The following is a 56,785-nucleotide window of genomic DNA, read 5'->3' as shown; positions in this document are numbered from 1 at the left end:
CTCCATCGCGCGCAGCCCGGACGTCGCCCATAACCGGGAACGCCTGCGCCAGTCGGCGGGCCTGCTGACCGCAAAGACGGCTGTCGGCCAGGTCAGAGACTTCGAGATACCCGGCCCCGCCGGAGCTATCCCGGTGCGGCATTACCGGCCGGACGAGGGGATCGGCGCCCTGCTGGTGTTCTTCCACGGCGGCGGTTTCGTCATGGGCGACCTGGACACGCACGACCAGGCGTGCAGGCAGACCTGCCACGACGCGAAGGTCTCGGTGCTGTCGGTCGACTACCGGCTCGCCCCCGAGCACAAGGCGCCCGCCGGAGTCGAGGACAGCTTCGCCGCCTATTTGTGGGCCGTCGAGCACGCCGTCGAGCTCGGCGCGAGCGCCCCCGACCGGGTCGCGGTCGGCGGGGACAGCGCGGGCGGCAACCTCGCCGCCGTCGTCTCGCAGCTCGCCCGCGACGCGGGAGCGCAGCTGCCCGCCCTCCAATTCCTGATCTATCCCGTTGTCGACTCCACTGTCCAGCGGCGCTCGCGCGAACTGTTCCGCGAGGGCTTCTACCTCACGCGCGAGGCGATCGATTGGTGCGATAGCCAGTACCTCGGCGGCTCCGGCCTCGAAGCCGCCGACCCGAGGGTCTCGCCGCTCTTGGCGGACGACCTGGCCGGGCTGCCGCCCGCCCTCGTCGCGACGGCCGGTTTCGACCCCCTGCGCGACGAGGGGAACGAATACGCCGAGAGGCTCCGGGCCGCGGGCGTCCCGGCAGATCTGCGCGTCTACGGCTCCCTCATCCATGGGTTCTACAACATGGCCCCGCTCGGCGGCGGGCCCGCGGCGGCGGTCGCCGAGCTGACCTCCGCGCTGCGGGCGCACCTCAGCCGCCGATGACAACGGCGGACGCCAGCCACGACGGCCTGCGGGTCGCGGCCTTTCCTCGCTCTCTGTAGGGTGATTTCAGCATGAAGGAGGCCCATGTTTAACGCGTATCTCGCCGAATTCCTCGGAACGACGACGCTGCTCCTGCTGGGCTGCGCCACGAGCGCGAACGCCGCGCTGGCCAAGACCAAAGGGTCGGGAGCCGGGATGGGCTGGCTCGCGATCTCCTTCGGCTGGGGGCTCGCCGTCTTCGCCGGGGCATATGTCGGCTTCGCCTCCGGCGCGCTGCTCAACCCCGCGCTCACCCTCGGGGCGGTGGTCCGGGGGACGAGCCAGTTCGCCAACGGCGTCCCGGCCACCGCCGCCAACGTCGCGGGGTACCTCGCCGCGCAGTTCCTCGGGGGCTTCGTCGGGGCGGTCCTGGCCTGGCTCGCCTACAAACCGCACTACGACGCGGAGACCGACCCGGCCAAGATCCTCGGCACCTTCGCCACGGGACCGGCGGTGCGCAGCCCCGCCTGGAACTTCGTCACCGAGGTGATCGCCACATTCGTGCTGGCCTTCGTGGTCTTCCACTTCGCCGGGACCCCGGCGAAGCTCGGGCCGCTGCCGGTGGCCCTCCTCGTCGTCGGGATCGGCCTCGCGCTCGGCGGGCCCACCGCGTACTCCCTCAATCCGGCGCGCGACCTCGCGCCCCGGCTCGCCCACGCCATCCTGCCCATCCCCGGCAAAGGCGTCTCGGACTGGCGCTACGCCCCGGTCGCCTCGCTCGGCCCGGTCGCGGGCGCCCTGCTGGCAGGCCTCGCCGTCCGCCTCCTGCCGTATATGAACGCCTAACTCCCTCCGTCCACGAAAGGAACAGCATGGCTGATTTCATCGTCGCCGTCGACCAAGGCACCACCTCGACCCGATGCATGCTCTTCGACCGCGAGGGCAACGAGCGCGGCCGCCACCAGCTGGAGCACACGCAGATCCTCCCGCAGCCCGGTTGGGTGGAGCACAACCCGGTCGAGATCGTGGAGCGATTCCGCACCGTCGTGCGGACCCTGCTCGGCGCGGAGGGACTCGGCCCCGCCGACCTCGCCGCCGTCGGCGTCACCAACCAGCGCGAGACCACCGTGGTGTGGAACAAACGCACCGGCCAGCCCTACCACAACGCCATCGTCTGGCAGGACACCCGGACCGACCGCATGGTCGCGGCGGTCGAGCGGGAGGGCAAAGGCGACGTGGTCCGGCAGAAGGCGGGCATCCCGCCCGCCACGTACTTCTCCGGCGGCAAGATCGCCTGGATGCTGAAGCACGTGCCCGGCCTGCGGAAGGACGCGGAGGCAGGCGAAGCCCTGTTCGGCACCATCGACTCCTGGCTCGTCTGGCACCTCACCGGCGGAGTCGACGGCGGCGCGCACCTGACGGACGTGACCAACGCGTCGCGGACCATGCTCATGGACATCGACACGCTCGACTGGGACGACGAGCTGCTCGGAATCTGGGGCGTGCCGAGGGAGATGCTGCCCGAGATCCGGCCGTCGAGCGACCCGAACCTCTACGGGCACACCCGCGCGCACACGTCCTTCGGCGGAGAGATCCCCATCGGCGGCGTGCTCGGCGACCAGCAGGCAGCAATGGTCGGGCAGGTCTGCCTCGACCCTGGGGAGGCGAAAAACACCTACGGCACCGGCAACTTCCTGCTGCTCAACACCGGGGAAGAGCCGGTTCGGTCCAAGAACGGCCTGCTCACCACCGTCTGCTACCAATTCGGCTCCGACAAGCCCAAATACGCGCTGGAAGGCTCCATCGCCGTCACCGGCTCCGCCGTGCAATGGCTGCGCGACCAGCTCGGGATCATCAGCGGCGCGGCGGAGAGCGAGGCGCTCGCCCGCTCGGTGCAGGACAACGGCGGGGTCTACTTCGTGCCCGCGTTCTCCGGGCTCTTCGCCCCGTATTGGCGCTCCGACGCCCGAGGCGCGATCGTCGGCCTGTCCCGGTTCAACACCAACGCGCACATCGCGCGGGCCACGCTGGAGGCGATCTGCTACCAGAGCAAAGACGTGGTCGAAGCGATGGAGCGCGATTCGGGCGTGCGCCTCGAAGTGCTCAAGGCCGACGGCGGGATCACCGCGAACGACCTGTGCATGCAGATCCAGGCCGACGTGCTCGGCGTCGACGTGGTGCGCCCGGTGGTCGCCGAGACCACGGCGCTCGGCGCGGCCTACGCGGCGGGCCTCGCGGTCGGGTTCTGGAATTCCCCCGAGGACCTGCGCCAGAACTGGCAGGAGGGGAAGCGGTGGCGGCCCACCACGACCGCCGAGGAGCGGGCGGCGGGCCACGCGGGCTGGCGCAAAGCCGTCGAGCGCACCCTGAACTGGGTGGACGTGGAGTAACGCCGACCGGCGCAAAGCGCGGCTAAACTAGTTGCCATGACCGAAACATCAGCGCTGCAGGGCCTGCCCGTCGCTCACTTCAACGAGTCGCCCGGCCTGTACGCCGTGGTCGTTTTCGAGCTCGCCTTCGACCTCCCCGCAGAACAGGTCTGGTCCGCCGTCGTCGAGCCCGCCGCGCTCGCCCACTGGTTCCCGTCGAAGGTCGCGGTGGAGCTGCTACGGGGCGGTCGGATCGAGTTCTCCGACGACCCCAACATGCCGCCGACGTCCGGCGAGGTCACCGACGTCCAGCGGCTCGCCCGGTTCGCCTACACGTGGGGCGAGGACGAGATCGTCCAGGAGCTGACCTCCGTCGACGGGACGACGACGCTGCATTTCGTCAACGTCCTCGGCGACCGCGCCGCCGCCGCGCGCAATGCCGCCGGATGGACCGTCTGCTTGCAGGAGCTGCGCAAACACCTCGCAGGCTCCGAGGCAGACGGGCCGCACAGCTCCTCGGCCGCCCCCTGGACGCCGGTCTACGAGGAGTACGTGGCGCTCGGCTTCCCCCACGGAGCCCCGATCCCCGGCAGGCCGGACGCGTCTGACGACGCGTGAGGCGCCGCCCGCACGGACGGGCGATGGCCGCGCGGCGAACCGGCTCGGCTAATCTGGGCGCACCGAGAGCGAAGGACCTCATCGAGAGCATAAGGAGTTGCGCGGATGGCAAAAGTCGTGGTGCATGTGATGCCGAAGGCCGAACTGCTCGACCCCCAGGGCGCGGCGGTCGTCTCCGCGCTCGGCAGGTTGGGCTTCTCCGGCGCCACCGACGTCCGGGTCGGCAAGCGCTTCGAGCTGGCTTTCGACCGCGAGCCCGACGAGGTCGAGATCCGCAAAATCGCGTCGGCCCTGCTCGCCAACGAGGTCATCGAGGACTACGACTTCCAGGTCGAGGTGACGGCGTGACCCGGATCGGGGTCGTCACCTACCCAGGCACTCTTGACGACGTCGACGCCGCTCGGGCCGTGCAGCGGGCGGGCGCGGAGCCGGTGGCGCTCTGGCACGCCGACGCGGACCTGAAAGACGTGGCCGCGGTGATCCTGCCGGGCGGCTTCTCGTACGGCGACTATGTGCGGGCCGGGGCCATCGCGAGCCTCGCGCCGGTGACCCGTTCCGTGGTGGAGGCCGCGACGCGGGGGCTGCCCGTGCTCGGCATCTGCAACGGCTTCCAGGTGCTCTGCGAGGCAGGCCTGCTCCCCGGGGCCCTCACGCGCAACCGGGACGGCCGGTTCGTCGCGCGGGACCAGACGCTGCAGGTCGCCAACGCGCAGACCGCGTGGACGAGCCAGTACGAGCTGGGCGAGGAGATCCTCATCCCGCTCAAGTCCGGCGAGGGCCGGTACGTGGCGAGCGCCGCCGTGCTCGACGAGCTCGAGACCGAGGGCCGCGTGGTGTTCCGATACGTCGGGAACCCAGCCGATCCCGCACAGGGCAACCCGAACGGCTCGCTGCGCGACATCGCGGGCGTCGCCTCCGCGAACGGGCGCGTCGTCGGCCTCATGCCGCACCCGGAGCACGCCACCGACGCGCTCTGCGGGCCGGGCTTGGACGGTTTGCCGATGTTCGCGGGTTTGGTGGAGAGCCTGGCGGCCTAGCCCCGCCTGCTCATTCCCCGCCCGGCGAGCTCCGCCGCAGATCCAGCTCGGCGGCTAGTTTTTTCGGGACCACCTGCCGGTAGGAGTCTTCCAACAGCTCCGCGACCTCTGCCCAGTCCACCGGCGCCGCCGTGAAATCCAGCCCCAGCCAGCCGCGCGGCCCGAGGTAGGCGGGATAGAAGAACCGCCCGTCCGCCTCCAACGCCTTGCGGTCCCCCGGATCGGGCAGGACGATGAGCGAATGCGGGTGGCTGCGGTGCCCGTCCGCCGTCTTCACGCCCCCGCCGTACCAGGCGAAGATCTTTTTGTTCGCGAGACCGGCCCGGAACGTCGGCCTGCCCCAGGCGACGACCTCCGCCGTGCCGGGCAGCGCCCCGACCAGCTCCCGCAGCTCCTTGAGCCCCAGGTCGTCATCGGTGAACATGATCGGATGCGACATGCCGGAAAGTCTAAGCCGCTAGGCTCGTCCGCATGACGTTTGCTTCGCCCGCCGACTCCGGCCCCGACGGCTTGTGCGCGTTCGTCGACGCCTCGCCCACCCCGTTCCACGCCCGTCAGACCGTCGCCGCGATCTTGTCCGCGCACGGCTTCACCGAGCTGTGGAGCACGGACGCCTGGCCGTCGGCGGGCGGGAAACACTACATCGTCCGGGGGGCGGGCCTCATCGCATGGGCCGCGCCCGAAGGCCGCGCGCCCGCTGCGTTCCGGATCGTCGCAGGCCACGTGGACAGCCCGAACCTGCGGGTCAAACAGCACGCGGACGGCTCGACCGCCGGCTGGCAGACCCTCGCGCTCGAACCATACGGCGGGGCATGGACGCACACCTGGCTCGACCGCGACCTCGGGCTCGCGGGCCGCGTGGTGCTGCGCGACGGCGCTGGCTCTGCCTCGGCGACGGGCGGGCTGGCCGCTGTCGAGCGCCTCGTCCAGATCGCCGAGCCGGTCCTGCGCGTCCCGCAGCTCGCCATCCACCTCGCCGAAGAGCGCGACGCGGTGCGGTTGAACCCGCAGCGGCACCTGAACGCGGTCTGGGGCGTCGGCGCGCAGCCGCGCAGCCTCGTGGCGCTGCTCGCCGAACAGGTCGACGCGCCTGTCGACGCGATCCTCGGCTTCGACCTCATGGCGTTCGACCTCGTGCCGTCCGCCGTCATCGGCGTGGAACGCGACCTCGTCTCCGCCCCCCGGCTCGACAACCAGGCCAGCTGCCACGCGGGCGTGCAGGCGCTCCTGCGTGCGGCGGAGGCGGCGGACGCGGACAGCCCCGTCCCCGTGCTCGCCCTGTTCGACCACGAGGAGGTCGGCAGCGTCTCCGAGCGGGGCGCCGCGTCAGAATTCCTGACGACCGCGCTCGAACGGATCGTCCTCGCCTCGGGCGGCGGACGCGCCGAACTGCTGCGGGCCTTCGCGGGCTCGGCCTGCGCGAGCGCGGACATGGCCCACGCCACGCACCCGAACTACCCCGACCGCCACGAGCCGGGGCATTGGATCTACGCGGGCCAGGGGCCGGTCCTCAAGGTGAACCAGAACCTGCGCTACGCCACCGACGGCGCGGGCGAGGCGCTCTTCGCCCTGGCCTGCCAGCAGGCGGGCGTCCCGTTGCAGCGCTACATGCACCGCGCGGACCTGCCCTGCGGCAGCACCGTCGGCCCGGTGCTCTCCGCCCGGACCGGGATGACGACCGTGGACGTCGGGGCGCCGCAGCTGGCGATGCACTCCGCGCGCGAGCTCATGGCGGCGGCGGACGTGGAACCGTACGCGAGGGCGCTCGCAGGATTTCTATCCCCCCAAAGATGAGTTCCTTTGCTAGGGTCGAAGCATGCTTGCTCGTCGCAACCCCCTCCTTCCCCGCCGCACGCTCTTCGCCCTCGCCGCAGGCACGCTCCTCGTCGCCGGATGCTCGAACCCCTCGGGCCCCTCGGCTCCGACCGGCCCGCTGCCGGACGCCCAGCAGCTGCAGAGCCAAGCTGCCGCCTACACGAAGGCCCAGGCCAGCGCGCATGTCGTGGTGACCGTGACCGGGACCATCGCCGACTTCCCGCTGCAAAAGCTCGAAGGCGACCTCGCCAACAAGCCGCAGACCATCGCGACCGGCCACCTTTCCGCGAAGATCGGCGGCGCGCAGCTGGTGGAGGGCGACTTCCGGGTGCTGGAGGACGGCCACCTCTGGGCGAACCTCTTCGGCCCCTGGCAGGACTTCGGCGACGCGGCGAAGGCCCTCAACGGCTACCAGGTCTCGGACATCCTCAGCCCGGAGAAGGGCATCGGCAACCTCGTCGGGAGCATCCAGCACCCGACCGCCGAAGGGCGTGAGCAGGTCGGCGGGGTCAACACCGTCAAGATCAAGGGCAAGGTCAGCCCCGACGCGCTCCGGCCCCTCTACCCCGGCGCCAAGCAGGACGTCGACGCGACCGCGTGGATCCAAGAAGACGGCAGCCACCAGCTGGTCCGGACCGTCGTCGAGGTCTCGCCCGGCAACACCATCAACGTCGACCCCACCAAGTGGGGCGAGACGTTCACCGTGGCCAAGCCTGCCTAATGCGGCATAGATACATCGCCATCGCGGCGGGCGGCCTCGCCGTGCTGCTCGGAGCGCTGGACACCTACGTGGTGGTCAGCATCATCTCCGAACTGATGAACAGCGTCCAAATCCCGCTGAACCAAGTCCAGAAGGTGACCCCGATCGTCTCGGGCTACCTGCTCGGCTACATCGCCGCAATGCCCCTCCTCGGCCAAAGCTCGGACCGGTTCGGCCGCCGCCACGTCCTGCAGTTGTGCCTCGCAGGCTTCATCGTCGGCTCCATCCTGACCGCCACTGCGGGCAGCGACTGGAATCCGCTCACGGACTGGTTCGGCGGGTACTTCGTCCTCGTCGCGGGCCGCGTGCTGCAGGGCACCGCGAGCGGGGCCCTGCTGCCGGTCACCTTGGCGCTCGCCGCCGACCTGTGGGACCAGCGCAACCGCGCGACGGTGCTCGGCTGGGTCGGCGCCGCCCAAGAGCTCGGCAGCGTGCTCGGGCCGCTGTACGGGATCCTCTGCCTGTGGCTGTTCGGCTCGCTCGGCCCCGACGCGTGGCGAGGCATTTTCTGGGTGAACGTCCCCCTCGCCGCGCTCGCGATGGCGCTGGTCCAGTACTCGGTCCCCGACCATCCCGAGCACGAGGGGCCACGGGCCAAAGTCGACGTGGTCGGGGGGCTGCTCCTCGCGGTCGCCCTCGGCCTCGTCGTCGTCGGGCTGTACAACCCGAACCTCGGCGCGAGCCAAGGCGACTCCGGCCAGCAGCAGCCGCCGCTCTCCCCATGGGGCGTGCCGCTCTTGATCGGCGCCGCAGCGGCGCTCCTCGCGTTCCTCCTGTGGGAGCGGCGCGCCCGCACGACGTTGATCGAACGGACCGGCGTGCGCTGGACGCCCTTCCTCACCTCGCTGCTGTCCTCGTTCGCCGCAGGAGCCGCGCTCATGGTGACGCTGGTCAACGTGGAGCTCTACGGCCGCAGCGTGCTCGGGCTGAGCAACACGGACGCGACCTTCCTGTTGTCCTGGTTCCTCATCGCCCTGCCGATCGGCGCCGTCGGCGGCGGGTTCGTCGCAAGTTTCTGGGACCGCCGGACGCGGGGCCAAGGCGGCGAGCGGGTGGTCGCGGTCGTCGGCATGGTCGTCGCGGCGTTCGGCTACTGGCTGTTCTCCCGCTGGCCGGAGGACGTGCTGCACGCGACGCACGACCTCGGGCTCGTCGCCTTGCCGGTCCTGCACACCGACCTCGTGGTCGCCGGATTCGGCTTGGGCCTGGTCATCGCGCCGCTGTCGGCCGCAGCCCTGCGGGCGGTGCCGGTGTCGAGCCATGGCGTGGCCTCCTCCGGCGTGGTGGTCGCGAGGATGACCGGCATGCTGATCGGAGTCTCCGGCCTCACGGCGTGGGGCCTGTACCGGTTGCACGCGCTCTACGCGGTGGCGGTCAAACAAGCCCCGCCGCTCCCTGCGGACGCGCCGTTCGCGGATCGCGTGGCGCAGTCCGCGCATTTCCTCATCACCGCGTACCACCTCGAATACGCAGAGATCTTCGAGCTGACCGCTCTGATCTGCGTGTTCGGCGCGATCGCCGCCGCCTTCGTCGGCGGGCCCCGCACACAAGGCGACCTGCTCGAATCGACGAGTTCGTGACTTGTCCCGTATGCTGGAGCCACGAGAGCCTGCCGGGCTGCGGCAGGCGACCGACTGGCGTGGGCTCGCAGGGTGTGCGAGGATGGGACTCTGCCGACGCAAGAGCACAGCACGGGGCAAGCTCGTGATGCGGGGCGCCGCGAGAGAACGAGGGTAGGAGATGACCAGGCCGCCGTACGGGGTGGGGCCCCAGCAAGGGAGCCACGGGTCGCCTTATGCTGAGCCCGTCCGCTCGCCCTACGCCGAGCCGCCGCAATCCCCGTACGCCTCCGCGTCCCCCTACGCCGAGCCCTTCCACTCGCCTTATGCGGAATCCCCCCAGTCCCCGTACGCCTACCCGGGGTCCCCGTACGCCGAGCCCGTCCGCAAGCCGGACTACTTGCGCCCGCGCCAACGCGTCCAGATTCCCGTGCAGCCGCCGCCCCGGCGCTGGCCGTGGATGCTGACGGCCGCGGTCTCGCTCGTCGTCATCGCGATCGCGGTCGCGGTCATGTTCAAAAACCTGAGCGAGCCCAACCAGGCCAAGGCGCAAGCGGGCCAGACCAGGCCGAGCACGACCATCTCGGAGCCCCCCCGCACGCCGACGAGTTCGACGCAGCCGCTGCCGACCGGCGACGAGCAAGACTCCACGGCCGACGCGCCGGAGGACACGGCCACGCCGACCGAGGACACAGTCGAGATCACGCCGGAGCACACGCCGACCACGACCAAGGCGAAACCGCCCACCTCGGCCACTCCCGAGCCCGAAGAGGGCGAAGCCAGAATTCCGAAAGTCCGCGGCCGCAACGCCCAGGACGTCCAGGACCAGCTGCGCGAGCTCGGGTTCACGAATATCCAGCTCGTGCCGGACGACCCCGCGAGCGGGCTGGTGCTCTTCGCCGCGGGCTGGAAGGCCGTCTCCGTGGATCCGGGCCCGGGGCAAATCGCGGATGTGACCGACGCCGTCGTCGTGCGGTGCGTGCCGCTGAACAACTGAGCCTCGAAACCGGGCCCGCGCGGGTATGCTGGGACGGTCAGGCAATAGAAAGGCCAGAGCACTGTGGAGAGTCACAGTCCCAGCGTCGTCAGAGTCGCTGAACACCCCCGACCCGATCACGTCATCGCGCATATCAGCGACACCCACCTCATCGCGGGCGACGGCCTTCTGTACGGAGACGTCGACGCCGAGGCCAAACTCGCCGAGCTCTTCTCACGGCTCGAGGCCGCGCAGCCGCGGCTCGACGCCCTGGTCTTCACCGGCGACCTCGCCGACACCGGCCAGCCCGCCGCGTACCGCAAGTTGCGCGACGTGGTCGAGCCCGCAGCCGCCCGCCTCGGCGCGCAACTCATCTGGGTGATGGGCAACCACGACGACCGGGGCGCGCTGCGCGAGCATCTGCTCCGCGAAGCCCCGTCCATGGCTCCGCTCGACCGCGTGCACGAGGTCGCAGGCCTGCGGGTCGTCGTGCTCGACACTTCTGTGCCCGGAAGCCACCACGGGGAAATCGCCCCCGAGCAGCTCGACTGGCTCGCCGAGCAGCTCGCCGAGCCCGCGCCCTTCGGCACGATCCTCGCGATGCACCACCCTCCCGTCCCGAGCGTCCTCGACCTCGCGGTCTCCGTCGAGCTCCGCGACCAGGCCAGGCTCGCCGAGGTGCTGCGCGGCAGCGACATTCGGAGCATCCTCGCGGGCCATCTGCACTACTCCACGAACGCGACGTTCGCGGGCATCCCGGTGTCGGTCGCCTCGGCGAGCTGCTACACCCAGGACCTCCTTGTCCAGACGGGCGGGACCCGAGGAAGGGACGAGGCGCAGGCGTTCAACCTGGTGCACTGCTACCAGGACACCGTCGTGCACAGCGTCGTGCCCCTTGCCGCAGGGCCCACCGTCGGCGAATTCGTCGCGCCGGAGGCCGCCCGGCGGCGCTTGGCGGCGGCAGGGCACACGATCCTGCCCGCCGCGCGCATTCCGCACGGGGTCTCGTCCGCGCACGCGCACACGAGCTAGCTCAGGCCGCTTCCTCGCAGCTCTCCCGCTCCCATGGCGCCGCGACCGGACCGTGCATGTCGGGACACTACGGGGTCGGCCGTGGCCGGCCTCGCCCTGCGTGTCCTAACTTCCCGTTCCCAGCAAGCCTCCTTACGCCGCTTCCTCGCAGCTCTCCCGCTCCCATGGCGCCGCGACCGGGAAGTACCGCTCCAAGAAATCGCCGACGACACGGGCCCGCTTCGCGGCTCCGACCTCGGGGAAACTGCCGTCGTTGAGGCAGAAGAAGTCGTGGCCGCGCTTCTTGAGCAGCCTCGGCAGCTTCGCGAGCCCCTCCTTCGTCGTGGTGTCCACGTACAGCATCTTCGCCGACTCTTGCTGCACCGCGCGCCCAGTCATCAGGGCGTAGTAGTGGTACAGCGAGTTCGTGACCGAGATGTCGGTCGCCGCGCGGAACCGGCTGGCCTGCGTGCGGGCGAAATCCTCGGGGAACTCTCGCTCGAGCTCCAACAGGACGCTCCGGCGCAGCGGGGCGGCGGTGTGCTCCAGGTGGCGGGTGATGATCTGCCCGAACCGCTCCTGCAACAACCTGCGGTTCACCCGTGCGGCGTTCTCGAAGCCGCTGCGCTCGGGGTGGTTGTCCCCGAGCCCGATCCGCGTGCCCGCCTCAACGAACTTCGTGACCCCGCCGGGCGAGAAGAACATCGACGGGGCGAGCGCGCGGCCGAAGAACATGTCGTCGTTGGAGTACAAGAAATGCTCGGCGAGCCCCGGGATGTGGTGCAGCTGGCTCTCGACCGCGTGGCTGTTGTAGATCGGCAGCGCCGCGCGGTCGGTGAAATGGTCCTCGGCCCGCACAATCGTGATCTTCGGGTGCGGGACGAGCCAGTCCGGGACCGGCGAGTCTGTCGCGATGAAGATGCGGCGCACCCAGGGCGCGAAGGCGTACACCGAGCGCAGGGCGTATTTGAGCTCGTCGATCTGGCGGATCCGCGCGTCCGCGTCGTCGCCCTCGCCGACCACATGCCCGGCCATCTGGGCGGCGCGGCGGGCCCGGAACGCCGGGTCGTTCCCGTCCACCCAGGAGAACACCATGTCGACGTCGAAGGTGATGTCGGCGGCGTGCGGGGCGAACATCCCCCGGATGGTCGGCCAGCTGCGCCCGTGCAGTTCGACGACGTCGTGCACGATCTCGCCGAGCGGCAGCGCCTTGCGGGTCAACGAGGTCTCGACCGGGCAGATCACCTGCTCCCCGTCGAACACCCAGAACTGCAGCTCGACGCCCGCCGAGGCGCCGTAGCGCAGGCCGGAGCGGCGCTGGCGCCCGTCCGCCACGGCGGCGGATCCGCGCCTGCGGTAGATCCGGAGCAGCCGGGGGTCGGCGACGGTGGCGGTCAGGTTGTCGCCGAGATAGATCGAGCGCCCGCCCGAGCCGCCCTCGGCCTTCGAGCCGTCGAGGACCTTGGCGTGCAGGGGCGTGTCCAGGCAGGCCGCCATCAGCGCCTGGGCGACTTGCGCCCGGTACCGGATGTCGACTACGAGCGCTGGCCGTCCCTCCGCGCCCCTGATCAGCAGGAACGGGATGTCGTTCGCCTCCAGCTCGTGGCGGAGGAACACGAGGTCCTGCACCATGGCTTGATACGGGGTGAGACGAGTGGGCGCGAGCGACGGCGGCGCGCTCCGCTGTTCTTGGTTGATAGAACGGATGTCGATCGTGCTGGTCATGGCTCCCACCTGCTTTCTTTTCTCACATGCCGCGCCCCGACAGGGACGCGAATTGTTGGCGAACAAAAACTGTCGCACAGATGAGGGGATCCCGCTGGGGATAGCGGGATCTGAAACGAGACGTTCACAAATCGCCTGTGGGTTGTCCTCGCACGTTGAGCTTCAGCACTGGACGACGTATCTCCAGCATCTGCCGGAGAAGCCACTTGGGACCACCCCTTAAGCCGGGGAGATCTGTCCTGATCTTGGGCATCTCTGGATGTCGTGAGATCAGTGGCCTGTGTTCGTCCAGGAGCCTCGCCTAACGAGGTGCGTCCGCAAACGTAGCACCCGCCCGCACCCCGCGCAAGGGGTTTTCCAAAAGCCGGTTGAGCGTAGCCTTTGCGCAGTTCGTGCAGCCTTTCCTTGGGTGCGCCTTCGCGCCGAGGAAGCTACGCTGTCTCTGTGGCCGAAGACCTCGCACGCGCGCTCGAAGACCCCCACGGCATCGACCACCAGCACCCCGACGTCGCGGGCGGCTGGCTGCGGCCCGCCGTGTTCGGCGCGATGGACGGCCTCGTGACCAACACCGCGCTCATCGCGGGCGCGGGCGGGTCCGGGCTGGCCCCGCACGCCGTCGCGCTCACCGGGGTCGCAGGCCTTGTCGCGGGCGCGTTCTCGATGGCGCTCGGCGAGTACACCTCGGTCACCGCGCAGAACGAGCAGCTCGAAGCCCAGGTTCGGGTGGAGGAGGAATCGCTCGCGCGGGTCCCCGACGCAGAGCAGCGCGAGCTCGCGGGCCTGCTCACCAAATACGGGATGAGCGAAGAGACCGCCGCGCAGGCCAGCAGGGAAATTCACCGGGACAACGCCGTCGCGCTGCGCGCGCATGTGATCCAGGAGATCGGGCTCGACCCGGACGACCAGCCGTCGCCGCTCGTCGCGGCGGGGCTGTCGTTCTTGATGTTCGCCCTCGGCGCGCTCGTGCCCCTGCTGCCGTATATTTTCGGCTTCGGCAGTCTCGCCTACGGCTTGGCCTTCGGCTTTGTCGGATTCGCCGTGGCGGGGGCGTTCTCCGCCCGGCTCACCGCGCAGTCGATACGGCTCGGGGCGCTGCGCCAGCTCGGCCTCGGCATGGCCGCAGTGGCGGCCACTTATTCCGTCGGGCTGCTTGTCGGCCACAGCGTGGCCTAGTCGAAGACCGCGAACCGCTTCGTCCGCGAAGTCGCGCCCGAGACCAGCGCGACCCGGCTCTTGGCCACCGCGAAATGCTTGGCGAGCGCAGCCGCAGCAGCGGCGGTCGCCTTGCCCTCGACGGCAGGCTCGCGCACGAAGACGGTCAGCGACCCGTCCTCCGCGACCTCCACAAGCGGCCCCTTGCGGCTGCCCGGCTTCACGGTGACGGTCAGAATCCGGCGGTCCTCTGCCACCTCTGCGTCAAGGCCTCACACGCATGCCGTCGAGCACCACGGACATGAGGAAGGGCGCGCGAGACTTGTCCTCCAGATAGCGTTGCGCCGCGAAACACCCTTTCATCAGGAATTTCACGTCCTCGGGAACGAGGTCGCGACGCAACGTCCCGGCCTCTTGCGCCCGGGCGAGCAGCGCCTGCACGACATCGCGGAAGCTGTCGTCGACTTCGGGCGGCAGTTCGATCCCCGCGCTCTCCAACGCGTCGGCGAAGCCGTGGTCAGTGGCTCCGCAGTCGATCGTCTCGGTGAAGAAGACGAAGAACGCCTCCTCCGGGGGGGCCGTTCTGAGCAGCTCTTCGGCCCGCCCGAGGATTTCCTCGACACGGACCGCGACGACGGCGAGGAACAGGTGCTCTTTCGTGGGGAAATGCCGATAGACCGTGCCTGCGCCCACACCCGCCCGGCGGGCGATCTCGTCCACCGGGGCCCCCACGCCCAGTTCCGCGAAGGTCTCGTACGCGACCTGCAAAAGCCGCGCCCTGTTCTGCACGGCGTCCGCGCGAAGTGGGCGCTTGGACTGCTGGGGAGTCTCGAGCGCTTGCTGTGCCATATGACACACCTCACGTTTTCATCTCTTGCATACGGAACAGCAGTTCCGAAATAATTGGGCTGGAGCAACCGGAACGGTTGCTCCGATTTTACCGCACGCGGCATCCAGGAGCAACACCTGACAGGCTGTCGACATTCCCCGCCAGCCTCGGAAAACCGGCTCGCGAGCCCAGGGGACCACCGTCGCCGAGCAGTTTTGAGTGATGCGCATAGGATGGGCTGTGCGATCGAGAGGAGCATCACTATGAGCGGACGCTGGACCGAGGCGGACGTCCCGGACCAAACCGGGCGGATCGCGGTCATCACCGGAGCCAACACCGGGCTCGGCTTCGAGAACGCGCGCGCGCTCGCGCAACACGGGGCGAAGGTCGTCCTCGCCGTCCGCGATGTCGCGAAGGGCGAGGCCGCCGCGCGGCGGATCAAAGAGCTAGCCCCCGAGGCCGAGGTCGTCGTCCAGCCCCTCGACCTCTCCTCCCTGGCCTCGGTTCGCGAGGCCGCCGACGAGCTCTCGTCCTCGCTGCCGAAGATCGACCTGCTGATCAACAACGCGGGCGTGATGATGCCGCCGAAGCGCAAGACCACCGTCGACGGGTTCGAGCTGCAGTTCGGCACGAACCACCTCGGGCATTTCGCGCTCACCGGGCTGCTGCTCGACAAGATCGCCGCCGCCACGGGCTCCCGCGTGGTCTCGGTCTCCAGCATCGCGCACGCCAACAACCCGCCGAAGACCGGCATCAAGCTCGACGACCCGCAATGGGAGCGGTCCTACTCCCCGCAGGCCGCGTACGGGCAGTCCAAGCTCGCGAACCTGCTCTTCGCCCGCGCGCTGGACCGCAGGCTCAAGGCGGCGGGCAGCCCCGTCCTCTCGACGGCGGCGCACCCTGGAGTCGCGGGCACCGAGCTCGGCCGCCAATTCGGCGGGCTCGGCAAGAAGCTCTACGAGCGCGGGTCCGCGCTGCTGCTGAACACCGCGCAGGTGGGAGCTCTCAGCCAATTGCGCGCGGCGGTCGACCCGTCCGCCAAAGGCGGCGAGTACTACGGCCCGCCCGGCCCCGCCGGACTGTCGTGGCGCGGGCACCCCGTGCTCGCGCGCTCGACCAAGCTCTCCCGCGACACCGCCCTGCAAGACGAGCTGTGGACGCTCTCCGAGCAGCTGACCGAGGTCGCGTACTCTCTCTAAGGCAGGCCGAGGCCTGCTCCCCGTCAGCGGCGCAGGGCCGCCCGAACCACACCGAGGCAGCTATGTCCTTCGCGGCCAACGCGAGCAAAGTCGCGAAAGTCACAGCAGTTTTCTGGCTGATGAAAATCATCGCCACCACGCTCGGCGAGGTGGGGGCCGACGCGCTGACCCAGCAAGAGCAACTCGGCTACATCCTCGGGATCGCCGTCTGCGCCGCGCCCTTCGTCCTGCTGGTGATCGCGCAGATCCTGGCCAAGAAGTTCTACCCGCTGCTGTACTGGGGGGTCATGGTCGCGATGACCACCCTCGGCACGGCGGTCGCGGACCACCTCACCCGCGACCTCGGCATCGGCTACCTCGGCGGCACCCTGATCCTGGTCTCGGCGGTCCTGCTCTCGCTCGCCCTCTGGCGCTTCGTCCTCGGCTCCGTCGCCGTGGAGACCGTCGCCTCCCCCAAAGCAGAGGCGTTCTACTGGGCGACCATCCTCTTCTCCCAAACCCTTGGCACCGCGCTGGGCGACTGGGTCGCGGCCGCGCCGGACGACGATCCGCCGGGGCTGGACCTCGGGTTCCTCGGCGGCGCCGCCCTGTTCGGCGGGGCGCTGCTCGTGATCGCCCTCCTGTACTTCGCCACCTCCGTCTCCCGCGTCCTGCTCTTCTGGGCGGCATTCGTCCTCACCCGGCCGCTCGGGGCCACCTTGGGCGATTTCCTGGACAAATCCCATGCCCAGGGCGGCCTCGCGATCGACCGCTGGCTCGCTTCCGGGATTTTGGCCGCGGTCCTCTTGGCGCTCGTGCTCTTCCTGCCGCGCCGGGCGCAAGGCGGGGAAGCCGCCGAGCGCGGCGTCCCCGAAGGCCAGCCGCAGGAGGCCTAGCGGCTCAGTCGGCGAAGGACTCCAGGCTCTCCGTCGTCATCGGCGGGTAGAGGAAGGAATGCTCCGCGCCCTTGGACAGGTGCGGCTCCCGGTAGCCTCGGGCCGCGCCAGACTCGGCCGAACGCTTCCCGATGTACCAGTAGGCGAATCGGACCGACCAGGGCGCCACGGCGGACGGGACCGGCGAAACGGGCTCAAACATGTGATCTCTCCTTGATTGCAGCACGCTTTGTGATGCACATCATCATATTGAGAGATCTCTAAGAGGCCAAGGGGTTCGGCCGTTCTCGACGAAATCGTTACGAGGCTTGCCTGTCGAAGAACTCGAGCGCGGGCCCGACAGTCGCGCGGGGCGCCTCGAGCTGGGGCCAATGGCCGACCGTGGGCAGGTCGACCACGTCGGGGTCCGGGACGAGCTCGCGGTAGCGCCGCGCGAGATGCGCGCCGGAGTTCGGGTCGAGGTTGCCGTCGATCAGACGCATCGGCACGAAGCCCCGTTCGAGCGGGCGGGCGAAGCGGTCCCGGTGGCGTTTGCGGTCGAGCACGAACCTGCCGACGAGGTGGTTCACCCGCTTGCCCCCGTTGTGCTTGAGCACCGCGACGAGCTCGTCGGCCTCCGCCCTCGTGAGCTGGGTGTCCGGGCCGAACATCTCCTTGAGAGCCGCGCGCACCGCCGCGTCCGGCGTGATCGGCCCAAGGACGCGCCCGGCCGGGGAGCAGAGCAGTTTTTGCACCAGCCGGGGCCGGTACACCTCGTGGAACAGCCCGCCGTTGAGGAAGACGACCGACCGAAGCCTCGGCAGCGCCTGCCCCTCCATGCGCCGGGCCAGCATCTCTTGGACGACTGTCACGCCGAGGTCGTGCGCCAGCACGTCGAACTCGCCGATCCCCAGCTCGCGGAGGAGCGCCTCGTGCATGTCGGCGTGGCCGAAGACGCTGTACCGGTGGCGCGGCGGCTTGTCCGAGAACCCCATTCCCAGCATGTCCGGGGCGATCACATCACGTCGCGACACGAGGTCGCCCCAGATCTTGTGCCAGTCGTACGAGTTGAAGGGGTAGCCGTGGACGAGGAGCAACGGCTCGCCCCGGCCCTCCCTGCGATAGAAGATCCGGCAGCCGCCGAAGTCGAAGAAGGAGCCGCGCCCCAGCCAAGCTTGTATACCGGATGTCATAATCCCAGTATGCCGCCGACCCGGCCCGGGGGCAATGCCCGTGGGCCCAACGGCAACGGGGCTCAGTGGCTGTGCGCCGAGTCCGGGCGGAGGAACAGGACCACCCGGTCGGGGAAATCGGAGACCGGCAAGGGGAAGCTCGCCGAGTACCTGGTGTGCAGCTCCGTGAAGAACACGCCGTCCGGGTCCGGGGCGATCTCGTCGACCACGCCGCGCAGCTCGAGGTAGCGGTAGGGGTTCTCCGGGTCGTAGACCGAGAACGCCGCCGAGGGGTTGGCCACGAGGTTGCGGTACTTCTGCCGCTTCGCCGTGTGCGTGAACTTGAGCCGCTCGCCGTCCCAGACGTACCACATGATGCTCGACTGGGCCTTGCCCGCCGGGCTGACCGTCGCCAAGCTGCCGTACAGGGGGCGTTCGAGCAAGTCGGCGAACTGGGCGGGGACGACGCTCATGGGAACTCCTTTTGGACGCTTCTATTTGCGTCCGCAACTATACCCGACGCAACGATCCCTCGCGGGCACGTCACTCGTCGAAGTCCACCCGCACCGTCAACAGGCTCATGCCGAGGAGCTGCACAACCGAGCTGTTGGCCTTCGGAAGGCGCGCGAGGCGCGCTTTCGCGTCGTCCTCGGGCAGCAGCACCGCCGTCCCCTGCCGCCATGCCCCCCGGACACGGACCCGCACTCTCGGATCGGCCTGGATGTTCTTGACGTACTGGCTGGCGTAGCCCATCTCGGAGACGAACCAGAAACTTGCGCCCTCCACCCGGCCGCCCAGCGGTGTGCGCCGGGGCTCGCCGCTCACCCTGCCTTTCGTCTCCAGCAGGGTCTGCGCCGCGTTGCGGCGCATGAGCGGGTTCGCCAGGTGGCGCTGCGCCAGCGTGATGGCTTTGTACCTCAAACCGGTGGCCGACATGGCTCCAGGCTACGCCTGGAAGCGCCGGGCGTTACGATCTGCCCATGCGGCCTTCCCACCTCGCGGCGCGATGAGCGCCACCGGTCGCCGCGCCATGGATTTCCGGCGCGTCGAGCACTTCCTCGTCCTGGCGCAAGAGCGCCACTTCACCCGCGCGGCGCACCGCCTCGGGCTCTCCCAGCAAGCGCTCAGCGCGTCCGTGCGGCAGCTAGAGCGCGACCTCGGCGTCGACCTCGTCGACCGCAGCCGGGCCCCCATCTCCTTGACGCCGAGCGGCGAGCGGTTCCTGCAAGACATGCTGCCGATCCGCAAATCGCTGCGCGCCGCCATGCGGCGGGCGCGGGCGGACGCGCCCGAAGTGGTCACCGTCGCCCACACCCCCGCCGTTCGCAGCGAGGAAGTCGTCCAGCTGCTCCGCCCGTTGCTCGCCGCGCGCCCCGAGTTCTCGCTGCACGCGGTGATCCGGTTCCCGGACGAGATCCTCGCCGACGTGGCGGACGGCATTTTGGACCTGGGCTTCCTGCGGCGGACGCTCGCGCCCGCCCTGCCCGCCTCGATCTCTTCCCGAGTGATCGCCCGGCATCCGCTGCGGGCCGTCGTCGCCGCCGCCCACCCCCTCGCCGGACGCGAGAGCGTGGCGCTCGGCGAGCTGGCGCGCTGCCCGATGGTGGTGTGGGCCCCGCCCGGCGAGTCCGCGTTCACGGACTTCCTGCTCGGGCTCTTCCCCGCAGGACAGCGGCCCGCGCACCGGGTCAGCCGCGTGCAGGGGCTCCCGCCCGAGCACACCCTGGAATTCCCCGAGGAGTTCGTGCTCACGACCGGGGCCCTGCTCGGCGCGCCGGGGCTGGCCAGCGTGCCCGTGCTGCCCGCCCCCGTCATCGACACCTACGCGGTGTGGCGCGACCGGTGCGACCTCGTCGACCTCATGGCCGAGCTGTCCGGCGGGGCTCACCGCGTCGTGTAGCCGCCGTTGGCGAAGATGGTCTGCCCGGTGATCCACCATCCGGCGCCGCTGAGGAAGACGACCAGCGGGACGATGTCCTCGATCTTCGTCAGCTGGTTGCCCAACGCCTGCGACTTGTGGAAGGCCACTCGCTCCGGGGTCTCCTGGCCGTAGAAGAAAGGAGTGTCCATCGGGCCGGGGGCGACGTTGTTGACCGAGATGCCACGGGGCGCGAACTCTTTGGCCGCCGCGCGGGTGTAGTGCTCGACCGGGGCTTTGCCGCCCGCGTAGGTGGAGTACCCGTCCGTGAACGCCCCGAGCAGCGCGGTCACGATCGAGACGATCTTGCCGTTGTCGTTGAGGGCCTTGCCCGCCTCTTTGATGAAAAAGTACGCCGCCTTGGCGTTGATCGCCGCCATGGAGTCGTACTCCTCCTCGGTCGTCTCAGCGATCGGCTTGCGCAGCACCTTGCCCACCGTGTTGACCGCGACGTCCACGCCGCCGAAACGCTCCTTCGCCGCCGCGAACAGCGCCGCGACATTCGCCGGGACGGTGAGGTCGCCGCTCGCCTTCAACGCCGAGGCCCCTGCGGCCTCCACCGCGGCCACGGTCTCGTCGGCCGCCGCCTCCGAGCTCGCGCTGTTGTAGTGGACGACGACGTTCGCGCCTTGCTCGGCGAAAGCGCGCGAGATGAGGCCGCCCAAGTTCTTCGCGCCCCCGGCGACGAGAACGGTCTTGCCTGCGAATGCCATGGAAATCCTCCTGTGGACTGGGTGATCGGGTTGTCAGATCCGTAGCCTAGAGAGAGATCTGTGAGCCCGCCAACAATCCGCCTCCCCCTTGCCACAACAATTGATTGTCATCGCAGCTCACGAGGCGTGGGGGCGCGGCGAGCCCGCGCAGAAGTCGCCGTCGCGTCACGGTACAAGCAATCCTTGGCCGCACTCCCCGGTTTCACTGGCCCACCGGCCGCGCCGAGATGTAGAACTAGTCCTTAGTGACTGGAGCGCGCTGAAGCGACTTCAGTGAACTCAAGTGAATCCGACTGGCCCGCCGGGCCGGAGAGCGAGGACCGAATGAGACGCGCACCCGCATTGGCCGTGTCCGCCCTGGTGTTTTTCGGCACGGCGACAAGCCTTGCCGCGGCCGAGCCCGCCGCGCCGCCCTCGGCGAACCAGCAGCAGACCGTCAACTCGGCGATCGCCAGGGCGCTCGCCCAGCGCGGCGTGCCGTACGTGTACGGCGGCGGCAGCTCCGATGGCCCAACCGGCAACCCGGCAGGCTCCGGAATCGTCGGATTCGACGCCTCCGGGCTCATGGTGTACGCCTTCGCGGGGGCCGGGGCCAAGCTGCCGCGCTCCTCGAAAGACCAGTACCAGGCAGGCCGCAAGATCTGGCCGTCCCAGGCCCTGCCGGGCGATCTGATCTTCTACGGCCCCGAGGGCAGCGAGAGCGTCGCCATGTTCCTCGGCAACGGCCAGATGCTCGAGGCCACCAACCCCTCCGTCGCCGTCTCGCGAGTCCGCACCAACGGCATGGCCCCCTACGTGGTCCGCATCCTCGGCTGACCCGGGAGCAAAAGACCGACAGCGCGAAAAGCAGTGCCCCCCACCGCGCGGTGGGGGGCACTGCTTTTCCGTCTGACGACGGCCCGTGTTCAGCTGAACATCGCGGAGACTTCGCTGTCGGTCTCCTGCATGCTGCTCGTCGTGTTCGAGAGCGCGGTCCCCAGGTTCGACAGGGACTCCTGCTCGGTCGCCGCCGTGCTGTTCCACTCCTTCTGGAGGTCGGCCCAGTTGTTGGAGCCTGCGCCGGACCAGCTCTCGGCCAGCTCGTTCACGGCGGTCGAGATGTTGTCGAGCATATCGCTCAGCTCGGACGCGTGGGACTGGATCTGCGAGGAGTGCTCCTCCATCGCGCTGTGGTCGTAGTAGATGTCGCCGTTGCTCATAATGTTTTCTCCTCAGAAAGTTTGAATGTGGATAATTGCGCTGTCGATACTGTCGGCGCGATGACGCGCCAGGACCGGGCTAGAAGGAGTAGCTGGCTCCGCCGGACCCCGAAGAGCCCGCGCTGCCCGCGCTGCCGCCGAAGGCGCCCTTGCCCGCTTCGTCGGCGGCCTGGAATTTCACGCCCGCCTTCTGCAGTTTCGCCTGGATCTCTTCCAGCTGCTGCGCAGTGTTCGCAGCCGACGAGGTCCAGCTGCTCCCGGACTCCCGGAACGCGTTCCCGGCCTCGCCCTGGAACGTGCTCGAGCTCTGGTCCAAGCTGCTTTGCAGGCTGGACTTGATGGTGTTGTACGAGTCAACGTGGGAGGCAAGCGATTGGGCCGCCTTCTCCAATGCACCGCTGACGACCTTCGTCTGGCTACTCGCCATAACCGGCTCTCCTTCTCAATGAGATCAACCTGGATCGTTGAGTTGTTTGGATTTGAACTGTTTTCTGGATCATCTCTTCTTCGATCAAGCCTGTCCTCCGTCTCGGATTTCAGTGGATTCCGAGGAGCGCTCAAGCTTGCGAGCACCACTTTGCAAGCCCGGCAACCTCGGGTCAAGGCGTGGGAACACACTGAGACACTCCGGCCTCCCACGAGCCGTCCTGTAACGAAATGAAACACTCGCACAGCCTTGACCTGCGACGACACTAGCGCCTCCTGGATCGCTGTCCGCCACGGAAACAGCGCTGTGACACCCGTGGTCCGGGCGTGCCGAGCCAGATGCAGGAGACCGGGACCGCCTCCAGGCCTTTCCCGCCGGACCCGGCGGACCACATGAGCCGTTCCGGGTTTGATGCGGGGCATGTCCTCCCGGGAGAACGGGGATGACGCCGGCGTCATCGAAGGGGCCGGCTCCGCCCATGCCCTCCTCCGGCGCTCGGCCCTCAGCGAGCCGGACAAGAGCGGGCAGGCGGACTGCCCGAGGGGCGGTGGCGGGCTCGGCGCGGACCATGGCGAAACAAGGTCGCGAGACCACAATCTCGCGGGAGTCGAGCGGCGGCCCCGACCACCTTGAGAAACCCATTAAATACGCACGCTCCAAGCGGGTAGATTATATTAATCCCAAGTGGTATATTATATTAATAGTTCGACCCATTAATGTAATTATTAAATTATTTCACAGGTCATATTCTTTTCAAAAAGTGACATTTGAAACTTATAGCAGCGAGTAACGGGGGCATGCTGCTATGCTCGCATCGGTGACGCCACGGATACGGGATTAGTCTATCGAATCTTCCTCATCCCGACATTGAAACCGGACCACATCCGGGGCGTCGGAAGCGGCTCTCGTCGCAGCTTCCGGGTATGGGGTCGATACGCCTGGCTGAGCGCGTATTTTCTCACATAATGTATTTGGTAAGACAACAGCCTGAGGAGTGGACCATGGCTATTCTAGAATCACGCCGCTCCGTTCGTATGCCGATGCGGCAAAAACGGTCCGGCGTTTTCGGTCTTCCCTTTCTCGCTTTTCAGATTCTCACGCTCGCTTGCACGTCAATCGTCGCGGTGTCGAACTCTGCCGCCACTCACGCGGACCCGGTCTCATTGGAGGAGACCACGGGGAACCATACGACAGACGACGGGTACAACGTGTCGTTGACCCTTCTGGACCTCTCAGTGAACTCCGTGGCGAATATGGGGTCGACGCTTTTCACAAGAGAGGCGTTCCTATCCGGCAAAGCCGCGGTGTCGATCGACGGGAAAGGGAATTTTCCGGTGGACTCCGGGCTCCTGAAAATCGGCCTGCAAGCCTCATGTCAAATAGACCTCTCGAACGGGCTAGAGGCCCAAGGCGGGGCCAACGCGAACTGGACTTCTCCCAACGCGAATATCGGGATCGGGGCAGGCGGCCTCAACGTCAACACCGGCAACGTCAACGTCGGCGTGAACGGCTTCCTCGACGTGTACCTCAGGCCTGGTCAGATCGTCACCGTTCCGATATCGGTCAAACAGCTCAACGGCAGGACCGGCGGGACGCGGGTCACCGACGAGCACCTCAACGTGGACGCCTGCGGGGGCGCCGCGTACGTCCGTTTGTTCGCGGTCGTCCAGCTCTCGACCACGGAAAACGACGACACCTTCTCCGTATACGGACCGATAGTCTCATTCTGAACAGGAGCAATCTCATGATCCGATCGCGAACCGCACCTCGCACGCTCGCCGTCGCGATACTCGGGCTCGTGCCCGTGTGCTGCTCGGCGGGCGCCGCATCGGCCGACCCTCCGATCGTTCCGATGCCTGGCGATCCCGGCAGTCCTGTCATCAGCAGGCGCAACGACGTGCGTAACCAGGACGAGTTCGGCAAACCGTCGAACAGAACCTTCCCGACGAACAGCGGGACGCCGCACATGAGCGTTCAGACGGCCGACCGGCTGCCGCCGCACGAGCACCCGATCATCGCGCGGTAGCCCGAGGGGCCTCCCATGCTGACCACTGTCTTGGCGCGCCCCGCCGTCGCCCGGAAACAGAAAATCTGGCGACAGCGCAACAGCCCGTACATGGCGACGATAGGGCTCCTCGACTTCGTCGCCCTCGTCACAGTCGCGAGCATCTCCCACACCTGGAACCTCGATCGCAAGTCGATCTGGCACGCGGGCCCGGCTTGGGTCGCGGTTTTCGTCGGCCCGTTGGCCGTGGTGGCGATCGCCGAAGCGCTCGGGGTCTACCGAAGACGAATGGCGCTCGCGGCGCTCGACACACTGCCCGAACTGGTCGCCTGCGGCTGGATGGTCACGCCGTTCATGCTCATCCTCGCGTGGCACGATCCGCATCCGGTGTCGTGGTGGATCATCAGCGCGCTGCTCACTTTCATCGTGTTCTTCCTCGTCAGGGTGGCGGTGTTCGCGGTGTTGCGCGCGCTCAGGCGTCGCGATGTCCGCAATCGCGCGCGGACTTTGGTCATCGGCGGCGGCAAGGTGGCGCAAATCTTGGTCCAAAGCGCGGCGGAGCACCCCGAGTACGGGCTCGAACCGGTGCTCGTCATGGACGACGCTCCGATGCGCAAGTCCTGGCCCGAGAGTGTTTCGGTGATCGCGCACGCAGACGACCTCCCCAACATCGTGACGAAAGCCAGGATCCAAGTGGTCGTCGTGGCGTTCACCAAACAGAACGACCGGGCGCTGGTCGACCAGCTCCGCGAATGCGACGAGCTGGACGTCGAGATCTACATCGTCCCCCGGCTGTACGAGTTCGTCCACCTCGACCGGGACATGGACCGTTTGCACACCATTCCGCTGGTGCGCGTGCGCAGGCTCGCCTTCCGCAGCATCCACTGGCAGACGAAACGAGTCTTCTCGGTGGTCGCGGCGCTGCTCGGCATCCTCATCCTCTCGCCGCTGCTGGCCTCTGTCGCCCTGGTGGTCAAAGCACAGGCCCCCCGGCACCCCGTGTTCTTCAAGCAGGAGCGCATTGGCCGCAACGGAAAACCGTTCCTGCTGTACAAATTCCGGTCGATGCGCCCTGTGCCCGAGCAAGCGAGCAACACGGACTGGTCCCCCGACCACACGCAGCGGGTGAACCGGTTCGGGTCCTTCATCCGCAAATTCTCGATCGACGAGCTCCCCCAGCTGTGGAACGTCGTGCGGGGCGAGATGACGTTGGTCGGCCCGAGGCCGGAGCGGCCGCACTTCGTCGCCCAGTTCGGCGAGACCATCCCCTCCTACAAAGCGCGGCATCGCGTCCCTGTCGGCCTCACCGGATGGGCGGCCATCCACGGGCTCCGGGGCGACACGAGCATCGCGGACCGGGCCATGTACGACAACTTCTACATCGAGAACTGGAGCTTGTGGCTCGATGTGAAGATCATCGTGCTGACGTTAGGGGCGGTGCTCTTCGGCACTGGACGCTAGAGCGCGGCGGCGCTCGCCACCTCGCACGCCGCCGCCGGCTCCGCCCGTCACAACGTCTCCACCACCGCGCGCATGCGCTGCCGGAACCGGGCCTTCGAGAAGCCCTCCGCGTGCCGCCGGACCTCGGCAGGGTCGAAATCCTCCGGCCGGAAGCCGCGCATCGCCTCGGCGAACCGCGACACCGTCTCCTCCGAGGAGGCGGAGCCCGGCGGAACCGGCTCGACCAGCTGCCCGGACACGCCCGGAACGACCGTGTCCAGCGCCCCGCCCTCGCCCAGCGCGATCACCGGCGTCCCGCACGCCATCCCCTCCACCGGCACGATCCCGAAGTCTTCGATCCCCGGCATCACCAGAGCCCTCGCCCGCTGGTACAACGAGACCAGCTCCTCGTCCGAGACTCTGCCGAGGAACGTGGTCTCCGGCCCGGCCAAGGAACGGCACAGATCGGCGAGCCTGCCGTCGCCTGCGACCACGAGACGCACGCCCGCCTCTCGGGCGGCGCGCACGGCCACGTCGGCCCTCTTGTACGGGACAAGCCTGCCCGCGACCAGGAAGAAATCCTCGCGCGAACGGGGATCGCCCGGCACGAAGCGGTCCACATCGACGGGCGGGTGCACCACGGTCGACTCGCGGCCCCACCAACGCTCGACTCGTCTGGCCACTTCGGTGGAGTTGGCCACGATCCGGGTGATCCGCTTCGCGGCGGCAGACTCGGCCCGGACGGTCTGTCGCGCATCGCGGGATCCCACGCCCAACGCGCGGGCGAATGGACGTAAGCGACCGTTGGGAGCTCCGTGGCCTGCACAGAAGCCACTGCCAGAGCGTGGTGGCTCACGAGGACCGCTTCGGCCTCGCCGAAGTCCCAACGCCGCATCGCCCACGGCACAATCGGGAGGACGGGGACGTGCGATCTGCGGCCAAGAGCCTGGTGCAGCCGGTCCGCGGGGCTGACGACGACGCGCCCGGCCATCGTGCCCCGCACAGAAGCCGGGTCGGCGAACGGCACGAAGACTCGAGCCTGCGGCCATTCGAGCGCCAGCTGCTCGACAACATTCTCAGAGCCGCCGATCTCTGTCCACCGCTCATGGACTATAGCAATGCGTGATACCGTCATCTCACAGGTTTTTCCATAGGTCGCGGGAAAGAATATTTCATAGAAAACACAGTGTCACAAAACCTTATCAGATATTTCGAAGAGCCTCGACCGTGAGCGCCATCGAAGAAATCGGGGCTAAAGTTCGTTTTTAATTAAAGGCCGTTTTTTAAATTAACTTTCCTGAAATTCGACCCAGGGCGCTTCTTCGACAGCCAGAACGGCGCTCGCGGCCGCACGGGAAATGGGGCCGATGAAGTGCGAATCGGCCCTGTTCGGGACACTTTCGGGGTCGACGGGCGAACACCCATGGGTTTTTGTGCGCCGAACGCGCGAGGCCTTCCATGAAGACATTTCGCCCGGAACTACTGCTTCATTAAAATAAAAACACTCTCATTAAATTAATGCATCCGGCCCCTGTTGCTCGAATCACACGAGATCTTACGATAACCATTCTGTGTGGCGCCACATTATTCTGTTAGGCTCGACAGCGAGCAACGACCTGCATCGCATTGCCGCTTCCCCGGAATATAGCGCGGAGTCCGCGCGAAGCCGAAAGAAGAGTTCTCATGGAAATCGTTCTAATCGTCACTCCCCGACTCCCTTTTCCATCGCCGCCCGCCCACAACGCGGGGGATGCACCGCCATGGGCGCTCCGCCTGCCGGAGCGCTCGACATGTGAAAAGCCGGTTCCCGCGTGACGGCGAAAGCTTGGCTATGACGACACAGCCCTCGGACACGCTCGACATCCATATGACAGGCTCCGAATGGTTCCAGACGTTGCCCAGCGGGCTGTCGCGCTACTTCTCCGCTTTGTTCGCCGCCTTGCGCGAACGCCCGGACGTACGGGTCTCCGCCTCGGCGTTCGGAGAGCCAGACCTTGGCGGAACCACATGGGGAGCTGATGGCGGGAGCCTGTCCCGGCGGATCACCGCCGCGCGCCGCGCGCTGCCGCGACGCGTCGATGTCCTCGACCGGCACTTCGCCCTCTACGGCCCGCCCGCCCCCAAGGGAGCCGCGCTCGTCACGCATTTCCACGGCCCATGGGCGCTCGAGAGCCTCGCTTCCGGGCAAGGCGCCACGGCCTCATCGGTCAAACGACTGATCGAGACCACGGTTTACCGGCGCAGCACGCGGCTCGTCGTGCTGTCGCAGTTCTTCGGCCGCCTGCTCGCGGCCCAGTACGGCGTGGACCCTGCCCGGATCACGACGATCCCCCCTGGGGTCGACCTGAACAGATTCGCTCCGACCCCGATCCCCGACAACGCGCCGAAAGTTCTCTGCGTGCGCCGCTTAGAGCGCCGCATGGGGCTCGATGTGCTGCTCGACGCATGGCCCCTCGTCCTGGCCGCAGTGCCGCACGCCCGCCTCGACATTGTGGGCGCAGGACCGATCGCGGACAAGTTGGCCGCCCATATCGCCGCATTGCGCCTGGAGCGCTCGGTCTCCCTTCTCGGCCCGAAGACGGAGGCCGAGCTCGCCGCCGCCTATCGCGACGCGACGGTCACCGTGGTCCCCACCCGTTCGCTCGAAGGCTTCGGGCTCATCGCCTTGGAGTCCTTGGCGAGCGGGCGGGCCCCGATCGTCACCGATGTCGGAGGCCTCCCCGACTCGGTGCGCGGGCTCGCCCCCGATCTCATCGTGCCCGGAGAGGACTCCGTCGCGCTGGCCGAGCGGCTCGTCGGAGCCCTGCAAGGCGACCGGCCCGCTGTCGAGCAGTGCCGCGCCCACGCGGAGTCCTTCTCCTGGGCGCTCGCCGCCGAGCGCCATGTCGCCCTCTACCGCGAGGCGCTGCTATGAGCCGGGGCCCTGGCTCCGTCGTGTTCCTCTCGCACACCGGAGCCATGTCCGGAGCCGAGCTGGCCTTCGTCCGGCTCGCGGCCGCGCTGGGGCGCCTCGGTCTCGCCACCTCCGCCGTCCTCACCGAGGCTGGACCGCTCAGCGGCGCGCTGGCCGACGCGGGAGTCCCGACGAGAGTCCTCGCGACAGCATTCGCGAGCCGCGACGTCACCATCGGCGGATCGTTCGCGCGGCTGGTCCGGGGCGGATTCCACATGCTCGCGTCCGGCTGGACGGTCGGAGCAGCGATCCTCGGCGCGAACGGCGCAGTCGTCGTCGCGGAATCCACGAAAGCGCTGCTCATAGGCGTGGTGGCAAGCAGGCGCGCCCGCGTTCCGCTCGTGTGGCATGTCCACGACCGGATCACACGCGAATACTTCGGCTGGCTCGCGCCTGTCGTCCGCCTGATCGGCTTTCTCGCAGCGGACGGCTTCGTGGCCAACAGCAAAGGCACCCTCGCCACCCTGTGGACGGGGCGGCGGCCCGCCGTCGTCAGCTATCCGGGCGTCGATCTGTGCGGGATCCCCGAGCCCCGAGCGCAACGCCCTGCCGCCGAAGCCAGGCTCGTGATGGTCGGCAGGCTCACCAAGTGGAAGGGGCAGGACCTCGTCCTGCGGGCATTGGCCCAGACCACGACCCAGGCCCCCCTCGCCTTCGTCGGCGGATCGCATTTCGGCGAAGACGACTACGCGCGCTCCCTGCGAGATCTCGCGGCGCTGCTCCAGCTCGCCGACCGCGTCGTCTTCGTCGGACACACCGACGACCCGTTGGGCGAGGTCGCGCGGGCCGACGTGGCGATCCACTACTCTCGGCTGGCCGAGCCATTCGGCCAGGTGGTGGTCGAGGCGATGGCCGCGGGGCGCGCGGTCATCGCGGCTGGCGCGGGCGGGCCAGAGGAGATCATCACCGACGGCGTGGACGGCGTCCTGGTCCCCCCGCGCGACCCCCGTGCTTTGGCTGAGGCCATCGACCGGCTCGTGGCGGACGCCGGGTTGCGGGCCTCTCTCGCAGGATCGGGCGCGGCGAGAGCACGTGATTTCAGCCTCGAAACCGTCGCGGGCTCCGCCGCAGGCCTGCTGCGGCAAGTGGCCCCCCGGATCGCGCCCTTCGGCCGGGAGGGGACGCGATGAGCAAGAACATTCGCGGGGCGCTGGCTGTGGTCCGCGATATCGGCTACGTGTCGTTCGGGAAGTACGGGCAGTATCTCACCGCCTTGGTGACACTGCCCCTGTCCGCCCGCCTGCTGGGGCCGAGCGGCATGGGCTTGCTCGCGGTCGCCATGTCCACCTATTTCCTCGGGTCGCTCATCACCGACCTCGGCATCGTCCCGTACCTCGCCGCTCGTGTCGACGAGCCTGGATTGTCCCAGCTACGGGGCGATTTCATCGGTCTGAGGCTTTCTGTCGTCGCCATCCTCTGGTGCGGGTGCGCCGCCGCCTGGGCGACCGGAGCGCCCCTCGTCCTGCAGATGGCGGCGCTCGGACTCTTCGGCGGGGCGATCAGTTCGTCCGGCGACGACTGGGTGCTGCTCGGCAAGAACAAATTCGGCCTGACCATGCTGCTCCAGTCCGCAGGCCGCGTCCTCTACCTCGTAGCGCTGCTGGCCCTCCTCCCACGCTTCCCGACCCCCGCGACGGCCATGTTGTGCCTCATCGCGTCCACGCTGATCCCGGTGATCGGGTCGTGGGCGGCCACGATCCGGCGCTACGGACCGCCCGGACGCCCGAGGAGCGTCGCCGAACTCGTGAGCACCGGCAGGCCGGTGCTCACAGCCAGGCTGCTCGAGAACACCTACGAGCAAGGGTCCGCCACTGTGTTCGCGTCGGCGTTCTCCGCGCATTCGATGGGCTTGTTCTCCGCGAGCGACCGCCCGGTGCAAGCGGTCGGCGCGCTCTTGGACGCCATCGGATGGAGCCTCATCCCCAGAATGGCCCGACGCAAGACCAGCGACGACTTCTTCGCGGCCTCGATGCGCGGAGCCAGAGCGGTGGCGCTGATCGGCGTGGCTGCGGCGGCGGCGGTCAGCCTGTCCGCGCCGTGGACGGCGCCGTTCCTCTTCGGCCACGCCTTTGCCGACTCGGTCCCGCTCTTGCGCCTGGAGGCTTGGAGCCTGCCGGGCATGGCCGTCGCCTCGTTCTTCTCGACAGCTGTGCTCCCCACTCGCTCCGACGCGATCGGCGTCCTCTACGGGTCCCTGATCGGGGCGGGCGTCGCCCTCGCCACGCTGCTGGCCGCCCTGCGCGACCACTCGCCGACGACCGTGGTCGTCGGCATTGTCGGAGCCGAGACAGTTGTGGCCTTGTTCTACCTCTTCCGGGCCCGACGCGTGTGCCGGAGCCCGTCCCCCCTGCCCGCCGGAATGGGGACGACGCGATGAAGATCCTCTTCGCGGGCGACGACTGGTACGGGAGCAACGCCCGCTCGCTCGCCGACGGCTTCCGCCTGGCAGGCCACGACATCGCCGTCGTGGACACCACGCCGGTGACCCTGCCCAGGCGGGGGACCCCTTCCTGGTGCTACGCCAAGGCCACCGGACGGCGCGACCCTCGCTCCGTCCGCGAGGCGCACGAGCAGCTTGCGGCGGCGGCCGCCGCGTTGCGCCCCGACCTTCTTTTCGCGTACAAGTCGATCCACCTCGACCAAGAGCGGCTGCTCTCGCTGCCCGTCCCGCTCAAGGCCCATTACAGCGCCGACGACGTGTCCAACCCTGACAACACCACTCCGGAGTACCTTGCCGCCGAGCCGAGGTGGGACGTGATCGTGACCACCAAAGCCCACAACGTCGGGGAGCTGCGCGCGCGGGGCGCGCGCGAGGTGGTCTTCGTGCTCAGCGCGTACGACCCGGCCTGGCACCGCCCCGTGGCCCGGCGCGGAGGCGGCGAGTACCTCGCCGGATTCGTCGGAGCGCTGCGCCCGGACCGGGCGGGGCTGTTGCGCAGGCTCGCCGCGCGATACCGCGGGCGGTTCTACCTCGCCGGTCCCGGCTGGCAGCGCGACCTCGCGTCGAGGACCAGCGGAGCACGGGTCGCCGGAGCCCAATACGGGGAGGACCTGTCGCGCGCGATCAGCTCGATCCTCGCCAACTTGGTGCTCCTGAACTCGGACAACAGAGACACCCACACCTGTCGGACCTTCGAAGTCCCCGCGGCGGGAGGCCTGTTCGTCGGGCAACGGACCGTCGAGCACGCGGACCTGTTCGACGACGGAACCGAAGCGTTCCTGTTCGACGGCGAGGAAGAGCTGGTGGACATCGTCGAACGGATCGCCGCCGACCCCGAGCTCGCCAAAGCGGTGGCCGGGCGCGGGCGCCGCGCCATCGTCGAGGGCGGGCACAGCTACCAGGACCGGGCGGAGGCGATCATTGACCGGCTTCGATGACCTCTCCCCAGGATATGCCGCCATCTGGCGCGTCGCGGCGGCGCTCGCCGTCCTCGCGTTCCTGGCCGTCATGGCCAAAGGCGTGGTCCGCCTCTTGCTCCTGACCCAGGTCGTCTATTGGGGGATGGCGTTCGTCGGACGTTCCGCGCTGCTGCTCCAGACGACTCCGGAGCCGAGCTTCGGCGACAACATCGCAGACCCCCGGCTCAAAAACATCGGCTACGACTACGGGGTCGCGCATGTGCTCGGCCACGTGGAAGAGAGCCTCTGGGTCTACGTGGCGCTCGCCGCGATGTTCGTGGCGGCGCTCCGCCTCGCCGGTCCGGCGCCCGACCCCCTGCCACGGCAATCCCCGCTCACCATGCGGACGCTCTTCGCCATGTGGTCGCTCGGAATGCTCGCACGGGCAGCCGCCTATCTCAGCGGAGCGATCGGCAAAGCGGGCGAGGTCCACAACGCGAACCCGTATCTCGACATCTTGAGCAACCTCTGCTCTGTCGGCGCGCTCGGGATCATCCTGTACTTCCGCGCAGAGTCGATCTTGACAGAATTCGCCGTGATCGGGTTTTTCGCGGCCAGCCAACTGGTCTGGGGCATCGCAGAGGAATCGAAGAGCCCGTTCATGGGGGCTGTGCTCGCCCTCGCCGTGCGTTATCTGGCGACTGGGCTGAACCGGACGAAGCTCCTGGGCATCGGCGCGGGCGGATTCGCCGTCGTCAGCCTGTTCGGCTGGATGCAGGCCATGAAGTCCTCGAGCCGCTCGGCGAGCATGGTGAACTCAGCCGGTCTGACCTACAACGTGTCCTACCCCGAGCCCGTGCGGCCGTATTTGTCGATCTTCCGGCGGTTCGACCTGTTCGAGGCCGCGACCGACGTCTACTACATGGACGGCAGGTCGTGGAAGCAGCCGTCCGAGATCGCCAGCAGCGCCGTCGTCAACCTCGTGCCCCAACAGCTCGGAGTCGTGAAGGTCCAGTCGGGCCCCGACTGGGCGCAGCACGTCCGGGGGAAGTCGGTGGACATGAGCACGGTCTCCGTCTCCCTCGCGGAAGGCCATTTGAACGAGGGCTACCTTTTGGCGGGAACGACGGGGGTCGTCTTGGAGTCGTTGTTCGTGCTCGGGATGATCGCGCTGGTCGCCCGATGCCTACGGTCTCGGGGCAACCCCGCCGTGATCACGTTGGGGGTCTTGTTCGTCTCGCTGCCGCCGTTGTTCGAGCGAGGCGTGCTCGGCATCACCGAGACCCTCGGGAAGGCGGTCCAGCAGTGCGCGATCGCGGGAATCATCGCGGCGTCGATCTGGCTCTCCCAACAGCTCCGCGAGCGGAAACGCGCGGCCAATACCCTCGAATCGGGAAGGAACCGCAATGAGCCTTGACGAAATGATCGCTATCGCGAGACGAGGATGGTGGATCGTCCTCGGGCTCGCCGTGCTCGGGGCCTGGGAAGGCCACGAGCACGCGGCGAAGAAGCCCGTCGCCTACTCCTCGACATCCCAGTCGTACGTGGTGGTCAACAACAGCGGCACCTCCGGCGGCGACGCGTTCAACGCCGGGCAGGCCGCGCAGAACAAGATGGCCTCGTACACTGCGCTCGCCAAGAGCCGCCTGGTCACGCAGAAAGTCATCGACGCGTTGCAAATCGCGCTGACGCCGGACGACGTCGCGGCGCGCCTGTCGGTCGACTTCGCGCCGGGCACGCTGCTGCTCGACGTCACTGCGACGGCGGAAACGGAACGGCTCGCCTCCGACCTGGCCGCGGAAACCACCCGGCAATTGGTGCAGCAGGTCGATATCCTCGAAACCCCCGCCCCCGGCGTCCCGGCGTGGACCCGTCTGATCTCCGTCGTCCAATCCACTCCCCCGACGCCGTCGAAACCGGGCACGACGAAGCTCGCCGCCGCGGGCGGCCTCGGCGGGCTCGTCCTCGGCTCGGCCCTTGTGCTCCTCCTGACCCGGCTCGACCCGAGAGTGCAGAGCGAGCAGGGCCTCGCGGACGTCTTCGGCTCCGAACCGCTGCCGTCGGACGAGCCCCGCGCGATCCGGGCACGTCTGTTCTCGGCCCAAAACGCGGGCAAGCTGGTCGCGGTGTCCGGTATCCGCGCGGACAGCTGGCCGACGACACAGCGCGTCGCCGAAGCGATCGCCGCGACTGGGGCGTCCGTGCTCGTGGTCGACGCGCGGCCAGTCCTCGGCGGAGCCACCTCGGCCCGAGGCATGGCGGACAGCGAGGGCTTGGCGGAGCTGGTGCGATCCGGCGGGCCGCACCAGTTCCAGGCGCCGCCCTCAGAAGCGGGGAACGTCGCGGTGGTCCCGTCGGGGAGAGCGCGCGCGGACCTGCCCGACCTGCTCACCTCCGCGAACGCGCGGCGAGTCCTCGCGCAACTGTCCTCGGATTACGACCACACCCTGGTCGACGGGATCACGCCAGTCGAAGGAACTGCGCTCGCTGACGCGGTGCGGCTGTTCGTCGTCAAACCCGGCAAAGCCTCAGCCAAAGCCTACCGGTCCGAAGCAGGCCTCGGCTTCGCCGAGGACTTCCCCAGACTGCTCGTCGTCGCACGACGCGCGACAGCCGCGCGATGGCTCGCCGGACTGGCAGGCCGAAGGCGCGCCCGATGACCCCGCAGGCGGCGCGAGAGCCGCATCCCTGCCTCGGCCCGGAGGACGCGCCGCTGTCCGGGACGGCCCGCCTGCTCTCGACTGCCAACGCGGGCCTGGCCAGAGCCGCCGCGCTGGTCAATGCGGCCGAATGGCCGTGGCGGCACGAACGCCCCCTCGCAAAGACGGCAGCCCACGACTTCGGAGTCTTCCCACAATGCACGACGCCATCCGCCCTGTAATACTGAAGCAGTGCGCCAGGACCGACTCCCCCGACGCATCCCCTTCCCCCGCCGCTCGCGTGGAAGCCGCCCATGACTGAGCGTCCTCGAATCAGCAGACGCGGCGCGCTGCGATACGGCGTGGGCACGGGCCTTGCCGGGGCCTCCGCGGCCGCCGCCGCGGCGTGCTCCGCCGACCATCCGGCCCAGAACGGCCACAAGACGGCCGAGCCCGCCAACGTGATGGCCTTCGGCGCGGTGGGCGACGGCAAGGCCGACGACACTGCCGCCGTCGAGAAGGCGGTGCGGTCGGGGGGCGACCACGTATCGCTGCACTTCCCGACCGGCACATATCGGGTGACCTCGTTCCCCGAGCTCCCCGACTTCGCGACGCTGACCGGCGCCGGCCCGGGCCTCAGCGTCCTGCTCTACGAGGGGGACCGCACGCTCATCGCCCTGCGCGACAAGCAACGTGTCTCGTTCGCCCGGCTCGGGATCTTCGTCACCGGGCCCGCAGGCGAGGCGGTGCGGCTCAGCAACTCCTTCCGGTGCTCGTTCGACACCGTGACGCTGCGCGGCAACCACGTCGGCGCGAACTTCCCCCAGTACCAGGAGCAGCGCGGACTCGTGCTCGACGAGAACACCGGCGGCACGAGCCTGATCAATTGCGACATCAACAATTTCGGCGTGGGCCTGACCACCAAGTGCATCCAGAATTACGTGACGAACTGCAAGTTCACAGTGAACCGGACGAGCGTGCTCGGCTCCGGCGGCGACCACACCGCAGGCCTGTCGATCACGAACACGGAGTTCGTCTCCGACGGGGACGAACAGAGCACCGAAGCGCATATCCGGATCGACGGAGCCGCCAACGACTGGTTCCTGACGAACGTATGGTTCGAAGGCTGCGACATCGCCGCCTCCATCGGGTCGGCAGGCGGCGGTCCCGCGCAATTCGGCTTGGTCAACGCGAAAATCGCCGCGCGAAAAACTGGAATAGCGCTCAATTACTGCCGCCAGCCGTACCTCGCGAACATCTCGTTCGACGAGGACACCGGCCAGACGGCCGGGCCACGGGCGCTCGACATCGACCCCGCCGGATGCCCCAACGGGGTGGCGCTCGGCCTGATCTCCGGAACCAGCGACGACCTGCCGATCGCAGCATTCCCGGCGGGCTGGAGCGTGACGACCCGGCACGGCAGTCTCGGCGGCCGGGTCATCACCCCGATGACCATGACGGCCCCGATCGTCGCGGACTCCTCCCTGGCCGCCCCAGTCCTCGCCGACCCCGAAGGAAGCTACTGGCAGCTGGCAGTCGACACGAGCGGGAATCTCACCACTCGCCCGTTGGGCAAAACCCCGCCGAAATGAGCTGGCGCAAGTCCCGGCCCCGCCGAGTCCTCCTCAGCGTCGTCGCCCTCCTCTCGCTCGCGGCGGCGGTGTTCATCCGCACCGTCTACGTCGCGCCCTCGCTCGACTCGCCGCTGCGTGCCGCGGACGCGGTGGTCGTGCTGGGCGGGGTCCCGTACGAACGTTTCCGCTATGGGATCGAGCTCGGCGAGCGCGGCCTCGCGCCGCAGGTCGTGCTCTCCAACTCGGTCGGGCCGGACGACCCTGCCATGCGAAGGATCTGCGCGGCCCGCACACACACCTGGCTGACCTGCTTCCTCCCGGTTCCGTGGACCACGCGCGGAGAGGCCCAGGAGATCCGCCGTCTTGCCGCTTCGCGGGGCTGGCGCAGCATCATCGTCGTGACGACGACCGCGCATGTCGAGCGGGCGCGCTACATCGTCCGCCGATGTTTCGCGGGGGACCTCCAGATGACGGATTACCCGGAGCGGCGCAGCATTGGGGACTCCGCGTACGGATGGGCCTACCAGACCGGCGGATGGCTCAACGCGCTCGCCCAAGACGGATGCTGACAAGTGGCCGCAAAGAGCTCCTTCCGCTCGCGCCACGCTGTGCCAGCCATGAAACTTCGGCGCACCCGGACGGCCTGCGTTGCAGCCGAACGCCTCTAGAGGGCGCGCAGCGGCGTGAGCCCCCATCTGCGGCATTCTTCGACGAGCGAAACGACGAACTCCTCATGGCAGACCGCGTGCCGCTCGGGATTGCGCCCTTCGACCATGAGCGTCATCTCCTCGCCAACGTCCAACAGCACGACTTGGATCGCGCTGGAATACCTCCGCCACAACTCGGCCTCGTCCTGTTTCGGCAGCGCGAACGATGGGTAGAACGAGCGCGCGCGCTTCCCGTCGAGCACGGCGACCGCGTCTGCTGGCACGGTGATGTTCGAAGCTGTGCAGAGCGCCCTGCTCGGATTCTTGGGCCGCCTGCCGAACCGTCGGGCGAACAGCCAGTCGGGGATCGCCTGGATCAACGGCGAATCGAGCTCGGCGAAGTTGTGCTCGCCGGTCGCCCGTTGCCGCAGCGCCTCTTTGCTCGCGGCCCTGATCGGCCGCAGATCTTCGTACAACGAGGGACCAACGTCGACGAAGAACGACGCTCCCGAGATGACGTTCCCGCGATAATCCCCCTCGGCGCGCTCGCTCACCCGCTGCGAGACCTCCACCGTGCGCCCTTCGGGGATCACACCTGAGGCCACGAGCAGCCTCGCCCCGATCCCCATGAACAAACTGTTCACCGTGCCGCCCCGCTCGGCAGCGGCGCGACGGAACTCGTCGGGCGCGAACTCCAGGTAGGCCTGCCGGGGGAAGAACGTCGGAGAGGGCGACGGCTCGTGGTCCAGGTCCCCCGCAGTGGTCGCCTGGCGGGCGGCGGCAGGCGATTCGGCCCGGCCCTCGGCCTTCCGTCGCGACCGCGCCCGCGCCAGCTTCCCCGCCCCAATCGCAGCCCCGCGCCATTGCCGAAGGCCGTCCATGAGATCAGCGGCCAGCCCCCCGTCGTCGACCAACTCGCCGACGACCCTGTCCTCCGCCGCGGCCGCCCACGCGTTGATCAAGCCGTGCCCGTCGGCAACCGCGTGATGGACGAGCAGAAGGACGACTGTGTGACCGCCCTCGACCGTGGTCGCCGTCAACCGCCACACGGGCCCTTGGCACAAATCCAAGGGCGCCCCCCGCTGCTCTTCGAGCCAGTCGAAGACATGCCCCGCTTTGATCGGCTCAGCCGAGTAGGACATCGCCCCCGCCGCCGGGGACTGCGCCCAACGATCCCTCGCGCCTGGGATCCGAATCCGCTTGACCACACGGCTCAACGGCCCTCGCATCAAGCGGTCGCGCATCTCGGACAGAACAGCCGGATCAATCGCCGCTTCGAAATACCATCCCAAGGCCAACACCGACGGAGCGCCCAAGAGGCGGTCCGTGCGCACGCCCCAGTCGTCCCGAGGCAGCAGCCTGCTCGGCGTCATCGCGCAGGCGGCGGCATCGCTCCCCGTCCGTCCCGCGAAACTATCGGGCGGCTCGTCGGCTCTCCTATGGCTCATCGGCTCTCCTCCAAGGAATGACCTGCGCCGAGTGTGGTTCCGGTCGTTCATGGGAATCAGGAGGCAGGTCGTCGGGAATGCTCGCGGCTTTCCTCATGTCCGTCCACATGGACCGCACCCCCTGGCCTTCCCACGACGATCCGGCCCGACGGAAGGACCACGCCCACGTCGCCGAAGAACCGCTCTCCGCGCGGCATCGGCGGGCCGCCTCGATGGGTTTCGACAGGCGGCGCCGAGCGAGACGGGTCCGGGGCGAGTGGTTCGCATCCACTCGCCCCGGCCAGGAATCGAAAGATCCCAGTTCACATCCTGACCGCGTCGCGCTCCTCGGCATTGTGCTCCGCCGAGCCGTTCCCGGCATTGTGCCCCGCCGAGCCGTTCTCCACAGCCTCCACAGCATCGTCCTTGGCTGCGTTCTGCTGCGGCGGATGAGGCTTCTGCAGAGCGCGCTTCGACGCATCGCGTTCAGCCGCGTCCTCCACGTTCGCCGTTTGGATGAGAAGGTCGGAAACCCGGTTGCCAACTCGCTCAAGCGTCAGATCCGGGGTGAACTGGAGCGCGCCGACCTGGATGTTCAAGCGCTTCGCGGCCCGAGCGCCGAACTCGACCGCCATGAGGGAGTCGATCCCGAGGTCCACGATGGGGGCTCGGGGGTCCAGGGTCGCCGGTTCGACTTCAAGAACCTCGGCGAGCTGCTCCACCAGCACCTGCGTGACGGCTGGGCCGCGCTCCTCCGGTTGCAGCTGCAACAGCATGGCGCGGAATTCCGCCTGCTCGTCCGACATCGAGGCCGATTCTTTGGGCAGATGCGCCAAACGGCTGCTCTGGAAGGCCACCGGCATCGTGGTCTGCAACCGCTCCCAGTCCGCGCTCACAAGGGAGACGTGCGGGAGGCCGAAACGGGAGGACTCCCGCATGAGCTCCACTCCGGCGTCCATGTCGATGAACTTCATCCCGAGGTAGTCGAGATAGGTGATGACCGCATCCGAAGTCTCAGCCATCCCGCCGCCGCTCATCGCGCCCCAGTTGATCGACGTCGCAGGCAGCCCGAGGGAGTGCCGCCACTCGGCGAAGGCGTCCAACGCGCTGTTCGCCGACACATAGCTCACCTGCGGGACGATGCCCACCAAGGCGCTGATCGAGGAGTAGAGGACGAACATGTCGAGCTGCGAATCGTGTTCGCGCGTCGCCTTGTCGAGGTTCGTCGCCCCGGTGACCTTGGGCGCCAGCACTTCCCGCAGCGCGTCCAACGTGATCTCGCCGAACGGCTGGTCGTTGACGACTCCAGCGGCGTGGAAGACACCCCGGAGCGGGTGCTCCGACGACTCCAGCCGCCCAACCAGATCGCGCACCTGCTCGTAGTCCGTGATGTCGAGCTGTTCCTCCTGGACATGCACGCCCTTGGCCCGAAGCGCTTCGATCTGGGTCCGCGCCTCGTCCGTGGCAGCTCCGCTACGGCCGACGAGGACCAGGTGGGTCGCGCCCTTCTTGGCGAGCGACCCGGCGGTCGCCAGGCCGAACGCCCCGAAGCCGCCCGTGATGAGGTAGGAGCCATCCGCGCGCATGGGGGTCGGTTGCGGCTTACGCGGCAGCACCATGGGGAGCTGGTCGCGCAAGTCGATCACGATCCGCCCCATATGCGCGGCTTTGAACACTGCCTCGAACGCCTGGACGACTTCAGCCACCGGGAACCTCGTGTACGGCAGCAACTTGAAGAATCTTTCTTCACCCGCCACAGCGAACAGCGCGACGCTCTCCCGCAGCAGCTCCCGGAATTCCTGCGGCCGCCGCAGCATAAGCCGGTCCATATCGACGGAGTAGAACGCCAGGTTCTTGTTGAACGGTTTGAGCTCCACCGCGCCGCCGAAGAGGATGTCTGCTTTCCCGATCTCCACGATCCGGCAGAACTCCCCAGCGACTTCGAAGTTCTGCGTGAGGACCTCGCCCGGCAGGGAGTTGTAGATCACGTCGACCCCTTCTCCGTTGGTCACCCGCAGAATATCGTCGACGAATGAGACGGACCGGGAGTCGAAGGCTGCGGTCGCGCCGAGGTCCAACGCCGCCTGCCGCCGCTCCTCGCTGCCCGCGGTCGCGTACACGACCGCGCCCATGCGGAGCGCGACCTGCACCGCGCCCATGCCCGTGCCCCCGGCCGCGCCATGCACGAGCACCTTCTCTCCGGGCTGGAGTCTGGCCAGGTTGCGGAACGCGTGGACGGCGGCGATGTACGGCAGGCCCGAGCCGATCGTGAGCGGGTCGCTGTTGACGTAGTGGAGTTTGTCCTCCTCCAGACGAGCCCATGGCGTGTCGCCGTCGAGCTCGAACGTCACGTAGCGGCGCAACGGGGTCGACCTGTCGGCGACGACGACAAGGTCGCCGACCACCAGCTCGTCGACATGGGGGCCCACTCGCGTGATGACGCCGGTGGTCTCCATGACGGGCTTCGTGCCGAAGAATGTGCCTTCGAGCTCGCGCTCCCCCAAGATCCCAACGACCTTGAGCGCGTCCTTGAAGTTGAGCCCCATGGACTGGAAGGAGACTTCCGCCTGCCGGGACCCGGGTTCGACGCGGTCGCATTCGCGCAAGGCGAGATCCTTGAACAGTCTCGACTTCGGCATCTGGATTTCGTAAGCCACATCGGGGTCCGTGGACTGCACAGGCTGGTCCCACACCGCTGTGAGATCAGACAGCGACCGACGCAGTCGTTGGGTCCATCGCCGGCCCCCGCGAACGGCGACCTCGTCGAGATCGATCCTCGTCCCTGCCGCGCCGACCTCGGCGGCCACCTCGTCCGCCGTCGCCGACCCAGGCAGGTCAACCAAGAACCACTGGACGCTCTCCTTCTCATTGGCCAACGTCCGTCGTGCGCCCACCAGGGGCGCCTGGGCGAGGTCCAGATCGCTGTCGCCGGGGGCGACCAAGGCTTTGCTGGTCACCATGACCAGCTGCATCTCCGGGGCGACGGGCTGCTCCTCAAGAGCAGCTGCCTGTTCTTCCGAGGCCGCCGCGTCGGGCTCCTCTTTATCCGGGTTGATCGTGGTCAACGCCTTGGTCACCGCGAGGAGCTGGTAGAGGTTTTCCTCAGCTGTGTTCGTCGTGCCGAAGGCGACGACGACTCTGAGGAACGAGTCGCGGCTCAACACGGAGCCGAGAGCCTCGAGCAGCTCCGCCGACTGGTCCTGTGACGCTCCTGCGGCGAGGCGAATGACGGAGGCTTCACCGCTGGCCGTTCGACGAACGCCTTCGGCGACCGAGGCCGACACGTCGCCGACCTCGACCACAGCGTTGGCTTCCTGGACTTCGAGCACAACCGGCTGCTGGCCATCCACCTTCGGTTGCTCGGCCTGTCGACGCTCGGCCAAGCGCCGCTCGATGAGCTGCTCGGCGCGGGCGGCCTGGTCGAGCCGCGGCGCTTGCTCGGGCTCTTGGCCCTCCGCTTGCTGGTCTTCCGCTTGCTGGCCTTCCACATGCGGTTGCTCGGCCTCTTGGCCTTCCACTTGCTCGGCCTCCGCCTGCGGTTGCTCCGGCTCCGGATCAGCGAGTTCCCACTTGAGCTCGTAGAAGTGCTGGTCGAGCTCTTCCAAGGGATCAGGAGCAGGTCCCACAGGCTGCAGCAGCACGCCCATCATGGCAAGGGCGACATCACCGTCCGGGGAGACCAGGTACGCGTTCGCGCGGAGCGGCCGAGAACCCGTCACCTCCACAACGGCCAGCGGGTTCTCGGGCACCTCGTGGTACAGCCGCACCCGCTCCACTGCGACCGGGATATGCGCCGTCTGCACAGCGAGCAGCTCCGGTCGCGCAGCGAGGACGACCGCGATGCACTGCAGCGCGGCGTCGGAGATGGTGGGATGCACGGAGTACGGCGAAGCGGGCCCGGTCTCGCTCAGATCGGGGCTCTCCAGCTGAGCGACGCAGGTGGAGCCGGTGACCCGGGCACTGCGAATCCGCTGGAAGGCCGGACCATAGGAGAGCGCGGCCGCCCTCAGCCGCTCGTAGATGGCTTCGGATTCGAAGACCTCGTCATTCTCGGACGCTGCGGGAATGTCGACTTTCATGCTCCCGAGGCTCGCCTCGACCAGCCTGCCGTGAGCGTGCTCTGTCCACAGCTCAGTGTGGCTCGAGCGGCCGTTGAAGCTGAACCGGTTCGTGGACCTGTCCACGACGAAACGGGTGATGGGCACATCTTGGTCGCCGACGATCAGCGCCGTCGTGAAGGCCACTGCGTCCAGGCCTGCGTACGTGTGGCCGGTGCGCTGGCGCACAGCGCTCAGCGCGGCGTCGAGGTACGCGGTCCCCGGCAGCACGACTGTGCCCGCGACGACGTGGTCGGGCAGCCATGGCAGATTCGCCGGGGCCAAAGTGAGCCCCCACGTCGGCGGCAGCTCCCCGGTCCGGTCCCCGAGCAGGGCGAAGCGGTCAGAGTCGCCGTAGCGACTGCTGAGCGTCGAGGGATCCTCCTCCCAGATCTCCTCCCTGACCCATGGGTACTTCGGGAGGTCCATGTGCTCGACCGTCCCATTGCGGTACAGGTCGACCTCGCCAGGAACGTCGATCGAACCCACCGCGTACAAGTCCGAGACAGCCTGCAGCACGGCCTCTTCGGCGTCTCTGTCACGGTGCAGCGTCGAGACCGCCGCTCCGAAGATGTTGTTGTGGACGAAGCCCTCGCGAATGTTGCCCGTGAGCACCGGGTGCGGTCCGACCTCGAGGAACACCCAGTGGCGGTCCGAGATGAGCTTGTCGACGGCGTCCGCGAACAAGACGGGCTGGCGGACGTTCTTTTGCCAGTAGGCCGGGTCGGCGAACTCTTTGCCGTCGACCTGCCCGCCGGTGACCGTGGAATAGAGAGGGATGTTCGCCTGACGGGGGACGAGCCCGGTCAACGCTCCAGCGAGCTCGTCAAGGATCGGGTCCATGAGATGGCTGTGATACGGCACGTCCACCCGCAGCGCCTTGGCGAAGACTTCCTCGGCCACAAGTTCGTCGTGCAGCGCGCTCAGCGCGCCCGAGTCGCCCGCCAGCGTCACAGCGCCCCTGCCGTTGATCGCGGCGATGGACACCGCGCCCTCGAAACGTTCGATGCGGCGCTCCGCGTCCTGCTCGCCGAGGCCGACCGCGAGCATGCCGCCCGTGCCCTCGGTCTTCGCCTGCACGCGGGCGCGGTGGAACGAGACCTTCGCGGCGTCGGCCAACGACAGCGCGCCACTCACATACGCCGAAGTGACTTCGCCGACGCTGTGGCCCACCACGGCGGTGGGCCGGATGCCGAACTGCTCGAGATATTTCACCAGCGCCGCTTGGATCATGAAGTTCGCAGGCTGGGCGATCCGGGTGCGGGTGACGCGGGAGGACTCCTCCGTGCGGAGGAGCTCCGCCATCAGCGACCAGCCGGACACCTGGCCGAACGCGACATCGATGTCCTGGGCGATGTCGAAAAAGAGACCAGGGCGCGCCAAGAGGCTGCGCCCCATCCCCCACCACTGCGGGCCCATGCCGCTGAAGACGAACACCGGGTCGGTGATCCCCCCGAACAGGACGCGCGGCGGCGCAGGTTCGTCGCTCTGCGCGTACGCGCTCAATTGCTCGAGCAAATCGCCCGCGTCACGGTAGATGAAACCCCTTCGCAGGAAGTGCTGCGCCCTGCGCCCGACGACGCCCGTCTTCAGCCGCTGCGCGTTCTCTTCGGTGGGGTCGGAGCGCAGCAGCTCCGCGTAGTCCCGGGCGGTGTCGTGCAGCGACGAGCCGCTGCGCGCGGAGATCGGGAAGACACGCACGCTGTCGCGCGTGGGCGACTGGTTCTCGGTGGGCGCGGGGGGCTCTTCGAGGATGACGTGGGCGTTGGTTCCGCCGTAGCCGAAGCTGTTCACCGCGACGAGCGCGGGGCCGCCGAGGTCGGGGTATGGTTCGGCCTCGGTCGGGATCCGGACCCGCAGCGAGTCGAGCGAGACGTCCGGGTGGGGCGCGTTGAAGACGGCCTGCGGCGCGATGGTCCGCCGTTGCACGGTGAGGGCGGCTTTGATGAGGCCCGCCACGCCTGCGGCGGCCTCGGTGTGGCCGAAGTTGTTCTTCACCGAGCCGATCAACAGCGGCTCCGTGCGTCCCTCGGCCAAACCGTACGCATTGCCCAGCGCCGACAGCTCCAGCGGGTCGCCGATTCCAGTGCCCGTCCCGTGCGCCTCGACGAATCCGACGAGAGCGGGGTCGACTTCCGCTTCCCTGAGCACCCGCTCGGCGAGTTGGCGTTGCGACGTCGGGTTGGGGACGGGCAATGCCATTGTCCTGCCGTCCTGGTTGACCCCGCTGCCCCGCAGGACCGCGTACACGCGGTCGCCGTCGCGCCGCGCCTGCTCGAGGCTCTTGAGCACGACCACGCCGATGCCCTCGCCCCGCCCGTAGCCATCCGCCGCCGCGTCGAAGGACTTGCACCGGCCGTCGACCGCGAGGAACCGGCCTTTGCACATGGTGATGAACGTCTCCGGCTGGAAGATGATGCTCGAACCGCCAGCGAGCGCGACATCGCATTCGCCAGAGGTGATCGCTTGCACCGCGAGGTGGGTCGCGACGAGGGAGGAAGAGCAAGCGGTGTCCACGGTCATGCTCGGCCCGGTCAGGTTGAGCGTGTACGAGACGCGGTTCGAGAGCAAGGTCTGCGATGCGCTGAACGCCGCGAAGTTGTTGATTTTCTCAAGCTTGTTCGTGATGCCGCGGCTGACGGCGTTGTCGTTCGTGAAACCGCCCATAAAGACGCCAACGTCCGTGCCTGCGACCTTCCCGGCGATCCCCGCGTCGTCCAACGCCTCCCACGTGACCTCGAGCAGTAGTCGCTGTTGCGGGTCCAGGATAGCGGCCTCCTTCCGGGAGATCCCGAAGAAGTCCGCGTCGAACGACTGGAAACGATGCGTGAGGAAGCTCGCCGCCCGCGTGTACATCCGGCCCGGAGCCTCAGGGTCCGGGTCGTAGAACTTGTCCGCGTCCCAGCGGTCCTTCGGAATGTCAGTCACAGCGTCGCCCTTGTTCAGGACGAAATCCCAAAAGCTGTCCGCATCGTCGATCCCGCCGGGGAACTTGCATCCGATTCCAACAACCGCAATAGCCGTCATCGCTTACTCCTCAGTCCTTTATGGGCGCATCCGAAATTCAACACTAAACGCCTCAGAGCCGTATTAATTATTTTAATAATGCCTGGTTTTATTTTAATAGCGCCCGAAGCCATTTCTGAACATAGCCGGAGTCTAGCGCTTTGATCGCGAATTCGGGAAGTGGCTTTTCTCACAGCCCCCGATGTCTTATTCTCGATCCGCGTCGAGAGATTGCGCAATCCCCATCGAGCGGAACCGAGAACGACGAGTCGAACCAGCCCGCGGATTATTTCGAAATTTCCCGAACCGCCCGCCTGCGGAAAGCAGAAACATGGCAGTGAACAGGCGTGTTGATCCGTCTTCGCTTCTCGACACGAGCGCGGCGCGACCAGAGGAGCCTCCGCTTTTCCAGGATGCCGAGGATGGCCCATAGGCATTATTAAAATAATATCGACACGCCCGAATCCTGCATTAAAATAATAATTTCAGTCAAATCAACACGGCCCAGTACTGCTTGCCTTCCAATGCGTCGGCGGTACTGCTATGCTCAACCCCGCGACAGCATGGACGCTATCGAGAAGAACACCTTCCGAAGGTCCGTCAACGCCGCTCCACCGCCCTGTGGGCACATCCGGCGTGACGACGGCGCAGGCTCGACGAACAATCACAACACGACCAGACGCCAGGCGTGATAAAAGATCTTTCCGACCACAACATCATGCCTCCTCAGCCCCATAAGAAACGCTGGTGTCCTGATGAAAACTTATCGGCGAAAATCGCGAGATCTCGACGAACGAGACAGTGAGCGGACAGCGATGAGCAAAGCAAAGGAGCGCTCATGAGAAGCAGCCACGTGTCTCTTGTCTCGCTGTTCGTCCTCGCCGCGGCAGGAGGGCTCATCGCCCATGTGCGCACGAGCCCGATCCCCGACCAGGCGATCGGGTTCGTGGGTGTCGCGCCGACCCTTGGAGAGTTCGCCGAGCGAACAGTGGAGTACGAGGCCAGCGGACCGCAAGGAGCTCCCGTCACGGTGTCCTACCTCGACGAGAACGCCCACGCCCGAGATGTTGTCACGACTCTGCCCTGGCAACAGTCGGTGCGCACCGCCACACCAGCCGTGATGACCTCGCTGGTGGTGCAGTCGAAAACCGTCGGGATCGGGTGTCGGATCTCCATCGACGGCAAGCTCCGCGACGAACAATTCTCGAACACGCTGGCAGGCTTGGTGAACTGCAAAGTCCGAGTCGGATGAGCGAACAGCGCAATCGCGTCGGCGAACGAGGGGGAAGCGGCCGCACGCCCGTGCTCAACCGACTGATCACCCTCTTCGCCCGAGCGCGGAACGAGTTCTTCGTGCCGTTCCGCGGCAAGACCTACGCCCGCGCTCCGGGCCGGCCCCTGTACGCCCGGCTGCTGTACGGGCTCTCCATGCCGGTCATCGTCGCGTGGCTGTTGCTTGCGAGCTGGCTCAATCTCGCCGTCCCCCGGCTCGAGCAGGTGGTCGAGCGGCACGCCCTGTCCTTCTTGCCGGACGAGGCCTCCTCAGTCAAAGCGCTCGCGAACATGGGCAGATATTTCGGCCAGGGCTCCACGAACAACGTCGTCACCGTTCTACTCGAAGGGAGCACGCCGCTCGACGAGGACGCGCACCGCTACTACGCCGCATTGACGCAGAAGCTCAGGACCGACAAGAAGCATGTCGTCAACATCGTCGACGTGTGGTCCGACCCCATGCTGTCCTCGGCGTTCCAAAGCTCCGACAAGAAGGCCGCCTTCGTCTACATCAACCTCACCGGCAATATGGGGACCGCTCTCGCGCTGGAGTCCACTCAGGCCGTCCGCGACGCCGTGTCGGCGGCCTCGCCCCCGGCAGGCCTCAAGGTCTATGTGACAGGTCCGTCTGCGGTCGTCAACGACGAACTGGTCGCGATCAACCGGTCTTCCGTCCGCATGATTTTCACGTGCGCGCTGCTCATCGTCCTGATCATGCTCTTCGTCTACCGCTCGCCGATCACCGGCGGCGGACCGTTGCTCGTCGTGGCGATCGCTTTGGCGACAGCCCGGCAGATCGTCGCGTTCCTCGGCGAACACGAGATCATGGGCGTCTCCATCTTCGCCTCGAGCCTGCTCGCGGGCATCATCCTCGGCGCGGGCACGGACTACGGCATCTTCTTGCTCGGCAGATACCAAGAGGCCAGACGGGCGGGGGAAGACCCGACCACGGCGTACTACACGGCGCTGTCGGGCGTGCAGCACATCATCTTCGCTTCCGGGCTGACCATCGCGGGCGCGACCGCGTGCATGGTCTTCACCCGGTTGTCGATCTTCTCCACCTCCGGCCTGCCGTGCACCATCGGCGTCCTCACGATGCTCGCCGCGGCTTTGACCCTCGGCCCCGCGATGCTTGCGCTCGCAAGCAGGTTCGGCTTGTACGAACCGCGCGGGCAACGCTCCCCCAGGCGCTGGCGGCGCATCGCCACCCGGACAGTGCGCTGGCCCCTTCCCGTGCTCGCGGGCAGCGTTGCCGTGCTCCTCGCCGCGCTTCTCATTTTGCCGACATACACCGTCAGCTACAACGAGCTCGCGGCCCAACCGGACACAACCGAGGCGAATCTGGGGCTCGAGGCAGCAGACCGGCATCTGCCGACGAACATCCTGAACCCAAACATGCTTCTGGTGGAGTCCGACCATGACATGCGCAACCCTGCCGATTTGATCGCGCTCGCGAAAATGACGAACGCCATCTACGGCGTCGACGGCGTTCGAGCCGTGCAAGGCATCACCCGGCCGCTCACCTCTCCGCTGCTCCAGGGGACTCTGCCCTATCAAGCCGGATACATCGGCGAACGGATGTCCCAAACGGTCCAGACCACGATCGCAAGACTGCAGGACATAGCCGCGCTCTCCGAGCGCATCGGGCAGCTCTCCACGGTCGTCCAGGGCCTGCAACGCGCCTTGGCATCCGCCGAGCAGGGTCTTGGACACGCCGTTCACAGCGGCAACGAGCTCCAGGCCCAGCTCCTCGACGTTCTGGAGAAGGCTCGTTCGATTCGTGACGACGTCCAGCCGCTGGCCGAATCCGGGGGCCAGCTCTTGGACTCGATCCCGAACTGCGAGAACATCCCGTACTGCCATGCCGCAGTCACCGGGCTCTCCCTCCTCGACGACCTCGACCAGTTCGACGAGCACAAAATCCAGGACGTCTTAGACGGCGCCAGCACCGCTTCGAACGCCCTGCCGCAGCTTGACGTCCAGATCAGCGCGCTGGGCAAGTTCCTCGCCGATATGCAGCAGATGCTTGCGCCGCTGCGCAGCCTGCTCGACACAGTGATGCCGCAATTGGACGAGATCAAGCAGTTCACGGAAGAGGTGTCGAACAGCTTCGTCGCAGGGAACCCGAGCGAGTTCTTCTTCCTGCCGAAAGCAGCCTTCGATTCCCCGTTGATGCAATCGGCCCTCCGCGTCTACTTCTCTCCCGACGGCAAGGCCACCAGGATGCTCGTCATGGGCGAGATGAACGCTTTCAGCAAAGAGAGCATGGACTGCAGCGCCCGCATCATCCCGACGGCGAAGGCGGCGCTGAAGGGAACCTCCCTCGGTGGCAGCAAGGTGAGCCTCGGCGGGGCGGGGGGCACCCTGCTGAACATTGCGGCATTCGCCAAAGAAGACTTCGTCACCAGCGCCATCGCGGCGTTCGCGTTCGTGTTCTGCGTTGTCTTGATCTTGCTGCGCAGCTTGGTCGCCGCGCTCATGGTCATCGGCACGGTAGGACTTTCCTACCTCTCTGGATTGGGGCTCAGCACCGCCATCTGGCAGCATCTCGTCGGGCTGCCGCTGCACTGGGTCGTCGCCCCGTGCTCTTTTATCATCCTCGTCGCAGTCGGCGCGGACTACAATCTGCTGCTCGTCGCCCGGTTCAAGGAAGAGCTGCACGCCGGGACCAAGACCGGGATCATCCGCTCCATGGTCGGCACCGGTCGCGTGGTCACGACCGCAGGCTTGGTCTTCGGCGGCACGATGCTCGCGATGATGACGAGCGCCTCCAGCACCTTCGCGCAGATCGGCTCTACCGTGGCGATCGGCCTCTTCCTCGACACCCTCGTGGTCCGCTCGTTCATCCTCCCTGCCGCCGCGACGCTCCTCGGCCGGTGGTTCTGGTGGCCCGCTCCAGAGCGCATACCGACCATATGACAGCACGGCCGCCAAAGCATCGATACGTCAGTTATTGCGTTGTTCGACCGACATGAGAATACGGCCGTGGGCGTTATCTATCTTTGCCGCATTTCGTAGCATCAGTGGCTCGCGAGCCAGACGATGGTGAAATCTCGCACCATGTCGAGAACCTTGATGATCCGGTCGGAAAGGTTGGACTCGATCTTTGATTTGAGGAACGGGACTTTCAACTGCAACTCAGTGGTGTAGGCGAGTCTCGAGCCATTGCCATGGGGGGCGAGCTTCACATCGCCGCGCACCCGCACTGGCGATTCGGGGACGCTAAAAGTGAACAGGCCCGAAGCCCGGTTGTTCCAGAAAGGCCCCCAATGTTCGCCGCGATTGATGCGCAGGTCGGCAGAACGCACCTTCGTGATAGCGGGCGGCAGCTCGGTGGCGGGGACCAAGTGGCTCGACCAGACCGAGAACCAGCCCTCCGGGATAGGGCCATCGTCCGGGTCCGCGCGGAATTCGCACGCCGCGTCCTCACCGCTAATGCTATTAACACGGCTCAACCAATACTTCTTATCGATAAGCGCATCGTGCAACCGCTTCGGATCCACGGGGAAATCTGCAGAATAATTGATAGAAGTCGCCATATGGCCAGCATACCAGAGTTTTCCCCTCCTGCGGAGCGCCGAACTTGACAGAATAACGGCCCCGCAAAACATGAATTCCACATGCGGCCGAGACCCCTCTCGCGAGTTGAAGCGAGCACGGCGATCCGTTGTTCCGGACGATGTTTCACACGCCTTGGGTTATTAAATTAATTCTAGTCATTAAATTATCTTTTTAATTAAAGGCGCGTATAGCGACTTGAGCTGGAGATTTCCCCGAGAAGGATCGGATAAAACCGATCGGATTGAAAATTAGCGCGACAAGTATTGCGCCTCGGCGAGGATGATTGTATAGTCATCACATGCGGATCACGGTTGCTCCGCATTTATATAAATTATTTAAAAAATATAGCTGCTCCGCATCTATTTCCATCTGATTCCATCCGAAAGAGAATGAGGATGACAACCCCTGTCCCTATCGGCACGACGCCGAAGGGATGGGCGGATATGCGCGCAGATCGTCTTGCTGTACGCGTTGGCATGCCCGCGACCAGGGCATACCGCTGGCAGTGGATCCCAACAGGCTGAATTTGACACGTCGTCCCATCAGGACGGCTAGAGAGACGCGTGTTGGGATAGGCGAAATTATCAGAAAATTCACTCAACCAAAGAAGCAAGAGGGTTTTCACATGTCTCGAACACACAAAGGGCGTGTTTCAGCGCCACTGACGGGCGTTCTCGCCGCGACCACGGTGTTTGCGGCAGCTTTGGCCTCCTACGGCTACGGCAACGAGCCGACCACCGCATTGCCCCAATACGACAAATTCAATGCCAGCGGCGCGCATGCCGCTCTGCCCATCACCGCGCTCAATGGCAACCGTTCCGGGTTCTCAACGATCGACCAGCACAGCGGCGGCGGATCCAGCTCCGGCGGCTCGGCCTCCGGCGGATCCTCTGCCAGCTCCGGCGGCACCACCAGCGGCGGCTCTTCCACCAGCGGCGGCACTGCGTCCACCGGCTCTTCCGGCACTGCGTCCACCGGCTCTTCCGGCACTGCGTCCACCGGCACGACTGCGGGCGGCGGCACTGCGTCCACCGGCTCTTCTGTGAGCGGCGGCACCACCAGCGGAACTTCCACCACCAGCGGCGGCACTGCGTCCACCGGCTCTTCTGTGAGCGGCGGCACCACCAGCGGAACTTCCACCACCAGCGGCGGCACTGCGTCCACCGGCACGACTGCGGGCGCGCTCGGCCTCGGCGGCTCGACGGCAGGCACCACGAGCCCGTCAACCTCCGGCACCGCCAGCACGACCGCGGGCACCACCAGCCCGTCAACCTCCGGCACCGCCAGCACGACCGCGGGCACCACCAGCCCGTCAACCTCCGGCACCGCCAGCACCGCTAGCAGCGCGGGGACGAGCGGCTTGCAAGGCGCACTCGGCCTCGGCGGCACAACTAACAAAACCGACGCCAGCACGGCAGCGGCAGCCCCGAACGCCAGCACGGCAGCGGCAGCGGCAGCCCCGCAGGCAGCGGCAGCTCCGAGCGCCAGCACGGCAGCGGCAGCCCCGAACGCCAGCACGGCAGCGGCAGCGGCAGCCCCGCAGGCAGCGGCAGCTCCGAGCGCCAGCACGGCAGCGGCAGCTCCGAACGTCAGCACGGCAGCGGTAGCGGCAGCCCCGCAGGCAGCGGCAACCGTCGGCAATGCGGTCACGCCTGTGGCCCAGCCTGGCGTCCCCTCGATATCTGGTACCACGAGCCCCCTCAGCGATATCACGTCGGCAATCAGCCGCGCTGCCGACGACTCGCTGTACGGTGCTCAAGCCGGTCAGCAAATCGGTGCGCTCTCGCCAATCGGTGGCGGCATTATCGGCAGTGTGATCGGCGGCGCCGGCGGCGCCGTGCCCGGCGGCCTTCTCGCTGGCCTGAACGCCGGTAGCCCCGCTATTGGCAACTTTGGGGAGATCGGAGCCCAGAGCGGTTACAACTACGGAGCCCAAGTTGGTTACAACTACGGCCCCACGAATCAGTTCGGGCCGCTCTCCGCGGTGGTCGCTCCGACCGCCTCCGTTCTCGGCAACCTGGCGGCTGCCGCCGATGGCGCGGTCTTCGCTACCGGCCTCACCATTGGTAGCGTGGGCGCCGGTCTCGCGGAGGGCGTCAGCGGCGCCGCCAATAGCGCTCAGATCGCCAATGAGGTCGTGAACGCGGCAAACCTGAGCATGGGCCCCGCCACGCTCGCGACATCTGCCAACATCGCGAACGTCGGTCGACAGATCGGCAACGCCATCGCCGGTCCGGCAGGCGCTGGGGCCGTCGGTGCTCTCGTTGGCACTGTGGGAGGCGCCGCGGTCGGCACGCTCGGCGCCGCGAGCCAAGCTGTTTCCGGTGGTTTGATCGGCGCGCAAGCCGGTGCTGACTTCGGCAGCCAGTTTGGTCTGATCGGCGGTGTGGTCACAGGGCCGATCGGCGCCGCGGTCGGCGCGGTTGTCGGCACAGCGCTGGGCGCAGCGTCCGGTCTTGCCCCCATCGCGGCAAACGTCATCGCAGGCGCCGCGACCGGCGCCACGGGTTATAACGCTCCGATCGACCCGATCAGGACGCCGAATAGCATCATCAACTAATTCGATGGCAAAGGGCAAGTAACCCGAGGAAGGGGCCGAGGTCGCTGCGGCGGTCTCGGCCCCTTCCTCGTCGAGCCCTTCCCCCGCTGTGGCCCAGCCTCCCGACGGGCACGCCCTACCGCGTGACCAGACGATCCCCCACCCGGGGCTAGGGAGCGATATGAACCCTGCTCCAGACAACAACCAGACCCAGACCCAGGAGGTCGGCATGGACAAGTTCGACGTCGTCGTGGTCGGAGCCCGCTGCGCGGGGTCCACGCTGGCGATGCAGCTGGCCCGGCAGGGACTGAGCGTGTGCGTCGCGGAGAAGACAGGCGCCCTCGGCGACAAACCGTCCACGCACCTGTTCACCGCCAGCGGAACAGCAGTGCTGGAACGCCTCGGCGTCCTCGACGATGTGCTGGCGGCGGGCGCCACCCGGCTGCGCACGATGCAGTTCCGCGTCAACGACGTGGCCATCCCATCGCAAATGGACACCGAAATTTTGGGCACCACGCTCGGGATCCGGCGCGAGGTGCTCGACAACGTCCTCGCCGAGCACGCCGCGAAGGCGGGAGCCGATGTCCGCCTGGGCTGCCCCGTCGACGGCGTCCTCATCGACGACGGCCGAGTAGCGGGCGTCGCCACCTCGTCCGGGCCGGTGCACGCCGACCTGGTGATCGGGGCCGATGGCGCGCATTCGACGGTGAGCAAGGCGGTGGGCGCCGAAGAATACCTCACCATTCCCGGCAACTACATCCCGATGTGGTCCTTCTTCGAGGGGGCGAACCCGAAATTCGACCTCGTCTTCGGGGTCAAGAACGGATGCAACATCGTCGCCCCGCGTTTGGACAACGGCCTCTACAACGTGCAGTTGGGCTTCCCGATGAGCAGCGCCGACGCGGTCCTGGCCGATCGTCAGACGAATTTCGACGACGCCCTGTCCATGTGCCCGGAACTCGTCGACGCCGTGCTCGGCGCGACCCGCGTCGGACCACTGCGAATGTATCGGCGGTGGCACGGGTACTTCCGGACCCCGGTCGGCCCAGGCTGGGCGCTGCTCGGCGACGCCGGCCATTTCAAGGATCCTGCGCTGGGGCAAGGCATGGCGGACGCGTTCCGCCACGGCGAGCAGCTGGCGGAAGGAATCGTCAGAGGCTTGGGCGGCGGAGACATCGAGCGCGAACTGCTCGAGTGGTGGCGCTGGCGGGACGCCGACTCCTTTGAGATGTACTTCGCCTCGCACTTCATGGGGGACGCCGAGATCGCGTACACCTGGTTCAACGCGCTGGGCCAGACGATGCTCAAGCGCCCCGACACCGCCGGACGCATCTTGCAGATGCTCTCGCTGCGCGATGTCAAGCCGCGTCACGCCTTAGGGCGGAACATGTCGCTCAAGACCGCGTACATCGCGCCACGCTTGATCAAAGACATGTCTCAGATCGTGCCGACGATGCTGTCGCTCGACCTGCACCTCACGCGCATCCTGCGATTCGCAACAGCCTATCCCGGGCATCCGCTAGGGGCACGCCGGTATCGGCGCCTCCGCAAGCTGCCGAAAGAGGCCACCAGGGCGTGATCCCGAAGAACCAGTCCGGGAAACCGGGGACGGCTCGTCGATGCTCGGAACGTCGAAGTCCGCTCCTTAAGCAAACTACTAAGAAAACATGGTGAAACGATGACAACACCTGCGGGCTTCTATCCGACCGCGCCAAATGAGACCGCTATCCGCGCCGCAGTGTCCGCCGCATCCGCAGCAGGCGGCGGCACCGTGCTGGTCGGTCCCGGATCGGTCACGCTGACAGCGCCGCTGCCGCTGGTCTCCGGGGTGCTCTACCAGGGAACAGCTCCGACGCTGCTCCCCGCCGACCCGTCGGTGGGCCCGTATCTGGCCGATATGGAGCCGAACTTCTCCGGCGGAACCATCCTCGTCGGCAGCGGCGCCTTCGCGGCGTTCGAAGCCAACCCCACCGCGCCCCCCACTATCCCAACCCAACTAGGAAACACGCAGATCAGCAATGCAGGCGTGCGGGGCTTCGCCATCGACAACTTCACCAACGGCCTGAGCTTCGGCGCGAAGAACATCATGGGCCCGGTGTGGGGCGAGTTCGCCGACCTGTACATCAAGAACTGCTCGCAATGGGGCGTGCGGATCGTCAACTTCCAGCACTGCTCCTTCGACAACATCAAAACCTGGACCTGCCAGAACGGCCAGTTCTACGGCAACGACCTGCCCCAAGCAGTGCTGATGTGCGGCAACTCCACGTTCAACGAATTGTTCCACATGGTCGCCCGCGACGGCCGCGACCAGCGATTGTGCCGGGGCATCGTCTTCGACGGCGGCTCCACGGACGGGTCGCTGAACGAGCTGTATATCAACAGAATCCAAGTCAACCAGTTCAAGTCCGCCCAGCTGTCGGCCACCGCCAACACCACGAGCGGCTCGAGCGCCGTCGGAGTCCCTGACGGGACGCAGTTCGCCGTCAATATGCCGGTCTCGTTCAGCGCCGCAGGCAGCGGCTTTGCCGCCAACACCACCTACCTGGTGGCCTCGGTGTCTGGCAACACCATCACCCTCAAGCCGGATATCACCAGCGGGGCTGTCGCGGCGACCGGAACCGGCTCGCTCAATCTGGTGTCGTGGGGCTTCGCGAACCTCGAGATCACCCGCCAAGGCGGCACAGCGTCCGTCCGCAACTGCAGCATCCAGCAGGCCGACCTCGAAGGAGTCGCCACCGCGGCCGTCTACGCCGACGGAGCGAACAGCGTGCTGATCACCCTTGGCGAAGTGCCTGCTCAGCGCAGCGGCAACGACGTCGTGCTGCGCGGCTGCTCCTTCGTGCAGGTGGCCTCCATGAACACGATCCGCACAGATTTCGACGCCAACTCGTCGTCGACGCAGATCAGCGGCCAACGCGAGCGCATCGTCGGAGCAGAGGGAACCGGCGTCTGGTTCGACACGAACAGCGGAACCCGGGGCATGTCCCTGTCCGGCTATTCCGGCGGCATGGAAGTCACCACCGGCGACGGCGGCATCTGGGTCGGGCCGTTCGCAGAGCGCTCGCACCCCGCGGGGTATTCCGCCCAGCTGGACCCCAACTGGATCGGACATGCCACCTGGGGCGAGTCGTCGAACCGCGCCCTGACCATCATCGACCCCGCCACATCCCGGCTCGGCGACTGGCATCAGGTCAACAACGTCGGCTCGGCCACCGTCACCGTGAACACTGCGACGGGAAGCTCTCCGACCTTCAACAAAATCGCAAATCTGCGCTCCATCGCGGTGCCAGCGGGCTCATGGGGCCGGTTCGCCTGTGTCGCCTCCGACGATGGCCAACCGTTCTGGCTCGTGATCAAGGGGAGCCTCGCCCGGTCCTAGCGCTGCTCGATATCGCCCTGAACCGTGAGGCCCCCGGGCCTGGTGAAAAGGGAGTCCCGCGCGAATGGCGCCCGCCATATGGCGGGCGCCATTCGCGCGCGAGAGAGGCTCAATAACCCTTCGCGCCCCGGCCGGAATCGGCCTGTTGGACTTTGGAGGTGAGGTCGCTGCCGTCTTTCGAGACCCCGTAATGCCCCATGCTGTAGTTCATCGAGGCCGCGATGTTCGCCACCGGGTCGTAGATATTGCTCGACGTGCCCGCAACGTGGTACGCCGCGAAGGTGCTGGGGATGCACTGGGCCAGGCCGCGCGAGCAGTTCGCCGTGTTGCCATCGCCCACGATCACGGACGACGACGTCGCGTTGCTGTCGGTAGTGTTGACCGCCATCACGTTGCCGGACGACTCGCGGCTGATCAAGGTCTTGTAGCCCTCGGTCCAGTTCTTGCGGGCCGTCGGGTCGGTGATCCCGTTCTTGTCGAGCGCCTGGCTGATATAGCTGTCGACAGAACCCGACCCGTTCACCTTGTCGTACGTGACCTTGCTGGTGTCGATCTTGCTGCTCGGGTCTGTCGTGCTCGTGCCCGTGTCGGCGCCCTTGCCAGTCGTGTCTGTGCCGGTCCCGGTGTCGGTGCCCTTGTGCTTGCCCGCCTCGTCCTGGTCGGTCGCCGTGTACTTCGCCGCCGCCTTCTTCAACTTCTCGTAGATCTCCGT

The 56,785-nt window shown here is 67.4% G+C and carries 49 protein-coding genes, 1 pseudogene and 1 riboswitch (1 of these 51 cut by a window edge); of the genes and pseudogenes, 33 read left to right on the top strand and 17 right to left on the bottom strand.

Features of this window, described 5'->3' with window-relative positions:
* The 6 genes from ACRC20_RS05340 to purQ all read left to right on the top strand — a co-directional run.
* A protein-coding gene (locus ACRC20_RS05340) for an alpha/beta hydrolase (RefSeq protein WP_438685309.1) crosses the window boundary here: on the top strand, nt 1–883 show its 3' portion. The gene continues 167 nt to the left of window position 1, outside the view; 883 of the gene's 1,050 nt are visible here — the last part of the coding sequence; its start codon lies off the left edge, out of view; the stop codon is at nt 881–883.
* A gap of 84 nt (nt 884–967) precedes the next feature.
* The gene (locus ACRC20_RS05335) at nt 968–1,708 is read left to right on the top strand and encodes an MIP/aquaporin family protein (protein ID WP_438685308.1); all 741 of its coding nucleotides are present in this window, start codon (nt 968–970) and stop codon (nt 1,706–1,708) included.
* 26 nt (nt 1,709–1,734) lie between these two features.
* Nucleotides 1,735–3,252: a glycerol kinase GlpK gene (gene glpK / locus ACRC20_RS05330; RefSeq protein ID WP_438685307.1), complete on the top strand. Its 1,518-nt coding sequence runs from the start codon at nt 1,735–1,737 to the stop codon at nt 3,250–3,252.
* Between the two features lie 36 nt (nt 3,253–3,288).
* Nucleotides 3,289–3,849 (top strand): SRPBCC domain-containing protein, encoded by a 561-nt coding sequence (locus ACRC20_RS05325; protein ID WP_438685306.1) that lies wholly within the window; start codon nt 3,289–3,291, stop codon nt 3,847–3,849.
* Nucleotides 3,850–3,954: 105 nt separating this feature from the next.
* On the top strand, nt 3,955–4,197 hold the full coding sequence (gene purS / locus ACRC20_RS05320; RefSeq protein WP_438685305.1) for a phosphoribosylformylglycinamidine synthase subunit PurS: 243 nt from the start codon (nt 3,955–3,957) through the stop codon (nt 4,195–4,197).
* A complete protein-coding gene (gene purQ / locus ACRC20_RS05315; RefSeq protein WP_438685304.1) occupies nt 4,194–4,886 on the top strand; it encodes a phosphoribosylformylglycinamidine synthase subunit PurQ in 693 nt (230 codons plus the stop codon). The genes purS and purQ overlap by 4 nt, the downstream gene beginning before the upstream one ends.
* Before the next feature lie 10 nt (nt 4,887–4,896).
* Here the strand turns inward: purQ and ACRC20_RS05310 are convergent, their stop codons facing one another.
* Nucleotides 4,897–5,325: an MmcQ/YjbR family DNA-binding protein gene (locus ACRC20_RS05310; protein WP_438685303.1), complete on the bottom strand. Its 429-nt coding sequence runs from the start codon at nt 5,323–5,325 to the stop codon at nt 4,897–4,899.
* Between the two features lie 32 nt (nt 5,326–5,357).
* On the opposite strand from ACRC20_RS05310, the gene ACRC20_RS05305 reads away from it, so the two are divergent.
* From ACRC20_RS05305 to ACRC20_RS05285, 5 genes are all read left to right on the top strand, one after another.
* Nucleotides 5,358–6,680, top strand: a complete 1,323-nt coding sequence (locus ACRC20_RS05305; RefSeq protein ID WP_438685302.1) for a M18 family aminopeptidase — start codon at nt 5,358–5,360, stop codon at nt 6,678–6,680.
* A 22-nt stretch (nt 6,681–6,702) separates the two neighbouring features.
* Nucleotides 6,703–7,422 (top strand): LppX_LprAFG lipoprotein, encoded by a 720-nt coding sequence (locus ACRC20_RS05300; protein WP_438685301.1) that lies wholly within the window; start codon nt 6,703–6,705, stop codon nt 7,420–7,422.
* Nucleotides 7,422–9,041, top strand: a complete 1,620-nt coding sequence (locus ACRC20_RS05295) for an MFS transporter (RefSeq protein ID WP_438685300.1) — start codon at nt 7,422–7,424, stop codon at nt 9,039–9,041. The genes ACRC20_RS05300 and ACRC20_RS05295 overlap by 1 nt, the downstream gene beginning before the upstream one ends.
* A 160-nt stretch (nt 9,042–9,201) precedes the next feature.
* Nucleotides 9,202–10,017: a hypothetical protein gene (locus tag ACRC20_RS05290; RefSeq protein ID WP_438685299.1), complete on the top strand. Its 816-nt coding sequence runs from the start codon at nt 9,202–9,204 to the stop codon at nt 10,015–10,017.
* Between the two features lie 63 nt (nt 10,018–10,080).
* Nucleotides 10,081–11,028 (top strand): phosphodiesterase, encoded by a 948-nt coding sequence (locus ACRC20_RS05285; protein ID WP_438685298.1) that lies wholly within the window; start codon nt 10,081–10,083, stop codon nt 11,026–11,028.
* Between the two features lie 132 nt (nt 11,029–11,160).
* On the opposite strand, the gene ACRC20_RS05280 is transcribed toward ACRC20_RS05285, so the two are convergent.
* Complete coding sequence (locus ACRC20_RS05280) at nt 11,161–12,639, bottom strand: stealth family protein (RefSeq protein ID WP_438685333.1); 1,479 nt, start codon at nt 12,637–12,639, stop codon at nt 11,161–11,163.
* A 233-nt stretch (nt 12,640–12,872) separates the two neighbouring features.
* A riboswitch (M-box (ykoK) riboswitch) is annotated at nt 12,873–13,048 on the bottom strand.
* Between the two features lie 128 nt (nt 13,049–13,176).
* Here ACRC20_RS05280 and ACRC20_RS05275 point away from each other — a divergent pair.
* Nucleotides 13,177–13,905 (top strand): VIT1/CCC1 transporter family protein, encoded by a 729-nt coding sequence (locus tag ACRC20_RS05275; RefSeq protein WP_438685297.1) that lies wholly within the window; start codon nt 13,177–13,179, stop codon nt 13,903–13,905.
* Here the strand turns inward: ACRC20_RS05275 and ACRC20_RS05270 are convergent.
* Together ACRC20_RS05270 and ACRC20_RS05265 are read right to left on the bottom strand one after the other, a co-directional pair.
* Nucleotides 13,902–14,141 (bottom strand): DUF167 domain-containing protein, encoded by a 240-nt coding sequence (locus ACRC20_RS05270; RefSeq protein ID WP_438685296.1) that lies wholly within the window; start codon nt 14,139–14,141, stop codon nt 13,902–13,904. The two genes, ACRC20_RS05275 and ACRC20_RS05270, sit on opposite strands and share 4 nt — an antisense overlap.
* Nucleotides 14,142–14,148: 7 nt before the next feature.
* Nucleotides 14,149–14,733, bottom strand: coding sequence for a TetR/AcrR family transcriptional regulator (locus ACRC20_RS05265; RefSeq protein ID WP_438685295.1), 585 nt, complete (start codon nt 14,731–14,733; stop codon nt 14,149–14,151).
* 243 nt (nt 14,734–14,976) lie between these two features.
* Here ACRC20_RS05265 and ACRC20_RS05260 point away from each other — a divergent pair, with 243 nt between their 5' ends.
* Complete coding sequence (locus tag ACRC20_RS05260) at nt 14,977–15,912, top strand: oxidoreductase (RefSeq protein WP_438685294.1); 936 nt, start codon at nt 14,977–14,979, stop codon at nt 15,910–15,912.
* 62 nt (nt 15,913–15,974) lie between these two features.
* Nucleotides 15,975–16,787: a COG4705 family protein gene (locus ACRC20_RS05255; protein WP_438685293.1), complete on the top strand. Its 813-nt coding sequence runs from the start codon at nt 15,975–15,977 to the stop codon at nt 16,785–16,787.
* 4 nt (nt 16,788–16,791) lie between these two features.
* Here the strand turns inward: ACRC20_RS05255 and ACRC20_RS05250 are convergent, their stop codons facing one another.
* The 4 genes from ACRC20_RS05250 to ACRC20_RS05235 form a co-directional block, all read right to left on the bottom strand.
* Complete coding sequence (locus tag ACRC20_RS05250) at nt 16,792–16,989, bottom strand: hypothetical protein (protein ID WP_438685292.1); 198 nt, start codon at nt 16,987–16,989, stop codon at nt 16,792–16,794.
* 97 nt (nt 16,990–17,086) lie between these two features.
* Nucleotides 17,087–17,959 carry an alpha/beta fold hydrolase gene (locus ACRC20_RS05245; RefSeq protein ID WP_438685291.1) on the bottom strand — a complete coding sequence of 291 codons (873 nt, stop codon included), beginning with the start codon at nt 17,957–17,959 and terminating at the stop codon, nt 17,087–17,089.
* A gap of 62 nt (nt 17,960–18,021) precedes the next feature.
* Complete coding sequence (locus tag ACRC20_RS05240) at nt 18,022–18,411, bottom strand: PPOX class F420-dependent oxidoreductase (protein WP_438685290.1); 390 nt, start codon at nt 18,409–18,411, stop codon at nt 18,022–18,024.
* A 70-nt stretch (nt 18,412–18,481) separates the two neighbouring features.
* On the bottom strand, nt 18,482–18,874 hold the full coding sequence (locus ACRC20_RS05235) for a nitroreductase/quinone reductase family protein (protein WP_438685289.1): 393 nt from the start codon (nt 18,872–18,874) through the stop codon (nt 18,482–18,484).
* A 70-nt stretch (nt 18,875–18,944) separates the two neighbouring features.
* On the opposite strand from ACRC20_RS05235, the gene ACRC20_RS05230 reads away from it, so the two are divergent.
* Nucleotides 18,945–19,838 carry a LysR family transcriptional regulator gene (locus ACRC20_RS05230; RefSeq protein WP_438685288.1) on the top strand — a complete coding sequence of 298 codons (894 nt, stop codon included), beginning with the start codon at nt 18,945–18,947 and terminating at the stop codon, nt 19,836–19,838.
* Here ACRC20_RS05230 and ACRC20_RS05225 read toward each other — a convergent pair.
* Nucleotides 19,823–20,569, bottom strand: coding sequence for an SDR family oxidoreductase (locus ACRC20_RS05225; protein WP_438685287.1), 747 nt, complete (start codon nt 20,567–20,569; stop codon nt 19,823–19,825). The genes ACRC20_RS05230 and ACRC20_RS05225 overlap by 16 nt on opposite strands.
* 324 nt (nt 20,570–20,893) lie before the next feature.
* Here ACRC20_RS05225 and ACRC20_RS05220 point away from each other — a divergent pair, with 324 nt between their 5' ends.
* The gene (locus ACRC20_RS05220) at nt 20,894–21,385 is read left to right on the top strand and encodes an NlpC/P60 family protein (RefSeq protein ID WP_438685286.1); all 492 of its coding nucleotides are present in this window, start codon (nt 20,894–20,896) and stop codon (nt 21,383–21,385) included.
* 89 nt (nt 21,386–21,474) lie between these two features.
* On the opposite strand, the gene ACRC20_RS05215 is transcribed toward ACRC20_RS05220, so the two are convergent.
* Entirely contained in the window at nt 21,475–21,768 is a 294-nt protein-coding gene (locus ACRC20_RS05215; protein ID WP_438685285.1) for a WXG100 family type VII secretion target, read from the bottom strand.
* Between the two features lie 79 nt (nt 21,769–21,847).
* Nucleotides 21,848–22,195, bottom strand: a complete 348-nt coding sequence (locus ACRC20_RS05210; RefSeq protein WP_438685284.1) for a WXG100 family type VII secretion target — start codon at nt 22,193–22,195, stop codon at nt 21,848–21,850.
* A gap of 1,001 nt (nt 22,196–23,196) precedes the next feature.
* Here ACRC20_RS05210 and ACRC20_RS05205 point away from each other — a divergent pair.
* The 3 genes from ACRC20_RS05205 to ACRC20_RS05195 are packed head-to-tail and all read left to right on the top strand — an operon-like array spanning nt 23,197 to nt 25,661.
* Nucleotides 23,197–23,925, top strand: coding sequence for an MspA family porin (locus tag ACRC20_RS05205; protein ID WP_438685283.1), 729 nt, complete (start codon nt 23,197–23,199; stop codon nt 23,923–23,925).
* Nucleotides 23,926–23,939: 14 nt separating this feature from the next.
* Entirely contained in the window at nt 23,940–24,221 is a 282-nt protein-coding gene (locus ACRC20_RS05200) for a hypothetical protein (protein WP_438685282.1), read from the top strand.
* A 15-nt stretch (nt 24,222–24,236) separates the two neighbouring features.
* Entirely contained in the window at nt 24,237–25,661 is a 1,425-nt protein-coding gene (locus ACRC20_RS05195; protein ID WP_438685281.1) for a sugar transferase, read from the top strand.
* A gap of 47 nt (nt 25,662–25,708) precedes the next feature.
* On the opposite strand, the pseudogene ACRC20_RS05190 reads toward ACRC20_RS05195, so the two are convergent.
* Nucleotides 25,709–26,775: pseudogene (locus ACRC20_RS05190) on the bottom strand (glycosyltransferase).
* Between the two features lie 732 nt (nt 26,776–27,507).
* On the opposite strand from ACRC20_RS05190, the gene ACRC20_RS05185 reads away from it, so the two are divergent.
* The 9 genes from ACRC20_RS05185 to ACRC20_RS05145 all read left to right on the top strand — a co-directional run bounded on the left by ACRC20_RS05185 (nt 27,508) and on the right by ACRC20_RS05145 (nt 36,714).
* A complete protein-coding gene (locus ACRC20_RS05185) occupies nt 27,508–28,554 on the top strand; it encodes a glycosyltransferase family 4 protein (protein ID WP_438685332.1) in 1,047 nt (348 codons plus the stop codon).
* The gene (locus ACRC20_RS05180) at nt 28,551–29,723 is read left to right on the top strand and encodes a glycosyltransferase (protein ID WP_438685280.1); all 1,173 of its coding nucleotides are present in this window, start codon (nt 28,551–28,553) and stop codon (nt 29,721–29,723) included. The genes ACRC20_RS05185 and ACRC20_RS05180 overlap by 4 nt, the downstream gene beginning before the upstream one ends.
* Entirely contained in the window at nt 29,720–30,970 is a 1,251-nt protein-coding gene (locus ACRC20_RS05175) for a lipopolysaccharide biosynthesis protein (protein ID WP_438685279.1), read from the top strand. The genes ACRC20_RS05180 and ACRC20_RS05175 overlap by 4 nt, the downstream gene beginning before the upstream one ends.
* A complete protein-coding gene (locus ACRC20_RS05170) occupies nt 30,967–31,971 on the top strand; it encodes a CgeB family protein (RefSeq protein WP_438685278.1) in 1,005 nt (334 codons plus the stop codon). The genes ACRC20_RS05175 and ACRC20_RS05170 overlap by 4 nt, the downstream gene beginning before the upstream one ends.
* On the top strand, nt 31,955–33,349 hold the full coding sequence (locus ACRC20_RS05165; RefSeq protein WP_438685277.1) for a hypothetical protein: 1,395 nt from the start codon (nt 31,955–31,957) through the stop codon (nt 33,347–33,349). The genes ACRC20_RS05170 and ACRC20_RS05165 overlap by 17 nt, the downstream gene beginning before the upstream one ends.
* Nucleotides 33,339–34,592: a hypothetical protein gene (locus ACRC20_RS05160; protein ID WP_438685276.1), complete on the top strand. Its 1,254-nt coding sequence runs from the start codon at nt 33,339–33,341 to the stop codon at nt 34,590–34,592. Before ACRC20_RS05165 ends, ACRC20_RS05160 begins: the two co-directional genes overlap by 11 nt.
* Nucleotides 34,589–34,813 (top strand): hypothetical protein, encoded by a 225-nt coding sequence (locus ACRC20_RS05155; RefSeq protein WP_438685275.1) that lies wholly within the window; start codon nt 34,589–34,591, stop codon nt 34,811–34,813. Before ACRC20_RS05160 ends, ACRC20_RS05155 begins: the two co-directional genes overlap by 4 nt.
* Before the next feature lie 72 nt (nt 34,814–34,885).
* Nucleotides 34,886–36,163 (top strand): glycosyl hydrolase family 28-related protein, encoded by a 1,278-nt coding sequence (locus ACRC20_RS05150; RefSeq protein ID WP_438685274.1) that lies wholly within the window; start codon nt 34,886–34,888, stop codon nt 36,161–36,163.
* Nucleotides 36,160–36,714, top strand: coding sequence for a YdcF family protein (locus tag ACRC20_RS05145; protein ID WP_438685273.1), 555 nt, complete (start codon nt 36,160–36,162; stop codon nt 36,712–36,714). Before ACRC20_RS05150 ends, ACRC20_RS05145 begins: the two co-directional genes overlap by 4 nt.
* 95 nt (nt 36,715–36,809) lie before the next feature.
* Here the strand turns inward: ACRC20_RS05145 and ACRC20_RS05140 are convergent, their stop codons facing one another.
* Both ACRC20_RS05140 and ACRC20_RS05135 read right to left on the bottom strand, forming a co-directional pair.
* A complete protein-coding gene (locus tag ACRC20_RS05140; protein WP_438685272.1) occupies nt 36,810–38,240 on the bottom strand; it encodes a hypothetical protein in 1,431 nt (476 codons plus the stop codon).
* A gap of 302 nt (nt 38,241–38,542) precedes the next feature.
* Complete coding sequence (locus tag ACRC20_RS05135) at nt 38,543–45,343, bottom strand: SDR family NAD(P)-dependent oxidoreductase (protein WP_438685271.1); 6,801 nt, start codon at nt 45,341–45,343, stop codon at nt 38,543–38,545.
* 832 nt (nt 45,344–46,175) lie between these two features.
* Between ACRC20_RS05135 and ACRC20_RS05130 the strand changes: the two genes are divergently transcribed.
* Both ACRC20_RS05130 and ACRC20_RS05125 read left to right on the top strand, forming a co-directional pair.
* Nucleotides 46,176–46,574 carry an MmpS family transport accessory protein gene (locus ACRC20_RS05130; RefSeq protein WP_438685331.1) on the top strand — a complete coding sequence of 133 codons (399 nt, stop codon included), beginning with the start codon at nt 46,176–46,178 and terminating at the stop codon, nt 46,572–46,574.
* 176 nt (nt 46,575–46,750) lie between these two features.
* The gene (locus tag ACRC20_RS05125) at nt 46,751–49,513 is read left to right on the top strand and encodes an RND family transporter (protein ID WP_438685330.1); all 2,763 of its coding nucleotides are present in this window, start codon (nt 46,751–46,753) and stop codon (nt 49,511–49,513) included.
* 101 nt (nt 49,514–49,614) lie between these two features.
* Here ACRC20_RS05125 and ACRC20_RS05120 read toward each other — a convergent pair whose 3' ends face one another.
* Nucleotides 49,615–50,133, bottom strand: coding sequence for a DUF2505 domain-containing protein (locus tag ACRC20_RS05120; RefSeq protein ID WP_438685270.1), 519 nt, complete (start codon nt 50,131–50,133; stop codon nt 49,615–49,617).
* A gap of 739 nt (nt 50,134–50,872) precedes the next feature.
* Nucleotides 50,873–51,805 carry a hypothetical protein gene (locus tag ACRC20_RS05115; protein WP_438685269.1) on the bottom strand — a complete coding sequence of 311 codons (933 nt, stop codon included), beginning with the start codon at nt 51,803–51,805 and terminating at the stop codon, nt 50,873–50,875.
* Nucleotides 51,806–51,809: 4 nt separating this feature from the next.
* On the opposite strand from ACRC20_RS05115, the gene ACRC20_RS05110 reads away from it, so the two are divergent.
* The 3 genes from ACRC20_RS05110 to ACRC20_RS05100 all read left to right on the top strand — a co-directional run bounded on the left by ACRC20_RS05110 (nt 51,810) and on the right by ACRC20_RS05100 (nt 56,073).
* On the top strand, nt 51,810–52,715 hold the full coding sequence (locus tag ACRC20_RS05110; protein WP_438685268.1) for a hypothetical protein: 906 nt from the start codon (nt 51,810–51,812) through the stop codon (nt 52,713–52,715).
* A 160-nt stretch (nt 52,716–52,875) separates the two neighbouring features.
* Nucleotides 52,876–54,273 (top strand): NAD(P)/FAD-dependent oxidoreductase, encoded by a 1,398-nt coding sequence (locus ACRC20_RS05105; RefSeq protein WP_438685267.1) that lies wholly within the window; start codon nt 52,876–52,878, stop codon nt 54,271–54,273.
* Nucleotides 54,274–54,372: 99 nt separating this feature from the next.
* The gene (locus tag ACRC20_RS05100) at nt 54,373–56,073 is read left to right on the top strand and encodes a hypothetical protein (RefSeq protein WP_438685266.1); all 1,701 of its coding nucleotides are present in this window, start codon (nt 54,373–54,375) and stop codon (nt 56,071–56,073) included.
* Nucleotides 56,074–56,182: 109 nt separating this feature from the next.
* Here the strand turns inward: ACRC20_RS05100 and ACRC20_RS05095 are convergent.
* Nucleotides 56,183–56,785, bottom strand: a 603-nt coding sequence (locus ACRC20_RS05095) for a transglycosylase SLT domain-containing protein (RefSeq protein ID WP_438685265.1), incomplete at its 5' end; no start/stop codon positions are given.

This window comes from Segniliparus sp., assembly GCF_051660745.1.
Taxonomy (GTDB): domain Bacteria; phylum Actinomycetota; class Actinomycetes; order Mycobacteriales; family Mycobacteriaceae; genus Segniliparus.
The sequence above is the reverse complement of the archived record's forward strand: the minus strand, read 5'-3'. Positions and strand labels throughout refer to the sequence as shown.

What these genes read in the sequence shown, in the direction of transcription:
- ACRC20_RS05335 (WP_438685308.1), top strand. Translation starts at nt 968, where the DNA reads ATGTTTAACGCGTATCTCGCCGAATTCCTCGGAACGACGACGCTGCTC.
- glpK (WP_438685307.1), top strand. Translation starts at nt 1,735, where the DNA reads ATGGCTGATTTCATCGTCGCCGTCGACCAAGGCACCACCTCGACCCGA.
- ACRC20_RS05325 (WP_438685306.1), top strand. Translation starts at nt 3,289, where the DNA reads ATGACCGAAACATCAGCGCTGCAGGGCCTGCCCGTCGCTCACTTCAAC.
- purS (WP_438685305.1), top strand. Translation starts at nt 3,955, where the DNA reads ATGGCAAAAGTCGTGGTGCATGTGATGCCGAAGGCCGAACTGCTCGAC.
- ACRC20_RS05310 (WP_438685303.1), bottom strand. Translation starts at nt 5,325, where the DNA reads ATGTCGCATCCGATCATGTTCACCGATGACGACCTGGGGCTCAAGGAG.
- ACRC20_RS05305 (WP_438685302.1), top strand. Translation starts at nt 5,358, where the DNA reads ATGACGTTTGCTTCGCCCGCCGACTCCGGCCCCGACGGCTTGTGCGCG.
- ACRC20_RS05300 (WP_438685301.1), top strand. Translation starts at nt 6,703, where the DNA reads ATGCTTGCTCGTCGCAACCCCCTCCTTCCCCGCCGCACGCTCTTCGCC.
- ACRC20_RS05295 (WP_438685300.1), top strand. Translation starts at nt 7,422, where the DNA reads ATGCGGCATAGATACATCGCCATCGCGGCGGGCGGCCTCGCCGTGCTG.
- ACRC20_RS05290 (WP_438685299.1), top strand. Translation starts at nt 9,202, where the DNA reads ATGACCAGGCCGCCGTACGGGGTGGGGCCCCAGCAAGGGAGCCACGGG.
- ACRC20_RS05280 (WP_438685333.1), bottom strand. Translation starts at nt 12,639, where the DNA reads ATGGTGCAGGACCTCGTGTTCCTCCGCCACGAGCTGGAGGCGAACGAC.
- ACRC20_RS05265 (WP_438685295.1), bottom strand. Translation starts at nt 14,733, where the DNA reads ATGGCACAGCAAGCGCTCGAGACTCCCCAGCAGTCCAAGCGCCCACTT.
- ACRC20_RS05260 (WP_438685294.1), top strand. Translation starts at nt 14,977, where the DNA reads ATGAGCGGACGCTGGACCGAGGCGGACGTCCCGGACCAAACCGGGCGG.
- ACRC20_RS05255 (WP_438685293.1), top strand. Translation starts at nt 15,975, where the DNA reads ATGTCCTTCGCGGCCAACGCGAGCAAAGTCGCGAAAGTCACAGCAGTT.
- ACRC20_RS05250 (WP_438685292.1), bottom strand. Translation starts at nt 16,989, where the DNA reads ATGTTTGAGCCCGTTTCGCCGGTCCCGTCCGCCGTGGCGCCCTGGTCG.
- ACRC20_RS05245 (WP_438685291.1), bottom strand. Translation starts at nt 17,959, where the DNA reads ATGACATCCGGTATACAAGCTTGGCTGGGGCGCGGCTCCTTCTTCGAC.
- ACRC20_RS05240 (WP_438685290.1), bottom strand. Translation starts at nt 18,411, where the DNA reads ATGAGCGTCGTCCCCGCCCAGTTCGCCGACTTGCTCGAACGCCCCCTG.
- ACRC20_RS05235 (WP_438685289.1), bottom strand. Translation starts at nt 18,874, where the DNA reads ATGTCGGCCACCGGTTTGAGGTACAAAGCCATCACGCTGGCGCAGCGC.
- ACRC20_RS05230 (WP_438685288.1), top strand. Translation starts at nt 18,945, where the DNA reads ATGAGCGCCACCGGTCGCCGCGCCATGGATTTCCGGCGCGTCGAGCAC.
- ACRC20_RS05225 (WP_438685287.1), bottom strand. Translation starts at nt 20,569, where the DNA reads ATGGCATTCGCAGGCAAGACCGTTCTCGTCGCCGGGGGCGCGAAGAAC.
- ACRC20_RS05220 (WP_438685286.1), top strand. Translation starts at nt 20,894, where the DNA reads ATGAGACGCGCACCCGCATTGGCCGTGTCCGCCCTGGTGTTTTTCGGC.
- ACRC20_RS05215 (WP_438685285.1), bottom strand. Translation starts at nt 21,768, where the DNA reads ATGAGCAACGGCGACATCTACTACGACCACAGCGCGATGGAGGAGCAC.
- ACRC20_RS05210 (WP_438685284.1), bottom strand. Translation starts at nt 22,195, where the DNA reads ATGGCGAGTAGCCAGACGAAGGTCGTCAGCGGTGCATTGGAGAAGGCG.
- ACRC20_RS05205 (WP_438685283.1), top strand. Translation starts at nt 23,197, where the DNA reads ATGGCTATTCTAGAATCACGCCGCTCCGTTCGTATGCCGATGCGGCAA.
- ACRC20_RS05200 (WP_438685282.1), top strand. Translation starts at nt 23,940, where the DNA reads ATGATCCGATCGCGAACCGCACCTCGCACGCTCGCCGTCGCGATACTC.
- ACRC20_RS05195 (WP_438685281.1), top strand. Translation starts at nt 24,237, where the DNA reads ATGCTGACCACTGTCTTGGCGCGCCCCGCCGTCGCCCGGAAACAGAAA.
- ACRC20_RS05185 (WP_438685332.1), top strand. Translation starts at nt 27,508, where the DNA reads ATGACAGGCTCCGAATGGTTCCAGACGTTGCCCAGCGGGCTGTCGCGC.
- ACRC20_RS05180 (WP_438685280.1), top strand. Translation starts at nt 28,551, where the DNA reads ATGAGCCGGGGCCCTGGCTCCGTCGTGTTCCTCTCGCACACCGGAGCC.
- ACRC20_RS05175 (WP_438685279.1), top strand. Translation starts at nt 29,720, where the DNA reads ATGAGCAAGAACATTCGCGGGGCGCTGGCTGTGGTCCGCGATATCGGC.
- ACRC20_RS05170 (WP_438685278.1), top strand. Translation starts at nt 30,967, where the DNA reads ATGAAGATCCTCTTCGCGGGCGACGACTGGTACGGGAGCAACGCCCGC.
- ACRC20_RS05160 (WP_438685276.1), top strand. Translation starts at nt 33,339, where the DNA reads ATGAGCCTTGACGAAATGATCGCTATCGCGAGACGAGGATGGTGGATC.
- ACRC20_RS05155 (WP_438685275.1), top strand. Translation starts at nt 34,589, where the DNA reads ATGACCCCGCAGGCGGCGCGAGAGCCGCATCCCTGCCTCGGCCCGGAG.
- ACRC20_RS05150 (WP_438685274.1), top strand. Translation starts at nt 34,886, where the DNA reads ATGACTGAGCGTCCTCGAATCAGCAGACGCGGCGCGCTGCGATACGGC.
- ACRC20_RS05145 (WP_438685273.1), top strand. Translation starts at nt 36,160, where the DNA reads ATGAGCTGGCGCAAGTCCCGGCCCCGCCGAGTCCTCCTCAGCGTCGTC.
- ACRC20_RS05140 (WP_438685272.1), bottom strand. Translation starts at nt 38,240, where the DNA reads ATGAGCCATAGGAGAGCCGACGAGCCGCCCGATAGTTTCGCGGGACGG.
- ACRC20_RS05135 (WP_438685271.1), bottom strand. Translation starts at nt 45,343, where the DNA reads ATGACGGCTATTGCGGTTGTTGGAATCGGATGCAAGTTCCCCGGCGGG.
- ACRC20_RS05125 (WP_438685330.1), top strand. Translation starts at nt 46,751, where the DNA reads ATGCCGGTCATCGTCGCGTGGCTGTTGCTTGCGAGCTGGCTCAATCTC.
- ACRC20_RS05120 (WP_438685270.1), bottom strand. Translation starts at nt 50,133, where the DNA reads ATGGCGACTTCTATCAATTATTCTGCAGATTTCCCCGTGGATCCGAAG.
- ACRC20_RS05105 (WP_438685267.1), top strand. Translation starts at nt 52,876, where the DNA reads ATGAACCCTGCTCCAGACAACAACCAGACCCAGACCCAGGAGGTCGGC.
- ACRC20_RS05100 (WP_438685266.1), top strand. Translation starts at nt 54,373, where the DNA reads ATGACAACACCTGCGGGCTTCTATCCGACCGCGCCAAATGAGACCGCT.